26 protein-coding genes and 1 pseudogene (2 of these 27 cut by a window edge) are annotated in these 57,671 nt (G+C 68.6%); 14 read left to right on the top strand and 13 right to left on the bottom strand.

Going from position 1 to position 57,671, the window contains the following annotated elements:
- Together AC3WLY_RS20270 and AC3WLY_RS20265 are read left to right on the top strand one after the other, a co-directional pair.
- Positions 1-181, top strand: partial view of a hypothetical protein gene (locus tag AC3WLY_RS20270; protein ID WP_492310503.1) — the 3' portion only. It extends 26 nt beyond the left edge of the window; the window shows 181 of its 207 coding nt (coding positions 27-207); its start codon lies beyond the left edge, outside the window; its stop codon occupies positions 179-181.
- A 4-nt stretch (positions 182-185) separates the two neighbouring features.
- The gene (locus tag AC3WLY_RS20265; protein WP_492310504.1) at positions 186-464 is read left to right on the top strand and encodes a hypothetical protein; all 279 of its coding nucleotides are present in this window, start codon (positions 186-188) and stop codon (positions 462-464) included.
- Here the strand turns inward: AC3WLY_RS20265 and AC3WLY_RS20260 are convergent.
- A complete protein-coding gene (locus AC3WLY_RS20260; protein WP_492310505.1) occupies positions 411-857 on the bottom strand; it encodes a hypothetical protein in 447 nt (148 codons plus the stop codon). The genes AC3WLY_RS20265 and AC3WLY_RS20260 overlap by 54 nt on opposite strands.
- Positions 858-1,167: 310 nt before the next feature.
- Here AC3WLY_RS20260 and AC3WLY_RS20255 point away from each other — a divergent pair, with 310 nt between their 5' ends.
- Positions 1,168-1,911 (top strand): cupin domain-containing protein, encoded by a 744-nt coding sequence (locus AC3WLY_RS20255; RefSeq protein WP_492310506.1) that lies wholly within the window; start codon positions 1,168-1,170, stop codon positions 1,909-1,911.
- A 355-nt stretch (positions 1,912-2,266) separates the two neighbouring features.
- On the opposite strand, the gene AC3WLY_RS20250 is transcribed toward AC3WLY_RS20255, so the two are convergent.
- The 12 genes and pseudogenes from AC3WLY_RS20250 to AC3WLY_RS20195 all read right to left on the bottom strand — a co-directional run.
- Positions 2,267-2,569: a transposase gene (locus AC3WLY_RS20250; protein ID WP_244137208.1), complete on the bottom strand. Its 303-nt coding sequence runs from the start codon at positions 2,567-2,569 to the stop codon at positions 2,267-2,269.
- 149 nt (positions 2,570-2,718) lie between these two features.
- A complete protein-coding gene (locus tag AC3WLY_RS20245; protein ID WP_175959425.1) occupies positions 2,719-3,318 on the bottom strand; it encodes a LysE family translocator in 600 nt (199 codons plus the stop codon).
- A gap of 60 nt (positions 3,319-3,378) precedes the next feature.
- Positions 3,379-6,483, bottom strand: coding sequence for an efflux RND transporter permease subunit (locus tag AC3WLY_RS20240; protein WP_492310507.1), 3,105 nt, complete (start codon positions 6,481-6,483; stop codon positions 3,379-3,381).
- On the bottom strand, positions 6,480-7,598 hold the full coding sequence (locus tag AC3WLY_RS20235; protein WP_310140783.1) for an efflux RND transporter periplasmic adaptor subunit: 1,119 nt from the start codon (positions 7,596-7,598) through the stop codon (positions 6,480-6,482). The genes AC3WLY_RS20240 and AC3WLY_RS20235 overlap by 4 nt, the downstream gene beginning before the upstream one ends.
- Positions 7,599-7,606: 8 nt before the next feature.
- Positions 7,607-9,118, bottom strand: coding sequence for an efflux transporter outer membrane subunit (locus AC3WLY_RS20230; RefSeq protein ID WP_492332711.1), 1,512 nt, complete (start codon positions 9,116-9,118; stop codon positions 7,607-7,609).
- Positions 9,119-9,267: 149 nt separating this feature from the next.
- Positions 9,268-10,257 (bottom strand): DUF6039 family protein, encoded by a 990-nt coding sequence (locus AC3WLY_RS20225; protein ID WP_175959421.1) that lies wholly within the window; start codon positions 10,255-10,257, stop codon positions 9,268-9,270.
- A 59-nt stretch (positions 10,258-10,316) separates the two neighbouring features.
- A complete protein-coding gene (locus tag AC3WLY_RS20220; protein WP_492332710.1) occupies positions 10,317-11,507 on the bottom strand; it encodes an NAD(P)/FAD-dependent oxidoreductase in 1,191 nt (396 codons plus the stop codon).
- 46 nt (positions 11,508-11,553) lie between these two features.
- Positions 11,554-13,011, bottom strand: a complete 1,458-nt coding sequence (locus AC3WLY_RS20215; RefSeq protein ID WP_175959419.1) for a class I adenylate-forming enzyme family protein — start codon at positions 13,009-13,011, stop codon at positions 11,554-11,556.
- Between the two features lie 74 nt (positions 13,012-13,085).
- Entirely contained in the window at positions 13,086-13,478 is a 393-nt protein-coding gene (locus tag AC3WLY_RS20210) for a DUF3224 domain-containing protein (protein ID WP_175959418.1), read from the bottom strand.
- 59 nt (positions 13,479-13,537) lie between these two features.
- Positions 13,538-14,434, bottom strand: coding sequence for a DUF6039 family protein (locus tag AC3WLY_RS20205; RefSeq protein ID WP_175959417.1), 897 nt, complete (start codon positions 14,432-14,434; stop codon positions 13,538-13,540).
- Positions 14,435-14,505: 71 nt separating this feature from the next.
- Positions 14,506-15,036, bottom strand: coding sequence for a DUF1697 domain-containing protein (locus AC3WLY_RS20200; RefSeq protein ID WP_244137207.1), 531 nt, complete (start codon positions 15,034-15,036; stop codon positions 14,506-14,508).
- 341 nt (positions 15,037-15,377) lie between these two features.
- Positions 15,378-15,678 (bottom strand): annotated as a pseudogene (locus AC3WLY_RS20195) (transposase); the annotation flags it as partial.
- A gap of 692 nt (positions 15,679-16,370) precedes the next feature.
- Here AC3WLY_RS20195 and AC3WLY_RS20190 point away from each other — a divergent pair.
- The 11 genes from AC3WLY_RS20190 to AC3WLY_RS20140 form a co-directional block, all read left to right on the top strand.
- A complete protein-coding gene (locus tag AC3WLY_RS20190) occupies positions 16,371-16,775 on the top strand; it encodes a DUF3224 domain-containing protein (RefSeq protein WP_175959415.1) in 405 nt (134 codons plus the stop codon).
- Complete coding sequence (locus AC3WLY_RS20185; protein WP_175959414.1) at positions 16,772-17,548, top strand: 4'-phosphopantetheinyl transferase family protein; 777 nt, start codon at positions 16,772-16,774, stop codon at positions 17,546-17,548. Before AC3WLY_RS20190 ends, AC3WLY_RS20185 begins: the two co-directional genes overlap by 4 nt.
- Before the next feature lie 157 nt (positions 17,549-17,705).
- The gene (locus tag AC3WLY_RS20180) at positions 17,706-18,938 is read left to right on the top strand and encodes a hydroxymethylglutaryl-CoA synthase family protein (RefSeq protein WP_175959413.1); all 1,233 of its coding nucleotides are present in this window, start codon (positions 17,706-17,708) and stop codon (positions 18,936-18,938) included.
- A gap of 2 nt (positions 18,939-18,940) precedes the next feature.
- On the top strand, positions 18,941-19,747 hold the full coding sequence (locus AC3WLY_RS20175) for an enoyl-CoA hydratase-related protein (RefSeq protein WP_175959412.1): 807 nt from the start codon (positions 18,941-18,943) through the stop codon (positions 19,745-19,747).
- Positions 19,744-20,631, top strand: coding sequence for an ACP S-malonyltransferase (gene fabD, locus AC3WLY_RS20170; RefSeq protein WP_310140807.1), 888 nt, complete (start codon positions 19,744-19,746; stop codon positions 20,629-20,631). The genes AC3WLY_RS20175 and fabD (AC3WLY_RS20170) overlap by 4 nt, the downstream gene beginning before the upstream one ends.
- 9 nt (positions 20,632-20,640) lie before the next feature.
- Complete coding sequence (gene fabD / locus AC3WLY_RS20165) at positions 20,641-22,950, top strand: ACP S-malonyltransferase (RefSeq protein ID WP_492310510.1); 2,310 nt, start codon at positions 20,641-20,643, stop codon at positions 22,948-22,950.
- The gene (locus tag AC3WLY_RS20160; RefSeq protein ID WP_492310516.1) at positions 22,938-24,767 is read left to right on the top strand and encodes a non-ribosomal peptide synthetase; all 1,830 of its coding nucleotides are present in this window, start codon (positions 22,938-22,940) and stop codon (positions 24,765-24,767) included. The genes fabD (AC3WLY_RS20165) and AC3WLY_RS20160 overlap by 13 nt, the downstream gene beginning before the upstream one ends.
- On the top strand, positions 24,768-25,709 hold the full coding sequence (locus tag AC3WLY_RS20155) for a chlorinating enzyme (RefSeq protein ID WP_175959408.1): 942 nt from the start codon (positions 24,768-24,770) through the stop codon (positions 25,707-25,709).
- Complete coding sequence (locus AC3WLY_RS20150; protein ID WP_175959407.1) at positions 25,706-26,803, top strand: alpha/beta fold hydrolase; 1,098 nt, start codon at positions 25,706-25,708, stop codon at positions 26,801-26,803. Before AC3WLY_RS20155 ends, AC3WLY_RS20150 begins: the two co-directional genes overlap by 4 nt.
- 112 nt (positions 26,804-26,915) lie before the next feature.
- Positions 26,916-39,434, top strand: coding sequence for an amino acid adenylation domain-containing protein (locus tag AC3WLY_RS20145; protein WP_492310511.1), 12,519 nt, complete (start codon positions 26,916-26,918; stop codon positions 39,432-39,434).
- Positions 39,431-57,671, top strand: the 5' portion of a protein-coding gene (locus AC3WLY_RS20140; protein WP_492310512.1) for an SDR family NAD(P)-dependent oxidoreductase. 2,594 nt of this gene lie beyond the right edge of the window; the window shows 18,241 of its 20,835 coding nt (coding positions 1-18,241); it begins with the start codon at positions 39,431-39,433; the stop codon falls past the right edge of the window. The genes AC3WLY_RS20145 and AC3WLY_RS20140 overlap by 4 nt, the downstream gene beginning before the upstream one ends.

Here is a 57,671-nt window from a genome sequence, read left to right as displayed (position 1 = left end):
CTTCGTGTCGCACTCGCTGGTCCGCACGGCGGCCGGCGAGCTGCTCGATGTCGCGTATCCGCAGCCGCCATACGTCCAGCATTTCGTCGAGCATCCGGCGGCCGCCGGCGACTTTCTCGCCCTGGTACTGGGCGAGCCGCCGGTGCCCTACGTCGACGTACTGCTACCTGACAGGAGTTGAATCCGTGGCCCGTACCTCCGCCAAAAAACCGCCGGCCCGGCCGGCTCCCCGCCACGTCGACGCCGTGGTGTTCTCGGTCGCCATGTGCTCGGGCGATGTCGAGGTGATCGGCATCCCGTTCGAACGCCGGGGCCGGACCTGGGCCGTGCACGCCATTGTCGGGCTGCCGACCGACGCCGCGCCGTGCTACACGAATCCCGGCCGACCCTCCAAGAGCTACTTCGATGCATCAGGATTGGTCTCGCTGCTGGACACCCAGCGGCCCTTCCAGTGCGCTCAGTGAACCGCCGTATGCGGAACCGCACGTACGGTGGTGCGAGAGGGCGACGGGGGCAACCCCGTCCCCTACTCGATTGGCGATTCGGGCGTCTTCGCTGGCGGTCTTGGTGACCTTTTGCGGCAGCTTGCGCTCGGCCGCTGCGAGCCGCACGCGCAGCAAGAAGAGTTCGGCCTCGAGCTCGCCGGTGCGGCGATTCCCGTAATCGTGGATCGCCGACACGATTTCGCGGCTGGCCGGCGCGGCCAAGAGCGCCACATCGACAGCCTTCGGGATCTTGACAGTGCCGCCCGCTGCGCGCTCGAAGTACAGCTCGCGGAACGTCTCGATGTCGATATCGGCGCCGTAGAGGCGCACGTACTCCCGGTAGTCGGCCTGAATCTTCGCGGAGTAGCACACGACTGCCTCCCATGGACGTCGCCGTTTCAGCAGAGTATCCCGCCGCATGGCAGGCGCTGTCACCGAGCGCAAAGCATGCGGACGTGCCGGGGCAGGCCTCTTCTTGCTGACTCGTTGGCGATCGCGGCGAGTGACCAGAGGTCGGCAGCGCCGGGGATCTCAGTGCGTCTCTACAAGAAAGGCGAGCTTCAGCTGCAGTGGAGCTCGGATCCGCGGATCCAGGTCAGCACGATTCCTATCGGGAGGGGGAGCGTTGCTGCGGTCGTTCATCATCGATGTCAATGCAATCAATGCAAATGAAACTAGATGTATGCTGCTGGCCTGTCGCTACGAATTCACGGTTTGCTTGCCGGTGATGGCTGAAGCAGCTTCCGGATACGAAGCAGTAAAGAATTGCAAATTGCAACAACCACATCGTATGGTGACAATAAAAAATAGAATTTTTCGTAGAGGGTCGATGGCGGCGATCGTGCAAGCCGCTGTCATTTCAACTTTTATCGCACTTAGTCTGATCTATGTTGGGGACGTTATGGCGGAAGAAAGCACGCACAAGATTGAAAAATCGAAGGAATTTTGGATTAAAAAGCTTGGTCTGGCGCCGCACCCAGAGGGTGGGTACTTCAGATACGAGTTCGGTTCAGATGTGGTCCGAAAAACAGCGAGCGGAGCTGAACGAAAAGACTATAGCGGAATATATTTCATGGTGACGCATGATAGTCCGTCACACTTTCATCAGATGAAGTCCGATGAAATATGGTATTACCACGCTGGGGATGCGTTGACTATGCATGTCATCGATGAAGCTGGGAAGTACCGCACCGTCCGTATCGGCCCCAATCCGGATCGTGGGGAAGTGCTATCCGTGGTCATGCATGGCGGCTGGATTTTTGGCGCGTCGGTTGATTCGGGTGATTATACTTTGGTTAGTTGTACGGTCGTGCCGGGATTTGACGAAGCTGACTACAGAATATTAATGCAGTCGGAATTGTTGGAAAAATATCCAGAAAATCGGAACGTCATACTGAAAATGGCATACAAAAATTTTCCCAAATAAAAGGCGGGCGTGGTGTTGAAGTGTTCTGCTTTCGTGGTTCGATAGTCGTTTGCGCGGATGAATTTTGGACGGGGTCAGTCATGTCAATGGTGAACGGTATTCCAACCTGCCAAGTAGAGGCGATCTTCCCAAAAGATGGTGGGAAGCGCTTGTCGGTGGCAAGAGTTCGTGTGAATGACACACAGGTGTATCGCTAAAGCTTCCCGTTGGGGAGCTGCTTGAGGCGGCCTGGATTGAAAAATTCTCTGTAAACGATGTCGCGTTACTTGCGACGGTGAACGCCAACGACGTTCGAATACAGAATATCACTGAGCGAAAGCCGCATTTTCCATACGCGATAATATATCTCACGGCGCTATTTAGCGTCATGCTGATAACTACCAATCTGATCGGGCAACTCGACGCGAGCCTCTCGTGACGGCTCCGTCACGGAGCTGACTATCTCGCCCGCGGCTTGTTCGCGCTGATACTTGGAAATCCACGTCCGAACGAGGTTTGGATTGATGTCGTGCTCCATGGCCGTCCGCGCGATCGACACCCCTGGCTTCAGACACGCCTGTATCAATTCGCGCTTCGCATCCTCGTCGTACTTGCGCCGTCCGTCTCGCTTGCGATCGACCACCAATCGGCTCTGCAAACCTCCGTGTTGCTCGTTCATGCACACCTGTCCACGCTCATTGAACATGGACACGTAGCCTCGGTGAATCAGCCTCGCCGTGCAATGGCGTCATTCAAAGAGCGCTTACAAACCATTCTCCCAAGTTTCAGCTGATCCGAAAGTTCCAGAGCAGGTCAGAGCGAATGCTACTAGCGGTTGAGCACCGAAAACACCAGTGTGCCGGAGAACATCAACAGTACTACCGACGCGGCGCGAAGCAGCGTTGCGGTATATACGACCATCGACCTGCGCGCCTTCAAGAGGCCGCCGATGGTCAACCACATCGAACCGATCGTGACGGCGAGCGCTGTGAAGACCGAGATAGCGTAGAGATAGAACGGAACCGATGCGAAAGCTTGCTTGGGAAAGATCGCAGTGGCGAACAAGAGCGACTTCGGGTTCAGGGTCGTGGCAACGAACATGTCGCGAAAACCGATTGGGCTCAACTGCATCTCATCGAAGTGCGGGCTTTTCCACAGGAGCAGGGCGAGATAAAAAATGTAGGCCGAACTTCCCAGCTTCAGCGCATCGTAAAGCCAGGGACGCGTGGCCGCGAATGCCGCCACGAAGAAGCCCCACAGCGAGATTGCGAAGGCATACCCTGTTGCCTCTGCGACCAAGAGGCGCCACGATTGCTGGAAGCCTACCTTGATACCCGAGGACAACAATAGAGTATTTGTCGGTCCGGGCGTGACCAGGACCAGCGAAATATAGAGCGCCATCTCCAGTATGGCATGCAATGTCGGCATCTTACCTCCTTGGTATTGTTGATGGTCGCCATCCTCTGGGACGGACCGTCGTATCAGCGGTTATTCATTTTGCATACCGACAGCGCTCGCTGGCGGGCGGGACGTTTTCGATTGTGTCGCGGAGAGCGTCGCGCCGCGGGCCACCTGCCTGCGTGTGCGTGCCAGCCCGGCGGCCATGCGAATCAGGAACTGCCGGAACCTGTCGATATAGACGAACACGACCGGCACCACGAGCAGGCTCAGTGCCGTTGACGTGATCAGGCCGCCAATTACGGCGACAGCCATCGGCCGGCGGAAGCTGGCATCGGCGCCGAAGCCCAGCGCGATGGGAGCCATCCCAGCTACCATCGCCATCGTCGTCATCACGATTGGCCGGGCACGCTTGTAACAGGCGTCGAGCAGGGCCTGATGGAGCGTCAGGCGGTTGCCCCGGACATGCAGGATCGCGTGCTCGACGAGCAGGATCGAATTCTTGCTGACCACGCCCATCAGCATCAGCAGCCCGAGCATCGACGGAACGCTGAGCTCGTTGCGCGTGGCCAGCAAGGCCAGCAATGCGCCGCCGATCGACAGCGGCAGTGCGGAGAGGATTGTCACCGGCTGCAGCAGATCGCGAAATAGCAACGCGAGTACGCAGTAGACGCACAGTATTCCGACGGCGATGGCGGTCACGAAGCCGCCCGCAAGTTCGCCCTGCAATTCGGCATCGCCGTCGGGAATCAGAGCCACCCCAGGCGGCAGCGCAAGCACGGAGGGTAGCTTGTAGGCCGCCGAAATTGCATCGCCGAGATGCATCCCGTCCAGATCCGCACTGATGACGATATAGCGGCGGCGGTCGCGGCGGTCGATCCTGGACGGGCCGCTGCCGACGGTCAGGGTGGCGATCGACGCAAGGGGAACGGTGCCACTTGCGGTCGGGATACGGAGATTGGAGACCGTCGATAGATCGCGCCGATATGCGTCGGGCATGCTCACATTGATGTCGACCTGGCGATTATCGAGATCCAGCCGGGCGAGGTTCGTGCCGAAATCACCGCTGGTCGTGATGCGCACGATGTCGCCGATCGCCTCAGTGCTGGCGCCAACGTTGCTCGTGCGGTCGAGATCCGGGCGGACGACGAGTTCGGGCCGTTCGAGATTGGCCGTTGAATTGACGTTCGTCAACGACCCGACACCGCGGAGTTCGCTTTCGAGTGCTCGGGCGGCCTTGTTGAGCGCCCCGTCGTCGTCGCTTGCGAGAATCAGGCGCAACTGGTCTCCCGCACCGCTGCCGCCGACCGTGAAGCGTGCGCCGGGGATGCCGGACAGCGCGCGGCGGGCCTGCGCTTCGATCTCGGTCTGATTCGGACGTGCGCCGCGCGGTGCCAGAATCAGCGTCAATTCACCGCTGACCTTGTTGACGTTGGCGAAGACATGGTCTACGCCCTTCAAGGTCGCCAGCGCCGCGCGTGCCGTTTCCGTCATTGCAACCGTGGACGCCAGCGAACTGTCTGGGGGCAGGCTCAGCGTGACCCTGGTGCTCGAATTGTCCGTCGCCGGCACGAAGCCGCTGGGTATGAACGGAACCAGCGCGAGTGAGCCGACGAAGTACAGCGCCGCCGCGCTCAGCGTTAGCTTGGGATGTGTGAGGCACCAACGGACGGCGTCGAGGTAGCGCTGCATCAGGCGGCCGTGGCGCTCGCGATGCGCGGGCCGGTTGCCGAGCAGCGCGATCGCCAGGATTGGCGTCAGGACGCGCGCGACGAGCAGCGACGCGAGTACCGCGATCACGGACGTCCAGCCAAACTGCACGAAATAGCGGCCCGTGATGCCGCCCATCGTCGCGGTCGGCAAGAACACGGCAACGAGCGCCATCGTCGTGGCGACGACGGGCAGTGCGATTTCATGGATTGCATCATCCACCGACCGTCGGATCGATTTACCGTTGCGTCGGTGTGCCTCGATGTTTTCGACTTCGACGATCGCGTCGTCGACCAGAATGCCGATCACCACGGCCAGCGCGAGCAGCGTGAGCGTGTTGAGGGAGAAACCAAGCCACGACATGGCCGCGAACGTGGGCAAGATCGACAGCGGTAGGGCACATGCGGCGACGAACGTGGCGCGCCAGTCACGCAGGAACCACCAGACCACGATCACCGCGAGGAGCGCGCCCTCATAAAGCATGTGCATCGAACCGGAGTAGACGGCCCGTGTGGCCGTGATCGAGCCATCCGTGGCTAGAAAGCGGACGTCGGGGTGGCTTGCACCCAACTGCGCCAGCACGTGGCTGACCTGCGCGGCGATCGCAGTCTCGTCATGGCCCATCGCTCGCGACACACTGAAGGCGACGACCCGCTTACCATCCAGCAATGCCATCTGCGTGCGTTCGGCGTGCGTATCGGCGACCGTCGCGAACTGGTCGAGCCGGACCGTCCGGCCATCGTGCAGCGTGAGCGGAAGAGCGGCCAGCTCACTGGCCTCATGGACGGTGGCGATGACCCGGATCGACTGCTCGGACCCGCCCAGTTCGGTGCGCCCGCCCGACGACTGTTGCTGCATGTCGCGCAGCGCCTGCGATACGTCGGCCGCGCTGATGCCCAGCGCCGCCATCTGGGTCGGATCGACTTCGACGCGCACCTGCCGCTGCATGCCGCCGACGCGCCGGAACGCGCCGACGCCAGGGATTGCCTGCACCGCGCGAGACACGGTGTCGTCGACGAACCAGGACAGGTCGCGCTCGTTCATGCGCGACGACGAGACCGCGTAGACGAGTACCGGATCGCCAGACGCATTGACCGGCGCGACGACGGGCTGTTCGAGACTCGCAGGTAACTGGGGACGTATGCTGTCCACCGTGTTCTTGCACTCGATCAACGCGCTCGACAGATCCTTGCCCAGTTCGAACTGAACCGAAATGAAGACCTTGCCGTCGGTGACGGTCGTCAGGATGTGCTTGACCGACCCGAGCGCGGCGAGCGCATTCTCGACCTTGCGCACTACCTCGGCCTCGAGCTGCGCAGGCGCCGCGCCGGGTTCCGTCAACGTGATTTCGACGGTCGGCAACTGCACGTCGGGCCATGCCTGCACCGGCAGCCGCATAAAGCCTGTGATGCCGGCCAACGACAGCAGCACGAACAGTAGGATGCCGGCGACGGGATTGCGGATCGACCAGTTGGCGAGATTCACGATGCGCCTCCGGCCTGGGCGTTAGCCACGCGCACCACGTTACCGTCGTTCAGGAAGCCTGCACCTTGTACGACCACGCGACGGCCACTGTCGAGCCCGCGCAGGATCTCGACTTCATTGCCGATCCGGCGGCCCACCGTGACGTTCAGGCGATCGACGTTCGGCGTCGCGCTGCCGTCGTGCAGCGCGAGCACGTAGTTGATCCCGTCACGCACCACCACGCTCTCGGACGGCACGACGAGCGCCTTGCGCCGTCCGACCGACAGCTGACCGCTCGCGTACATCCCGGCACGCGCGTGGCTGCCGGGGGCGATGTCTGCGTAGACGAGCGCGAGCCGTGTCTTCGGATCGAGCGAGGGTGCGAGGCTTCGGACCCGCGCATCAGCTCTCGTTCCGTCGGGCAACGACAGCACGACTGTATCGCCGATGCCGATCTGGGCGAGCTGCGAGGCTGTCAGTTCGCCGCGCCACTCGAGCCGGTTGCGGCGGATGAGGCGAAACAGCGTCTGCCCCGCCGTGACGACCGAGCCGGCGGTCGCGTCGCGCGCGCTGATGACGCCGTCGTCCGGCGCGCGCACCTCGGTGTTTCGCAACTGGATGCGTTGTTGCTCCAGGACAGCCCGCGCATAGTCGACTTGCGCCTTCGAGGTACGCGCCTGGGTGACGTACTGGAGGACTTCCTGCTCGCTGATGCCGCCGCTGTCGCGAAGTCCGGCCATTCGAACTCGGTTGAGTTCGGCCTGCACGGCGGTGGCCTCCGCCTGGGCGAGCGTGGCGACCGACTGGCGTTCTTCTGCGCGCAGTCGTTCCGCGTCCATGCGCGCGAGAATCTGACCGCGCTTGACGATGTCGCCAACATTCACATCGACCTCGGTCAGGCGATAGCCGCTAACCTCGGCGCCGACGCTGGATTCCTGCCAGGCTGCAATGGCACCGGACGCACTGACCGTGACGGGCCAGTCGACCTCGCGCGCGGCTGCGGCCGTCACGGTGAGCGCGGGTTCGCGTCCAGGGCGCGGCGCCTTGTCGCCGGCGGGGGCGGATGCGAAGGCGTAAATGCCGGCGCCAATGCCCACCAGCACGCAGGCGGCGGACAGTTTCACGAGTCGGATCATTGCGGGTTTCATGATGGGGAAGATTCGCCTGAAGAGCTCGGCAGGGCGGTCGCGAGACTCGGCCCGTAACCGGTCGCCTTGACCAGCGCGATCCAGGCCGTGCAGCGGTCCCGGGCCGCGTCGATAACGCTTTCCTCGGCCGTTTCGAACTGACGGCGCGAGGTTTCGAGTTCGAAGCGATTGATCGCGCCGGCGCGCCAGCGGGCCTCGTTGGCGCGCAGCGCGTCGTCGGCGGCCTGGCGCGCTTCGCGCGACGACGCGAGGCGTGCATCGGCCGACGCCTGGCGCGCGAGCGCGTTTTCGACGTTCTGTACGGCTTCGCGCAGTTGTGCGTCGAGATTCGCGACAGCTTCGCGGTAGCGTCCGCGCGCGGCGGCGACCTTGCTGCTGCCCGCACCGCCGTCGAACAGCGTTCCGCTCAGCGTGGGGCCGACGGACCACGCCAGAATGCTGAAGGTTTTGCCAAGCGCGGTCAGCCACTGGCCTGCCAGCATCGCGTCGAGCTCGAGTCGGGGCAGGCGTTCCGCGCGCGCGACGCCGATGTCTGCCCACGCGGCATCGACTTCCCTGCGGGCGGAGACGATATCGGGATGCATCGCCAGAACGGTGGCCGGCAATGCCGGCCGCGTCGGTGGCGGTTCCGGAATGCGGGCGTGGTTTGCGAGCGGCTGGCGCATCAGCGACTTGACCGTGCCGAGGTCGAGCCCCGACAGCGCGACCAGCGCGTTGTCGAACTGGTCGCAGCGCTCGGCCTGGGCCAGACGGTTGGTGCGGGAAGCGGCGAGATTGCCGATCGCGCTGGCCTCGTCGATGCGGGCCACGTTGCCCGCCGACAGGCGTTGCCGGATCAGGCCGAGTTCGAGGTCGCGCGATGCGATATCGCCATCGCGAATCTCGAGCGAGTAGCGGCACGCGCGCAATTCGGCCACATTCCGCGCGACTTCGGCCTCTATCGCGAGACGTGCGCTGCGGGCGTCGGCGTTGCGGGCCGCGAGCCGCTCGTTCGCGGCGATCCGCGACTGCCGGACGCGTCCCCACAAATCAAGCTCCCACGACAGCGCCGGGCCGATCTGCGCGGTGCTGTATAGCAGATCGAGATTCTGGCCGATCTGGTTGGCGTTGCCCCCCACGCCGACGCTGTTGCCGGCTCCGTTGACATAGGCGGTTTGCGCGCGGCTCGCGGAGCCGTTCGCGGTCAGCGTCGGCAACCGCTGCGAGGCCGCGATGCCTGCCGCCGCCCGAGCCTGATCGACGCGGGCCGCCGCCTGCTCGAGCGTCGGGTTGCCGGCCAGCGAGGCCTGGATCAGTGCGTCAATGGCGGGATCGCCGAGGCCCGTCCACCAGGCGGCGCTGGTGGCGGGTACCGACGCAACGGCGGCGTCGGCGCTGGCACGATCGCTCCATCGGTCGGGGGCGACCGACATCGCGGGCGGAGGGGGTGGGCTGACCGAGCAGGCGCCCAGCAGCAGCGACAGACCGGGGATCACCCACGCCCTGGCGGAAAGAGTCAAGGAGAGCATCGAGTCACTTGCTTGTCAGTGTCGGCCCGGTTCAGGCGGCACCGTACGGTGCCCGCCGAGCGGGCCGGTGGGCGGGCACGATCAACCGGCCCTTCGGCCGCGCGGTATGGCGTTGCGGGCCGGGATTCATGCCATCGGGCACCGTGGCTTTACTCCAGTGCCACGGCGGATGCCTCCACGGGCGCCTGCGCGCTGCCCTGGGTCGCATACATGTTCCAGTGTTGCGGCGTGAGCGCGACATCCTCGAGCGTCGCGTCGAGGAACATGCGGCTCCAGTCGCCGCCGCCTTTTTCGTCGGGAATCCACTGCTTGCTGTAGACGGCCGCCACTTCCGGCGTCATGGCAGCGCGCATGTCGATCAGCGAGTAGTAGGCCGACAGGTCCTTCAGGTGAATCAGCCAGTGAATGCGGTCCGAACGCCCGAAGGCTTCTTCATAGAGGAACACCGATGCGACGCCGCGTTGATGCGTGTTGATCGTTTCGGCGACCGCGCGCGCGAACTGCCGCCCTTCCGACCGAAAACGAAAAGCCAGCTGGCCCGTACGATGGATGACGATGCCGGCGTTGGCGGAATTGAGCAACTGCTCGGGCGGTACCGATGTCTGATGTTGCGCGGGCGGCAGGATCAGGCCGCCGGAACTCGTCTCCTTCGTCACGACGGCCGGGCGGCCCTCGATGGCCGTGCCGTACATCCCGTAGAACTGCGGCAGAAGCACGGTTTCGGTCACGCTGCCGTCGACGAAGATTCGGTCCCAGGTACCGCCGCCTTTCTTCGCGTCGATCCGCTCCTTGAAGAAGATCTCGCGAAAGCCGGGATCGCTGTTGCCCATCCGGACCATCGTCTGATAAGCATCGAGACTGGAGATGTGCATGAGCCAGTGCACGACGTCCTTCGTGCCGAAGGTCTCTTCGTAGACGAAGACCGACGCCACGCCGATCTGGCGGCTCGTGATGTACTCGCCGAGCTCGCGCGCGAACATGCGGGCCTCCGAGCGGAACTCGGCCTTCGCGATCGCCTTGCGGTGGACGACGAGACCGGCGTTGGCCGAATGCAGGATCTGCTCGTACGGAAGCGCGGTCTGATGGCGCGCGCACGGCACGTCGTTGTCCGCGAGCGGGTGGTTCGAATGTTGGGTCATGATTCCTCTGCGTGTAGTGGGTGGAAAGGAACGGCGAAACAATGCGCGAGTCGGGCGCGTCAGGGCTGCGCGGCGGCAAGGCGTTCGTCGAGTGCGCGCTTCAGGTCGGTCCCGGGCCGGATTCCCGCCACGACGTCGAAATACAGGGCAGTGAGCCGCGGGTCCGCCGCTACCCCCCGCAGCAGACTCAGCCGGCTGTCCTTCTTGTCCATCTGCGCGACGGTGAGCGTGGCGAGATAACCGGGCATCATCAGCGTGTCGCGATCGCGGGCGAATTCGGCCAGCGCCGCGTCGAGTTGCGCGTCGTCATGAATCGCGTGCTGGATCCGCTTGATCAGGAGTTCACTCTGGACGAATGCATCGGTGATGCCGCGGGCGCTGATCGAATCCTTGTGATGACCGGCGTCGCCGACGAGCGCCCATCCCGGGCCGGCGGCGCGCCGAAAGAAATTCCGCTGCACGCCGGTCCCCCACAGCTTGCCGGTCTGCGTCGCGCGGCGCATCCGATCGCGCAGCGCGGGCGCACAGGTGGCGACGGCATCGAGATGTGCATCGAACGACCGGGAGCGGATCGTCTCGAACGCGTGCTGCGGGAAATACGTGGCGACGAGAATGGAGTCGTTGGTCGGTACGGCGCCCACCCACAGGTCATCGCCTTCATAAAGTTCGTAATGCGAATCAAGATCGTGCCAAAAAGAATAATAGGCACAGGTCATGATCGGGTCCTCGTGCGTTACCTCTGCGCCAACGAGGCGCGCAATCGTCGAATGCATGCCATCCGCGCCGACGACGAGACGCGCCCGTTCTTCGTGCAGCGCACCCGATCGGTCCCGCAGCACCACGCCGGCCACGCGGCCGTCGTTGACGACCGTCTGGACGACCGTGCAATGCTCCCTGAACTCGGCGCCCGCTTCGCGGGCGGCCTCCAGCAGCAGCGGGTCGAGCACGTAGCGGCGCGGCGCGTAGGCCGCGTCCTGGACATAATCGGTGCTGATTCCGCCTTCGATCACGATGCCGCGCGTTTCGAAACGCGTGCGAGGGATTGCCGGGCAGCCGGAATCCATCACCTTCTGAAGCAGGCCCCAGCGCGCAAGGCGGGCACAGCCGGGCTGATGAATGTAGTTCGTCGACAGCGTGTCCGACGGAAAGCCCGTGCGGTCGAGCAGCAGCACGCGCAGGCCGGCGCGGGCCGCGAGCATGGCGGCGGGCGAGCCGGCAACGCGTGCGCCCACTACGATCAGGTCATACATGGCTGGATCCTTTGCTTCTTCCTGGTGACATCAAGGGGCGGCTCCGTTACCGGATGCCGACGTTCAATCGAAGTTCGCGCTTGAGCACCTTGCCGTTCTGCGTGCGCGGCAGCGCGGACACGACGACGAATGCGTCCGGGAACTGGGCGGGCGGGATCGTGCTCGACAACGCGCCCTTGACGGCCTGCAACGCATTCGGATCGCGCAACGCGACGAAGGCGACGATTTGCGCCGGTTCGGCGCCGCGCTCGACCGACACGACGGCGGCTTCACGCACGTTCGCGTCGTTCATCAGTGTCGCCTCCATGTGAATCGACGAAATCAGCTGGCCGTCCCGCATGAGCGCGTCGGCCTTGCGGTCGAAGAATTCGATTTCGCCGCTCGGATCGCGGCGCACCAGATCGCCGGTGCGGTACCAGCCGTCCTTGCGCAGCAACGCATTGACTTCGGGCGCCGCCAGAAACAGGCGCTTGGGTGCCGCCGTGCGCAGCCACAGTTCGCCAAGCTCGCCGTCTGCCGCATCGCTCAGATCCGGACCGACGACGCGGATTTCCGTGGCGGGCGAGGGTCGGCCGACCGAGAACGGTCGGTCCTGGGTATAGGTATGGGTCAGCAGCGCGGGGCTCGCCTCCGATTGCGCGCAGGCGATCTGCAAGGTCGCATTCGGCATCATTGCGAGCATCGACGCGGCCATGGACGGGCTCAGCGGCGACGAGGCCGATGCGACGAGCCGGATCGAGCCGAGGTCGTGGCGCTCGCCGAGCCGTGCCTCGACGATTTCCTGTGCGACGCGCGGCGTGATCATGAAGGCCGTGATCCGCTCGCGCGCGATCAGCTCGCCCATCGACTCGATATCGAGCGGCGAGCACAGCAGCATCGGCGCGGGAGAAGTCAGCGCGATCACGAGCAGCGTCGCGCTGGTCGAGGTGCCAAGCGTCATCGGCACCAACATGCCCGATGCGTCGGACAGCGCTTGCATCGAGTCGAGGGTGCGGCCGAAGGTCAGGTTGTCGTGGCTGACGAGGTAGCCCTTTGCGGCGCCCGTGGTGCCCGACGTATAGCGAATCTCGGCGATGCTGTCGGGCGCGATCGGGATTGCCGACAGCGATTCGTCGCGGCGCAGCAGTTCGTCGATCGTGAAATGCTGGCCGGAAAACCCGCGCGGCGGCGCGACGAAGCGCGAGCGGATCAGGGTCGAACAGTCGCATTCGGCGAGCCGACGCTGGATTTCCGCGTCGGGCATGTGGCCGTTCATGTGGATGGCGGTCGCGCCGCAACGCAGGACGGCCATGTAGGCGACCGCGTAGTCGAGCCAGTCGAGCCCGTCGAAGATCAGCGCGACCCGCGCGCCGACCCGCAGTCCGTTCTGATACAGCCCGAGCGCGGCGGAGCCCGAGCGCGCGCGCCATGCGCCGTACGTCAGCCGAGCGCCCGAGGGCAGGCGCAACGGCGCGTGATCGGCGCTTGCGTCGGCGCGCGCATCGAGCAGGTCGGGTACCGTCAAGGCACCGGTGTCCAGCGACGGCGTCCGTTTTGGCGTGCGCGTACGCCAGCCGTTGAAGGTACCCAGGAGGCGCATCACTGTTCGTCGAACGCGTAGGTCAGGATGAAGTCGTGGTCCGGCGTGATGCTGCCGCTGCCGTGGATGCCGGACAGGCCGCCCGTCCCGGAGCCGGGCAGGATCTTCCAGGTCGCCTGGCGTTCATCGTGCCGCGCCTCGGCGTGGTGAGTGAGAATGAACGTGCCCTCGCGGCCGTCGATCGTGCATTGGATCCGCTCGACGCCGACGTAACTCATCACGCCGTCATCGCCGGACAGGCGCAGCATGATCGCCTCGAGCACCGCCGTGCCTTCGAGCTCGCCGGTGAACTCCTTGGTCGCCAGGGTGCGTGTGAGCTTGCCGCCTGCCCAGTGCTCGTTCTCCTGTTCTTCCCAACGCGTGATCTTGAAAGCGCTCTTGCGGGTCATCATGGTTCTTGCTCCTTGAAGTTGGTAGATGTGGCTCTGTATCGCTATGCCGACGGTGGCGCTCAGGGCCGGTTTGGCTCGACGGCGAGCATCACGACGTCGCGCATCGAGCCCGTTTCGAACAGGCCGCCCCAGGCCGCGCGCTCGCCGCGCAGGTTGACGCGCGGCTTGCCCATCAGCTCGCGCAGCGCCGCGTCGGTCGCCTCGAGTTGCCGCAGCGCATGGCAGGCATCGAGATCGCGGAAATGAATCAGCAGATGCAGGCGGTCCTGCGTGCCCCACATTTCCTCGAATTGCGCGACGGTGGCGCTCCCGCCCAGGCGAGCGTTGACGACGGTTTGCCATTCGCTCAGATAGAAGCGCGCGAGGTCGCGCGATTCGTACCGGGCCTGCAGCGAGCGAAACACCAGCACGCCGCAATTGCCCGAGTGAAGGAACGGTGCGTTCGCCTCCGCGATCTGATGACGCGCGGGCGGAAGGAAGCTGCGCGGATCCAGTTCGCCCATCGCTTCGCGTGCGAAACCGTGCTGCGGCACGATCACGTGCTCGCGGAAGCTGCCCTGGACGAAGATCCGCTCCCAGTTGCCACCGCCTCGTTCGGGCAGGCGGTCTTCCTGATAGATATCCTGGAACGCCTTGTCGTGGTCGACCAGGTCGAGGAGGCGGCCGTAGTCGGACGGGGTCTTCATATGAACGAGCCAATGCATCTTGCCGTGACTTCCGAACACTTCCTCGTAGACGAGCGTGACCGCGTCGGGAGACAGCTTCATGTTCATGTAGTTCTGAAGCTGGATCGCGAACGCGCGCGCCTCGGACAGATAGTCGTAATGGACCTGGGCCTCACGATGGATCACCATCCCGGCATTCAGCGAATGCATGGCCGCAGCACCGTTCGGCAACTGGGCGGCGGCTGCCGACACGAGGCTGCGCGTATCACGACTGGTTCGGTTGTCTGTCATTTCCTTGGTTCATCCGGCTGGTGCGCTGGCCCTGGGCGAGTCGGCGCTGGGTCGTTCAGATGCCGCGCCGATCAGGCCGCGACGAGTTCAAGCAGGTGGTGCGTGGTGTTCCAGTTGCGGGTCGTGGCCTGCATGCCGGTCAGCCGTTCGACGAAGCTGTTGTTCAGCTTGGTGCGTCCATATCCGTTCGGGCAATGTACATAGACCACGCGCTCGCCGATCGCGTACTCGTCGGGAAGATAGTCTTTCGACGCAGCGCTGGCGGCCTGGGCGCCGGCCGTCTTCAGGAACGAGAAGTGCAGCTTGGACGGGTCGTACTCGCGCCAGTGCTTCGGCAGTCCGTCGATCACGGCCGAGAGGCCGGCCTTCGTCAGCGCCATCACGGAGACATCGACATAGCCGAAACGGTCGGCGATTTCGCGCTCGATCGTCGATTCGAGTTCGGCTGCTTTCAGCGTCGATTCGAGCACAAGATTGCCACTCTGCAGATAGCTGACGGCGTTCCGGAATTTCAAATCTGTGCACATTTCCAGCAATTCTTTCATTGTCACCTTGCGATGGCCGCTGACGTTGATTCCTCTAAGCAGGCAGATGTAACGCATGGGTATAAGGGGTTCGAGTGGAAGGAGATCCCATTCTATAGACGAAGACCATCAAGATCTTTCGCCGTGGAAATCGCGAGCTGACCGCGGCGGCATGATCCTCGCAACCGTCGTCGGCACGCATGAAGCAGCGCGCCGGCCGCGCCGTGAACGCCGCGGATCGATACCGCCGGCGACACGATGCGTCAGGTATCCTTGCCATGATAAAGATCGGGAATCCTACGATCTTCCTGACGGACCTTGTCGCGGCTACAGCGTGATCCGAGTGCCCGACGATTCGCCGCCGGACGGGCTCCGCGGCGGCCCCTCTTTCGCGCGTGGACTGCGGACGGTTCCGGTACATTTTGCCGCCCGTGAGAAGTCGATTTTCTCGTCCGCACCAATCTCGCTCATCAGGACCGCCTGCATCTCTTCCCATATCCCGCTCTGTTGCCAGTCCCGGAGACGGCGCCAGCAGCTGACGCCCGAACCACAGCCCATGTCCGCCGGCAGGTCGCCCCAGCGTATGCCTGTCTTCAGAACGAAAATGATTCCCGTCAGAGCCTCGCGATCGGGTACGGGCTTGCGGCCCGGGTACTTGAAGCGGCGCGGCTTCGGTGGAGGTAACAGTGCTTCGATTCTTGCCCACAGTTGATCATCCATGACTGGACCGCCCAGCTGACTGATCCACCGGGCTTAATCGCGGCGGTGTGCAGGCAGCCGAAAAAAGTTAATCGACTATTCAGGGTATTTTTGAAGCCGACATGGCAGTCGTTTTGAAACCATGAACGGCAGTCTTTTTGAAACAGGGATAGCTGTCTTTTTGAAACAGAAGAATTCTTTTTGAAACAGGAATGCCAGTCTTTTTGAAACTGAGAAATCGGTCTTTTTGAAATGCGGGTGCGGTCTTTTTGAAACGGATTTCGACTCTCTTTGAGTTTTAAATCAGCAAGGCCGCGCCCGCGTGCGCGCTATGGTACAGATTGATTCACCGTGCTTCTTTCCTATTCGTTGGGGAATTTCGATCAGTGTTCGTGTACTACTTAAGTTAGCCCTGCGGGACTAAACAGGTCGGATGCTAGCACAATGAATTGCGATGAAGCGAGAGGATGATAAAAAATATCGATCAAAATTTCGCTCGACGTATCCGGTGATAACATTCCGATCTGGAGATTGAAACACTTATCAAGATAATAAAAAGTTATTTGGCTGTGGAGTGCCGTGTGTCGGAGAATTGTCATGTTTCGACGCGGGAACGACCGATTGCCCAAATTTGTGTGTCGTTCGCAGAAAAGTTGTTTTCTTCTTTTTGAAATCGATCGTGCAACGCCGCGCGTTGTTTAATAGGTGCCAACATGAATGAACAGTTAGTCGTGGTTCGGACGATGCAGAACTGGGTGGAACAAACCCTGGCGGAATTCGACGAACGCCGCAAGATGACCCGTGCGGCCGTCACTTACCAGTACGAAGGCGGATTCGACGCGGAATCGAGCGTCACGTATTCGCTCGTCTACCTGACGTCGTCGACAGCGCTGTTCAGCGGATTCGAGGCGATCACGGTGGCCAGCGGCGGCTTGCAGGGCGAGCTGGTCCTGCGTCACGACGGTGTATTCGAGAACGGCGTCGCCACGATCGAGGCGAGCGTGGTTGCCGGTGCGTGCGCCGGAGCCTTTGCAGGCCTTGATGCAGCCGTGCGCATCGAGGCCGACGCGGGGAACCCGATGAAGAGCACGCTGATTATCGACACGCGGCGCGCTTGACGTTGAACCGGCACGAGGTCGCCTGGTGGAGCGCGTCGATCGATGTGCTCGGGGTGAGCGGACTCGAGGCGCTGGCCGCGTCATGCGACGACGACGAGATGGCCCGTGCCGGGCGTTTCGTGTTCGAGCGGGATCGGCTCGCCTATCTGGCTGCGCACGGTTTGCTACGTCGGGCGCTGAGCCACGCCGAGCCGTCTTGCGGTCCTCGCGAGTGGCGTTTCTCGACGGGCCGGTACGGCCGTCCCGAACTGGATAAGCGGTTTCGACGCCGACCGCACTTCAACCTCTCGCATTGCGAGACGCGTGTGACCTGTGTCGTCAGCGGCACGATTCCGTGTGGCGTCGATGTGGAGACGCTTCGACGCAGCCCGGGCCACGCCGTCATGGATGCGTGTCTTGCACCGTCGGAGCGGGCTCGCATCGCTCGGTTCGATGCTCCCGGTCGCGATGCCGAGTTCCTCCGGCTCTGGACCTTGAAGGAGGCCGTCGCAAAAGGCGCCGGAATGGGGCTTCACCTGCCGTTTTGCGAGCTTGCGTTCGAACTCGAGGCGGCGCCGCGCCTGCTCGCCGCGCCAGCGGAGGCGGCCGGGCCGTGGCGGCTGGCTCAGCACGTGACCGCTGACCGGCACGTCGAGTCGCTGGCCCTGCGCATCGGCGGGGATGCGGAGATAAAGTTGACCCGCATCGAGTGGCCCGATGCGCGTATGACGCAGGCGGGCCGGGAGATGCCGGATCGCGGCGCCGAATGGATGGGTTCGCCGCAACCGGCGTGACGAGCGGCGACGATCTCCCGAGACGCAGCCTCGGTGCCTGCCCGGATGGAAAGGTTGTGAGCTGGAAAATTTCGACGCACCGAGATATCAGTCTTTTTAAAAATTCGCATAACTAAATGGCAAGCGTGAGCGGTGGCCACAACGCGGCGGAGCATGTATGAATGTAGGAATTGAGGCGATTCACCCGTACGTCGGACGCATGTCGCTCGGCGTCGCGGAGCTTTTCGAGGCGCGCGGGCTCGATGCGGCGCGCATGTCGAATCTGCTGATGACGCGCAAGTCGGTGAACCTGCCGATCGAGGACCCGGTGACCAACGGGGTCAATGCGGCCAAGCCGCTGATCGACGCATTGTCGCCCGAGCAGCGCGACGCGATCGAACTCGTGATCGTCGGTACGGAGTCCGGGCTCGATTTCGGCAAACCGATCAGCACGTACATCGCGCACTATCTGGGGCTCTCGCGGCGCTGCCGTTCGTTCGAGGTCAAGCATGCATGCTATGGCGGCACGGCGGCCTTGCAGATGGCGCTGTCGTTTGTGAAAGCGAGCCCGCGTCCCGATGTGAAAGCGCTCGTGATCGCCGCGGACGCGTCGAGCATCGCGGCGCGCAACACCTACTGGGAGCCGTCTCAGGGCGCGGGAGCGGTCGCGATGCTCGTCAGCAACCAGCCCGAAGTGCTCGCCGTCGATTTCGGTGCGAATGGCTATCACAGCTTCGAGGTGATGGACACCTTGCGTCCACGCGCCGATCTCGAGGCCGGCGACAGCGATCTGTCGATCCTGTCCTACATGACCTGTCTCGAGGCCAGCTACCGGCACTACTGCGAACGGGTGGAGGGCGTCGATCTGGCCAGTTCGTTTCGCTATCTCGTGCTGCATACGCCTTTCGCCGGGATGGTCAAGTCCGCGCATCGCCGCCTGCTGAGTCGCGTCGGCGGTCGGACTGCGACCGACATCGATGCCGATTTCGGGTTGCGCGTCGAGCCGTCGATCCGGGTCTGCCAGATGGTGGGCAATGTCTATTCCGCGGCGCTCTATCTGGCGCTGTGCTCGCTGCTCGAACACGTCGACGAGACGGTCGAGCGACGTATCGGCCTGTTCTCGTACGGATCGGGATGCGCTTCCGAGTTCTACAGCGGCGTGATCAGGCCTCAGGGTATCCGGCGCTTCCGCGAGGGCGGCTTGTCGCGCGCGATCGCGGGCCGGCTCGCGCTCGGGATGGACGACTACGAACGGATCAGCGACCTCAGCCTGCAAAGGATGTGTGGCGTGCAGGACCTCCAGCCCGACCTGTCGTCGTACGCGCACATCATGAAGTCGCACTTCGACGGAAGCGGCCTGCTCGTGCTGGCGGGCATCCGCAATTTTCATCGCGAATACCGGTGGGCCTGAATATGCAAAACCACGAAGTCCTGATCGAGCGCGGGCCTGGCTGGCACCGTGTCGTGCTCAACGCCCCCGCCAGCCAGAACAAGCTGTCGCCGCGGATTGTCGATGCGTTGCACGACGCGCTGCGCGCGTGCGAAGCGGATCCGGCCGCGTATGCGTTGATCATCGAAGGCTCGGGAGGCCACTTCAGCAGCGGCATGGATCTCGAGGCGGCGGCGACGGGCCATGCGGTCAAGGGCTCGGGTGGTCAGCGCTTTCTCGAGCTGCTGCGGCACATGACCGAGGCGGATGTCGTGGTCGTCAGCATCGTCGACGGCAAGGCGAGCGGCGGCGGTGTCGGTCTCGCGGCCGCCAGCGACTATGTCATCGCGACGCAGCGCAGCGTGTTCAGCCTGCCCGAGATTCTGTGGGGGTTGGTGCCGTGCCTGATCGCTCCGTTTCTGATCCGGAGAATCGGTTTCCAGGCATGTCGACGGATGACGTTGACGACCCTGCCGATCGATGCCGAGGCCGCGCACGCGTGCGGGCTTGCCGACACGCTGGCCGACGACGCGCTGCCGAAGCTGTTGCAGCGCCTGCGGATGGTCGCGCCGGAAGGCATCGGCCGCGCGAAGCGCTACCTGGGACGCCTTGGCGCGATCGACGACGTCACGCTGGACAGCGCGCTTGACGAGCTGGAAACGATCCTGGCGTCGCCCGACGTCGTGCAGCGCCTGACCGAGTTCGCGCGCAGCCGGCGCTATCCGTGGGAGGTTGCGACGGCGCGCGGATTGGCCGACGACGGCGCGCGCGCGACGGAGGTGCGGACATGAGTAGCGCGTGGCTGTTTCCGGGGCAGGGCACGCAACGGCGCGGGATGGGCGCGCAGGTGTTCGATCTGTTCCCCGGCCTGGTCGCCAAGGCGGACCGGATCCTCGGATATTCGATCCGCGAATTGTGCGTCGAGGATCCCGACGAGCGGCTCTCGACCACCGAATACTGCCAGCCGGCGCTGTTTGTCGTGAACGCGCTGACGTTCCTGGAAAGACGCCGTCGCGAGCCGTGGCCGGCCTTCCTGGCCGGACACAGCCTAGGTGAATTCAGCGCGCTGTTTGCCGCGGGCTGCTTCGATTTCGAAACCGGGCTGAGGATTGTGCTGTGTCGCGCGCGTTGCATGGCGCCGGCGGGCAATGGGTCGATGCTCGCCGTGATCGGTCCCGATCTCGAGCAACTGCTGGGCGTGATCGACGATCTCGGCCTGACGGGGCTCGACGTCGCCAACTACAACCTGCCGACCCAGACCGTGCTCGCCGGCCCCGACGCGAGTATCGCCGCGCTCGACTCGGTGCTGGTCGAGCGTGAACTGGCGCGCACCGTTCATCTGCACGTGGGCGGCGCGTTCCACTCGCGATACGCGGAGGAGGCCGCCGGGCGCTTCAGGGAAATGCTGCGCGATTTCGAACTGGCCGATCCGAAATGGCCGACCGTATCGAGCGCGACCGGCCACGCATACCGGCCCGGCACCGTGCGCGAGGTACTCGAAACGCAGATCGTGCGACCGGTGCGCTGGGTCGACACGATGCAGTTCTTGCACGACCAGGGCGTGACCGAGGCCGTCCAGATCGGACCCGGCCGCGTGCTCGACGGGCTGTGGGAGCGCTTCGAACCAGCGGCGGGCGCGCTGCCTGGTCATCCCGGTCAATTGGCGATGCAATGAGGATGTCGAATGGATAGGCAAAAGCAGGGGCCGACTGCGTGGTTGTTTCCCGGTCAGGGCGCGCAGTTCAAGGGCATGGGCGGACGCGAGCTATTCGCAGCGTTTCCCGAGTACGTCGCGAAGGCCGATGCGATTCTTGGCTATTCGATCGAAGCGCTGTGTCTCGAAGACCCCGGCCAGCAGTTGAAGCGGACCGCATTCACGCAGCCGGCGCTGTTCGTGGTCAATGCGTTGAGCGCGTACCGCGAACGCGAGAACGGTGCGTCGCCGGACTACTACGCCGGCCACAGTCTCGGCGAGTTCAACGCGCTGCATGCCGCGGGCTGCTTCGATTTCGAAACGGGGCTTCGCCTCGTGGCCGAGCGCGGCCGTCTGATGGGCGAGGTCGAGGGCGGTGCGATGGCTGCCGTGCTCGGGCTCGATCGCGACGCGCTGCAGGCCGAGATAACGCGCGCGGGCTGCACGGACAGTCTCGAGATCGCCAATGTCAATTCGCCGACGCAGCTGGTCGTATCGGGTGACGCCGCCGGCGTGGCGGCGCTGGCGGCGCATCTGCGCAAGACGCGCACGGCGAACGTGATCCCGCTCGCCGTCAGCGCCGCGTTCCATTCCCGCCACATGCGCGAGGCCGCCGACCGCTTCGCGGCGGTCCTGACGAACACGCCGATGCGCGCGCCGCATACGCCTGTCGTGGCCAACGTGACGGGTGAGCTGTATCCGCAGGGCGATATCCGGCCGCTGCTCGCGAGACAGATGGCAAGCAGCGTCCGGTGGTGGGATGGGCTGACGATGCTGCGCCGGCGCGGCGTCGCGACCGCGCGGCAGATCGGCCCGGGCCAGGCCATGGCGAAGCTGTGGAACGAAGCACTCGAATCGGTTCCCACTGTCGCGCGCGACGCGCAGGCGGCGCAGCAGGTCGTGGTCGAGCCGTCGGCCTTCACGGGCACGCCGGCGGACGGCGGGCGCATGGCCGGGGCCCCGTCGCGGCTCGGTGCACGGCTCGGCCGCGCATTTTGCGAGCGGCATCAGGTGCGCCTCCCCTATGTGACCGGTTCAATGTATCGCGGCATCGCGTCGGTCGAGATGGTCGCGCGCGCCGCGCGCGCGGGCCTGCTCGGCTTCTTCGGCGCGGGCGGCCTGCCGCTCGACGAGGTCGAGCGCGCGATCGTCGCGCTGCGCGGCACGCTGGGCGACGCGCATCCGTTCGGCATGAACCTGCTGGCGGCACCCGAGCGCCCGAGGCTCGAGCAACAGACGGTCGATCTGTATCTGAAGCATGGGGTGCGCCATATCGAGGCATCGGCGTTCATGCAGGTCAGCGCGCCCATCGTCGAATTTCGCTTCCGTGGCGCATCGATCCGCAACGGACGCGCGCATGCACCGAACCAGGTGTTCGCCAAGGTGTCCCGCGCCGAGGTCGCCAGCGCGTTTCTCGCTGCGCCGAGCGAGGCGCTGTTGACGCGGCTGCATGAGGCGGGCCGGCTCGATGCGACGGAGATCGAGGCGGCACGGCGTCTGCCCGTTGCGACGGAGCTGTGCGTCGAGTCCGACTCGGGCGGTCATACCGATGCCGGCGTGGCGCTGGCGCTGCTGCCGGCGATCGTGCGGTTGCGCGATGCGATGACGGCGCGGGCCCCGCTCGACGCGGCGACTGGGGTCGGGGCCGCGGGCGGGCTCGGCACGCCGGAATCGATTGCCGCGGCATTCGTGCTGGGTGCGGAATTCGTGCTGGTCGGGTCCGTGAATCAGTGCTCGCCGGAAGCGGGCACCTCGGAGCTGGTGAAGGACATGCTCGCTGAACTCGCGCTGCATGACACCGCCTACGCACCGGCGGGCGACATGTTCGTCACCGGCGCGCGCGTGCAGGTTGTCCGGCGCGGCACGCTCTTTCCGGCACGTGCGAACCAACTGTATCTCGCTTATCGGACCCACGACAGCATCGCCGCGCTCCCGGCGCGCACGCGGGACGGCTTCGAGCGCTTCATGGGCACGTCGCTCGACGCGATCTGGGAACTCACGCGCGAACGCCTCGCGCGGCACCGGCCGGCCGAGCTGGCCCGCCTCGAGACGGACGCGAAGGCGCGCATGGCACGGGTCTTCAAATGGTACTTCTCGCGCTCGATCGAATCGGCGCTCAACGGCGTCGAGGCGGAGCGCGCCAATTTCCAGATTCACAGCGGTCCGGCGATGGGCGCATTCAACGCATTCGCGCGCGGCGGTGCGTTCGAGCGCCGCGCGAGCCGCCACGTGGACGCGCTCGCGGAGGAGCTGATGGCGCGCGCCGAACATCAACTGTCGAGACAAGCATGGACGTCCTGAAATCGTCTTTTTCCGAAGCCGCCGGCCTGCATACGCTGTTCGAGCGGCAGGCCGCCGCGACGCCGGAACGCATCGCGCTCGAATTCGGCGACGTGCGCCTGACCTATCGCGAACTCGATGCGTGCGCGAGCGCGGTCGCGCGCGGGCTGGCCGGCGTCGTCAGCGAGCCGGGCGCACTGATCGGCCTGTATGTCGAGCGCAGCTGCGAACTGATCGCCGGCATGCTCGGCATCCTCAAGGCGGGCGCCACCTATGTCCCGCTCGACCCGCGGTATCCCGACGCACGGCTGCGCTACCTCGTCGACGACGCGCGCCTGGCCGGCGTCGTCGTGAAAGCGGGCGACACCCGGCCGGTCCCGGGGGGCGCGCCGCGCGTCGTGGCCGACCTCGCAGCATCGTCGGGGCCGGCTCGGCCCGGCGTGGCGGTCACCCCCGGCGACAGTGCCTACGTGATCTACACGTCGGGCTCCACCGGACAGCCGAAGGGGGTCGTCGTCGAGCACGGCAACGTGACGCGGCTGTTTCGCGCGAGCGGGCGCCACTTCCGTTTTGGCGCCGACGATGTCTGGACGCTGTTTCACTCGGTCAGCTTCGACTTTTCCGTCTGGGAAATCTGGGGCGCGCTGCTGCACGGCGGCACGCTGGTGATCGTGCCGTCGGCGGTGGCCGAGGCGCCCGGACGCTTCGCCGCGGTGGTCGAGTCGGCCGGCGTCACGATGCTGTCGCTCACGCCGACCGCATTCAGTCACTTCACGCGGGCGGCGATCGCGGCGGGACGCCGGTTTCCCGCGCTGCGCCATATCGTGATGGGCGGCGAGCGCCTCGAGGCGAGCCATCTCCGGCGCTGGTTCGAACACTACGGCGACGACGCGCCGCGGCTCGTCAACATGTACGGGATCACCGAGACGACGGTTCATGTGACCTACCGGGCGCTGTCCTGCGCCGACCTGGTCCACGAACAGGCGACGCCGATCGGCGCGCCGCTCGACGATCTCGACGTGCATCTGCTCGACGCCGCGGGCCGGGCGACGCCGCCGGGCGAGACGGGCGAGATCGTCGTGACGGGCGCCGGTGTCGCGCGCGGCTATCTGCGGCGCCCGGCACTCGACGCCGAACGGTTCGGCATGCTGCCGCTCGGCCCCCGCGGCGAGCTCGTGCGCGCCTACCGCAGCGGCGACCTCGGCTGCCGCATCGACGGCGAACTCCGCTATGTGGGGCGCGCCGACGACCAGGTCAAGCTGCGCGGCTTCCGGATCGAGCTACGCGAGGTCGAGTATCAGCTCGGTCTGATCGACGGCATCGAATCCTGCGTCGTCGTCGTCCAGGACCTGGGCGACGACGACCGGCGTCTGCTCGCGTTCTACGTGGCCGATTCGCGACCTCACTCCGCCGCCGCGCTGATGGCCGCGGCGGCAAGACGGCTGCCGCCGCAGATGGTGCCGGCGCGCCTGATCGAAGTTCCTGCCATCCCTCTTACTTCCAACGGAAAACGCAACGGGCAAGCACTCATGAAAACACTGGAAACGCTCAGTCAGGCCGAATCGGCGCGACAAGTCCGGCCCACGGGCTCGATCGCCGAGGTGGTCGCCGGCATCTGCGGCGAGACGCTCGACGAACCCGCGCTGTCGTGGGACGTGGATCTGTTCGAACAGGGCGCGACGTCGCTGTCGATCAGCCGAATCATCCTTCAACTGAACGCACGTTTCGGACTGCCGCTGACCGGCGTCGAGTTTGACGGCGACTGTTCGATCACGAACATCGCGGCCGTCGTCAACCGTGAATCGAAACGCCACCCCCAGCAACTGGAGAACATCTGAATGACGGTTTCGACGCTCCCCCGACTGACGGACGAGGAAGTCGCCTCGTTCAAGGCCAACGGCTTCATCGCGCCGATCAAGGTGTACGAACCCGAACAGATGGACGCGTTGTGGAAGGCCGAGCGCCTGCGGCTCATGGACCGCTCCGCCGCCGTCTACGATCTCGACAGCCTGTCCGGCAATACGAACATCGCGAATTACGATCGGCATCTCGATTCGCAGATGCTCGCCGAACACGTGTTCGCTCCCGAAATCGTCGGCCGCGTCACGTCGATTCTCGGGCCGGACGTGCTGTGCTGGCGCAGCGAGTTCTTCCCGAAATATCCCGGTGACGAGGGGACCGACTGGCATCAGGCCGATACCTTTGCGAACGCGTCCGGCACGCCGCAGATCGTCTGGCCGCAGAACCGGGAGTTCGGCGGCACGATCACGGTGTGGACCGCGTTCACCGAGGCCAGCATCGAGATGGGCTGCCTGCAGTTCATTCCGGGCACGCATACGCAGATGCACTACGACGAGACGAAGGAGATGCGCTACAACCCCGGCCAGATCAATGCGATGGAGAAGGACGGCGGCGTGCGGCGCGGCTTCTTCGGCTACGACTACCGCGAGCTGCAGATCGACCCGAACTGGCAGCCGGAGGTCGAGAAGGCCGTGTCGATCGAGTTGCGGGCGGGCGAATCGGTGATGTTCTGGTCGACGCTGATGCATGCCTCGCATCCGCACGTCGGCAACACGAAGAAGATGCGGCTCGGCTTCGCGGCGCGCTACGTGCCGACCTGCGTGCGGATCTATCCCGATACCGATGCGATCGAGGAGTACGGCGGCAGCATCAAGCTCGATCGTTACGGCGCGGCGCTAGTCGCGGGCCGCGACGCATACGGACACAACCGGCTCGTCACCGAGACCACGCGCGGCTTCAAGTTCCCGGACGCGCGATGAATCTGGCCGACGCCGTGTTGCGACTCGTCCCGCTCGAACGGCAGCTTCCCGTTCCGCTCGGCATTCCCGCCGACGCGCCCGACGCGATCGATGCGTTGTTCGCCGCGGCCGGCATGCGCCCGCCGCGGCGCATCGCGCCCGACGCGACGCCGGACGCTCTCGGGCAGGCCGCGCTGCGCATGCTCGCGGGAGCCGGTCCGCTGCCCGCTGCGGGCCGCTCGCCCGCCGATGCGCTCGCGGCCGCGCGTGCGCGCGGGCTCGACGGCGTGGTGAGCCGCCACATCGTCAGTGCGCCCGATGGCGTGCCGTTGCCGGTCGTCCATGCCGGGCGGTCGAACCTGGCGCATCCGGTACTGCTGATCGGCGCGCCGGGCATGCCGGCCGAGCTGACCGCGGGCTGGCTGCAGGGCCTCGGCGCGTCACGGCCGGTCGCCAGTTGGGAGACGCGTGGCCTGTTCGGTTCGCTCGAGCGGCGCGTCGACGGGCTCGCGATCGACGATCAGATCGGCGACGCGGCGGCGGTGCTCGACGACTCGGGATGGGACGACGCGCACGTCGTCGGCATCTGCGGGGGCGCGATGCTCGCGCTCGCGTTCGCCGCGCGCCATCCGCGGCGCGCACGCACGCTGACGCTGTGGTTCGGCGATCTCGATCTCGGCGCCGCGGCGCCCAAGACCGAGCACCAGCGCAACCTGCAGGCGCTGATGGAGATGGTCACGTCGAACCAGGTCTCCGCGCAGGCGTTGCGCGGCGTGCTGGTGGGTTTCATGGCGCGCCAGTCGGATCCGGAGCTCGCGCCGCTCGTGCTGTATCCGTTCGCGAACGACGTGCTGCTCGAACGGTACTGCCGGATGAACCACCCGATCATGTCGACGGACTGCCGTCCGTATCTGGCGCGAATCACCGCGCCCTGTCTCGTCGGGTATGGCGAGCACGACACGACGACGCATCCGGAAGGGTCGCGCACGCTCGCCGGCCTGCTCGGCGCGGAACTTGTCGCGATACCCGGCGCCGCTCATCTCGACGGCATGCGCGGCGATCCGGCCGATCTGGTCCGCGTGCTGTCCTTTCAACGTGGCCATGACCCGCACTAGGCCAGCGCGCGCACGGCTCGACGCGGCCGTCTACCGCTGACCGGCCGGGTCGGCCCCGCGGTTCACCGCGCACGCCCGCCGCGTGGCGGCACGATTTCACAAGGTTCAAGGAATGAACAATTCGCTCGACATGCTGGATACCCTGCAGGACATCCTTCGATCGTGCAGCCCCGGCACGCAGTTCAGCGTCGACGCGAGCCTCGTTGCCCAAGGGCTCGGCTCGCTCGCTGCCACACGCTTCGTACTCGAGGTGCAGGCGCGTTTCGGTGTGCCGGTGTCGGTCGACGAGCTCGGCGCGGGGATGACGCTGGCCGCACTCGCCGATACGCTCGCAAGCGCGCGGCGCGACGACACCGCCCGCGCGCTCGCGGCAATGCCCGACGCCCCGGGCGGCCGGGCCGGGATGCCGCTGCTGCCGCTGCAACAGGCGTTTCTCGTTACCGCCGACCCGGACTACAGCGCGGATCCGGCCGGTTGCCATCTCTATCGCGAGTTCGACGTGACCGGCATCGATGCCGATGCGCTGGCCAGCGGCTGGACGCGGCTGGTTGCGCTGCAGCCGATGCTGGCGGTGCGGCTGGCGGACGATGGCACGCTGGTGCCGGGCGCTGACGTGTCGCCGGAGCTGGACCGTGTTGCGGACGACGCGCATGACGGCGCGCTCGCCGCGCGTCGCGACGCATGGTGGGCGCGGGCCGAGCGGATGCCGGCGCGCCCGGTGGCGGTCGCGATCGTCAGCTCGCCGGGACGGGTCTCGCTGCAGTTGAGTCTTGACGCGATCGTGCTCGACGGCTTCGGTTTGCAGCTGTTGCTGCGGCAATGGCTGAGTCTGGCAGCGGGGCGCGTGCTGCAGGCCCCGGCCGTCACCGCCGCCGAGTGCGCGAATCTGCTCAGCGGACCATTGCCGCAAGCTTCGCTCGACTACTGGCGAGGGGTGCTCGCCGACGCGCCGCCCGCACCGTTCGTCTCGCATGTCACGACGGCGCTGGTTGAACGACGCGCGGCATCCGGCAGCCAGATTCCGTTCGCACGTCGAAGCATCGAGGCCGAGCTGTCGCCGGCCATCTGGCAGCGTCTGAAGCGCGAGGCCGAGCGGCTCGGGATTTCCCCGACGTCGCTGGTCTTTGCCGCGTTCGCCGAGGTCGTGCTGGAGATCGATCGCGCCGGGTCCGCCTCGTTCGTGATGACGACGAGCGAGCGATCGCGCCTGCCGCTGGCGGCGCAGGACGTGATCGGTCCGTTTACGTCGAGCATGATCGTTCCAGTCGCGCGGGATGCGCACGAATCCGTCGACGCGTTTTCCGTGCGGCTGCATCGCGAGGTATGGGCCCATCTCGCGCACGGCGCCGTTCCGGCCGTGGTCGCGCTGCGCGAAAGCCCGGCATCGGCACCCGCGCGCGGCGTGCCGGTGGTATTCACGAGCCTGCTCGGCATCGAGGTGGACGCGCAGGCCGCGCTGCGCACGCGCGCCGCCAGCTGCCAGACCTCGGGCGTGGCGCTCGAGCATCAGATGTGGGAAGCGCACGGCGCGCTGCGACTGCATTGGGACGTGGCCGACGCGATGCTTCCGCCGGGGGCGGCCGGCCTGTGTCTCGACCGGCTGCTCGCGCGCTTGAGCGCGATCGGCGCGAGCGCGTCGGCCGGCGCCGCACTGAACCGGCTGCAGCAGGCGTATTTCGTCGAGCGCAGCGCTGCGCTCGACGCGCAGCCGTGCTGTGCGGTGTTTTCGTTCGACGCGGGCGGGCTCGATCGCGCGCACGTGGAAGCGGCCTGGCGTGAACTCGTCGCCGCGACGCCCGCGCTGCGCAGCCAGGTCGGCACCGATGGGAGCGTGCGAATCCATGCGGCCAGCGATGTCGTCGCGGGGCTCGGCGTCACCGAGGTTGCCGAGGCCGCACTGACGGCGCAAGGCGAGGCCTTGGAGCGGACCCTGCTGACGCTTCCGTTCCCGCCCGGTCGCTGGCCGCTGCAGCAGGCCCAACTGTTGGCGACGCCGTCCGGCGGCGCCGTGCTGTACGTTTGTTTCGACCTGCTGATGCTCGATGCCAGCAGCATCCACGGGCTGGTGGCGTCGCTTGCCGCGCGTTTGTCCGGCGGCGCTGGCGTGCCGGTGCGCGCCGCCGCCGCGGAGGTGGCATGGCCGGACGTCACGATGCGCGACGGATACTGGCCGGCGCGGATCGCTACGCTCGCGGCGGGACCGGACCGGCTCGCGGGCGCCGCCGCGCGGTCGCCCTGGACACGCCTCGAGGCCGCGTTCGACGGCTATGGCGCATTCCACGCCGCGTGCCGCCAGGCCGGCGTCGATGTGGACGATGTGCTCGTGGCGGCAATGGCCGCGGCGTGGCGGCCCGAGTCGTCGCGGCCGTTTACGCTGCCGGTCGTGTGCTGCCGGCCGCAGGACGACGGTGTGCGCCCTGGCGAGGCGTCGCAGATGGCGTGGCTGAGCTTTTCGGATGGTGCGCAGCCCGGTGCGATCGACTTGCGCGCGCCGCTGCCGGAACTGGCGCGAGCGATCCGGCAGCGCCGCGCGGACGATCTCGCCCACGGCGGCATCGAAGGTCTCGGCGCGCTCTCGGTGCGCAACGCGCAGGTGGGCGAGCCGCTTGCGCTGCCGGTCGTCTATACGGGCATCGTCGAATGGGGCCGCGTTGACGAACGCGTGGCGAGCACGCTGCGCTGGCGTACCGCGACGCCCGGCATTTCGGTCGATGCGGTGGGGCTGTCGGTCAACGATCGCCTGCTGATCGGCTGGGATTGCCGCGAAAGCGATTTCGCGCCCGACACCGCGCGGCGCGCGTTCGAGCGTTATCGCGCGGCGCTCGCGCACGTGCTGGCCGAGCCGCAGGCGCTTGGTGGCGAGATCGCGCCGCCGGCCGCGCCGTTGCGGCCTGTCCACCTCGCATTCGAACGGGCCGCGGCTGCACGGCCCGATGCACCGGCCGTGTACTGGCGCGACGGCGAGCACTGGACGTTCGGGCAGCTCAATCGGCGAGCCAACGCGATCGCGCGCCGTCTGCGCGAACTGGGCGCCGGCCCCGGCACGACGGTCGCCATCTCGATGCCGCGCACGCCGGCGCTGATCGCCGCGACGCTCGGCGTGCTCAAGGCCGGTGCCGCCTATGTGCCGGTCGAGCCTTCGCTACCGGCCGCGCGCACGGCACGCATGATCGAGGTGGCCGACTGCCGGCTTGCGCTCGTGCTGTCCACGCGCCCCGCCGACGCGACACTGCCGACCCAGGTCCGCTGCGTGGCTGTCGACGCGTTGCCCCATGGCCCCGATGACGAGCGCAATCCCGACGTGATCAACGATGTCGATTCGCTGGCCTATGTGATCTTCACGTCGGGCAGCACGGGCGAGCCCAAGGGGGTGGCGGTCAGCCACCGGCCGCTGCTGAACCTGCTCGACTGGTGCCAGCGCCGGTATCGCTTCGGCAGCGACGACCTCGGTGTCTGCGTGACTTCGCTGGGCTTCGATCTTTCGGTATTCGACATACTGGGCCTGCTCGGCTACGGCGCAGCGCTGTATCTTGCCAGCGAGGCCGAGCAGCGCGACCCGGCGCTGCTGGCGGCGATCCTGACCGACTATCCGGTGACGTTCTGGAATTCGGCGCCGACCACGCTCGATCAGGTCAGCCGCCATTTCGACGACCTGCCGGCCGGCGCCGCGCGCGACGCGCTGCGTCTCGTGTTCCTGAGCGGCGACTATACGCCGCTGTCCTTGCCGCCCACGCTCGTCGCCGCGTTTCCGCGCGCGCGCCTCGTTTCGCTCGGCGGCGCGACCGAGGCGACGGTCTGGTCCAACTTCCACGAGGTCGGCGAGATCGATCCCGGCTGGCGCAGCATTCCGTACGGACGACCGATCGACAACGCGCGCTACTACATCCTCGACGAGGCGGGACAGCCGTGCGGGCACGGCGTCGAGGGCGAACTCTTTATCGGCGGCGCGGTTTTGAGTCTCGGCTATTACCGCCGGCCGGAACTGACGGCCGAGCGCTTCGTGCGCGATCCGTTCGTGGCCGACCCGACGGCGCGGATGTATCGCACCGGCGATCGCGCGTCGTTCTATCCGGACGGCAGCATGTCGTTCTGCGGCCGCGTGGACCGTCAGGTCAAGGTACGCGGCGTACGCATCGAGCTCGAGGAGATCGAGCATGCGCTGCGCCAGTATCCGCGCGTGCGAGAGGCGGTCGTGATGGTGCGGCAGGATCCGTCCGGCGACGCGAAGATCGTCGCCTATGTCGACAGCGAAGCGGAACTCGATCCGCGCGCGTTGCGCACCTTCAGCCAGTCGGCGCTGCCGGCGAGCATGGTGCCGAATTTCGTCCATGTGATGCGCGGCTTTCCTGCGACCAGCAACGGCAAGCTCGATCGTCAGGCGCTGCCGTGGCCGTTGCCGGAGAGCGGGGTGCCGGCGTGCGTCGCGCCCGATGCTGGAACCGGTGCCGCGCCGCCGGCAGACACGGAGTGCATGGATCACGCGGTCGGCGGCGTGGCCGCGAAGCCCGCCATTGCGGCCTGCGCGCCGTCCAGCGAGGCCACCGCGGCCACCGCGGCGCCCGACCTCGACACCCTGACCGGCAGACTGGGCCAGCTGTTCGCGCGCTTTCTCGGACGCGAGCCGGACCCGGCGCGCGAACTGTGGGAACAGGGCGCTACCTCGTTCACGATGGTCCAGGTCAGCGGCGCGCTGCGCGCCGACTACGGCGTGCGTCTGCAGGTCGAATGGCTGACGCGCGACCCGAGCGTGGCCGGCATCGCGCGGATGCTCCAGTCGCATCTGGCCGGCGCGAGGCCAGTGCCGTCGGTGCAGGCCTCGCTCCGCCCGGCGGTCGCGACGCCGCAGCCGGAGCCAGTCCGCCCGGCGGACCACGAGCGCGTGGACGCGCTCGATCCCGTCGCGAAGCAGGCTTTCCTCGATGCCGGCCTCAATCGCCGCGCGGATCTCGACGGACAGGCGCGCGCATCGTTGGCGCCGGTCGACCTGCCGCAGCCGTGGTTCGACTGGCGCGGCGCGCAGCGCGACCTGGCCGACGGCGTCGTATCGAAAGCGCAACTGGGCCGGCTGCTCGGCTTGCTGGCGAGCCGGCGCACCGGCGCGCGCGACGCGCGACTCTATCCGTCGGCGGGCGACACCTACGGCGTGCAGATCTATGTCTGGCTCGACGCCGGGCGGGTGGACGGCTTCGATGCCGGCTACTACTGGCTCGACACCGCGGCCGCGGCGCTCGTGCGAGTCGGCCGGGCCGTGACGTTCGCGCGCGAAGCGCAGTTCATCTACAACCGGCCGCTGCGCGACCGGGCCGCGATGGCATTGTTCCTGGTCGGCGAGCCGCGTGCGATCGCGCCGCTCTATGGTCCGGATGCCGAGCGCTTTCTGCTGCTCGAAGCCGGATACATCGGCCAGTTGCTGATGCTGGGTCAGCATGAAAGCGGCCTCGGACTGTGTCCGATCGGCAGCTTCAATACGGCGGACGTGCAAGCGAACCTGCAACTGCACGCCGATCAGACCGTGCTGCACAGCTTCCTGCTGGGGCCGGTCGCCTACGTGCCGGCACCGGGGGTCCCGGCGCCGCTTCGGATTGCAGGCGATGCGGTGGGCCGGCCACGTGCGCCGGTGTCGATCGTCGGCCACTCATTGCGCTATCCGGGCGCGGCGACGCCCGACGCGTTCTGGGCGCTGCTCAGCAATGGCGAGCGCGCGCTGCGCGAGGCGCCGCGCCGTCACGGCATCGGCGCGCACCAGCGGCTGGCCGGCGGCTTTTTCGACCGGATCGACGGCTTCGATGCGCTGGCGTTCTCGATCGCGCCGAACGACGCCGCGCAGATCGACCCGCAGACGCGACTGCTGCTGGAAGTCGTGCGCGAGTGTCTCGAGCGGGCCGGGCACGACGCGCGTTCGCTGCAGCAGGCGGGCGAGCGGGTCGGGGTGTTCGTCGGCCACTTGTGGCAGGACTACCGGCAATACGGTGTGGGTGCCGCGGGCCGCGTTGCCGCGATGACGGCCAGCGGTTCGGAAATCGCCCACCGGATCTCGGCCGTGTTCGGCTTTACCGGGCCCAGCCTCGCGATCGACACCGCGTGCTCGTCAGGCCTCAGCGCGCTGCATCTGGCTTGCACCGCGCTGGCGAACGGCGACTGCGACAGCGCCGTTGTCTGCGCGGTGAACCTGATCGCGCATCCGTCGCACATCGACGCGCTGAGCGCGCTCGGCTTCGTCGCGGCGCGCGTGCCGGCCGGCGCGTTCGACGGCGACACCACCGGCTGGGTCATCGGCGAAGGGGCGGGCGCGCTGCTGCTGCGCCGCGCCGACGCGGCCGATACGCACGCGGACCGGGTCCTCGCGCAGATCCTCGGCACCCATCTCGAACAATCCGGCGCGCGCGCCGCCTATGGCAGCCCCAGCGAATCGGCAATCGAGGCGGGACTGCGCGCGGTCCTGCGTCGCGCGAACCTCGACAGCGGCGAGATCGATTACGTCGAATGCGCAACCGCCGGCGGCCCGGTAGCCGATGCCGCGGAGTGGCAGGCACTCTCGCACGTGTTTGGCGATGGCGTGCTGGCCGGGACGGTCAAGCCGAACATCGGCCATCTCGAGGCGGCGTCCGGCCTGTCGCAGTTGTCGAAGGTCCTGCTCCAGCTCGAATACGGGATGCTCGCGCCAACCCTCGTCGCGCCGTCGAGCTCGCCGCTCGTCGAGATCGACGCCGGTCCGGTGCGCATGGTTCGCGGCCTCACTGCGATGCCTGCGCGGCGAAGGGCCCCGCATCTGCTGATCAACGCGATCGGGAGCACCGGCGCCAGCGCGCAGGTGATTCTGGCCGCGCCGCCGGCCCGCGCGCGCGTCGTGGCACAGGGGCCGCGCGTGGTGCTGCTGTCGGCGGCGTCGGTTGCACGGCTCGAGGCGCTGGCCGATGCGTGGCTGGCCGCGCTCGAAACGGCCCGCGACCTCGATGCGTGGGAGGGCGTGTGCGGCACGTCGCAGCTCGCCCGCGCCCATGGCGAATATCGGCTGGCGATCGAAGCGGCCGATCGCGACGAAGCCATCGAACTGCTGCGCGCGTACCTGCGCAGCAGCGGCGATCCGCGCGTCCATGTCGGGCGCGCGGCAGCCGACAAGTACGGCGTCGCGACGCAGGCCGCCGGGTTGCGCGGCGCGTTGCATGACTGGCTCGCCGGCCACACGATCGAATGGCGTGCGTTCTGGAGCGCCGTGCCGCCGCGGGTGCCGTTGCCGACGTCGCCGTTTGCGCGCGAAGCGTATTGGCTCGATGCACCCGCGCTCGCGCCGGCGTCTGACGAAGCCGGCGCGCCGGGGCCGGACTGGCGCGCGCGCCTGCGCGCCGCGTTCGCCAGCGCGAGCGGGATCGCGGAACCGTCCTTGAACGACCACGTCGCACTCGAACGCTACGGTCTGAATTCGCGCATCGCGACCGACGTGATCGCGGAACTGTCGCGGCACGCGACGGCTGGGCCGTTGCCGGCCACCTTGCTGTATGAATGCCGCGACCTGGCGGCGGTCGCGGCGCGGCTCGCCGAAATCGACGCGCCGGCCAGCGGTGCCGACGCTTCCCGCGTCGTCGCCCACGCGGCGGAATCCGGCACGGCCCACGCGGACCGCGCGGTCGCGGTGATCGGCCTCGCGGGCCGCTACCCGGGCGCGGACGACGTCGACATGTTGTGGCAGCGGCTCGTCGCCGGCGCGGACCTGGTCAGCGGCTTGCCGCCGCAACGGGCCCGCGATATTCCCGATCATGCGCTGCTGATGCAGGGCGCGTTCCTCGACGACGTGGCCGGCTTCGATCCGTTCGTGTTCGGCATCGCCCCCCGCGACGCGCACCGGATGGATCCGCAGGAGCGCGTGCTGCTCGAGACCGTCTGGCACGCGTTGGAGGACGCGTGTTTGCCGCCGTCTCGGCTGCGCGCCGAATTCGACGGCAAGGTCGGTGTGTTCATCGGCGCGATGCACAACGACTATCCGCTGCTCGGTATCGAGGCCGGCACGCCCGCGCGCCCCGTTGACGCGGGTGCCACGCCGGCCGGCATGGCCAATCGCATTTCCTACCATCTCGACCTGCGCGGCCCGAGCCTGACCGTCGACACGATGTGCTCGTCGTCGCTGACGGCGATGCAGCTCGCGGTCGAAGCGCTGCGCGCGGGCCGTATCCGGCTCGCGATTGTCGGGAGCGCGAGTCTCGCGCTGCATCCGAACAAGTTCGTGCAACAGGCGCGCATGGGGATGACCGCGAGCGACCGGCGCTGCCGCAGCTTCGGGCTGGGCGGCGACGGCTTTATCCCCGGCGAGGGGGCGGGCGTCGTGATCCTGCGCTTGCGCGACGACGCGCAGCGGGCGGGCGATCGCGTCCACGGCGTGGTGCTCGGGTGCGCGGTCAATCACGGCGGCAAGGTCAACGGCTACACGGTGCCGAATCCGCAGGCGCAGGCAGCGCTCGTGCGCGCGTCGCTCGACGACGCCGGCGTCGCGGGCGACAGCGTGTCTTATATCGAGGCCCATGGCACCGGCACGGCGCTCGGCGATCCGATCGAAACACGCGCGCTCGATGCGGCGTTCTCGCTCGCGCAGGCAACCGCGCCGCTCGCGATCGGTTCCATCAAGTCGAACCTCGGGCATCTCGAGGCGGCCGCCGGGATCGCTGGGCTGACCAAGGTATTGCTGCAGATGCGTCACAAGACGCTCGCGCCGTCGCTGCATGCGGCGGCCGGGAATCCCGACATCGACTGGCGCCGCTTCGTCGTGCCGCTGGCACCGCAGCCGTGGCTGCCGCGCATCGACGGCGGTCGGGCGGTGTGGCGTGCGGGCGTCAGCGCATTCGGTGCCGGCGGCAGCAATGCGCATGTCGTGCTGGAGGCCGCGCCGGACCTGACGCAGGCAGCCACCGACGCGACGGGGCCCCGGCTGCTCGTGCTGTCGGCCGCGACGGACGAGGCGCTGCGGTTGACGGCGGGCCGCCTGGCGGCGTTCCTCGCGCGCCGCGACCGGGAAACGCCGTCGCTGGCGCAGGTCGCCGCCACGCTGCAAGCGGGCCGCGAGCCCTTGCGTGAGCGCTGGGCCGCGCCGTGCGACAGCATCGAAGCGGCGATCGCGCTGCTGCGGGCGTTCGCCGACGGCGAGACCGTAGGCGTGCGCGGCCAAGCCGTGCCACAGGCCGCGACGTGCGATGCCGCCCTGCCGCTCGATGTGCTCGCGCGGGCATGGGTATCCGGCCAGCACGTCGACTGGCCGCGGGCTGCGGCGTGGGCCGCGCTTCCCGGCTATCCGTTTACGCGGATGCGTTGCTGGATCGACGCGCTCGACGATGGCGTGGCGCCGCCGGCACCCCCCGTTGCGCTCGCGGAGCGCGTGTGGCGACCCGCCGGTGATCCGCCTGCAGCGGCCGGCGGGCACGACGACGGCCCGGTGCTCTGCATCGCCGGCCAGACGACGCGCGCGCTGGCGGACGCACTGGCGGCGCAGCTCGCGCCGCGCCGCGTGCAGGTTCGGGACGCGGCCGATGCCGGCATGCGCGAGCGGCCCGCGACCGTGTTGATCCTGACCGACCTCGAAGCCGGCGGCGGCGCCTGGCAGCCCGCGTTCGAGGTCTGTGCGGCGCTCGCGCGCGGGTCGGCCGTCGCGCCGCTGCGGATCGTGCAGGTGGTGAGCGGCCTGCATGGTCCGTCGGCCGAACCGGGCAGCGGCTCCGGCGCGGCGCTGGCGGGCCTGCTCGATGCGCTCGCCGCGGAACACCGCGGGACCATATGCTCGGTCGTCGACGTGGGACCGGTCGTGCTCGGCGACCGCGCCGCTTGCGAAGCGCTGGCGGCGATGCTGGCCGGCGAGGTCGCGCGCCCCACGGCGGGCGATCTCTGTCTCTCGCCGCTCGGCAGGCTCGTGCCGGCGTGGCAGCCCGTCGAACGCGCGCCGGCGTCGTGGCGGCCGCGCGCCGACCGCGCGTACGCGGTGACAGGCGGCACGCGCGGCATCGGCGCGCGGCTCGCGCTCGAGCTGGTGCGATGCGGCGCGCGTCGCATCGCGCTGCTGGGCCGAACCCGCACGACAGAGACCGACGCCCTCGTCGGCGCGCTCGAACGGCAAGGCGCGCGCGTCGTCGTCCATTACGCGTCGGTCGACGACGAGGTGGCGACCGGGCACTGGCTGACGGCGATCGAGCGCGACCTGGGCCGGCTCGGCGGCGTGTTTCATTGCGCCGGCGTAAGCGCGCGCGGCCATGCCGCGCTGGTCGACCGGCCCGCCGATGCGATTGCGGAGGTGATGGCGCCGAAGGCCGGGGGCGTGGCCGCGCTGCTGCGCGGCGTTGCGACGGCGCAGCCCGATTTCATCGTGCTGTTCTCGTCGATTTCGGCCGTGGTCGACGAGATCGGCGCGGGCGTCGGCGACTACTCGGCCGCCAATCGCGCGATGGACCGGCTGGCCGAGCAATGGCAGCGGCGTGGATTTCCGCAATTGAAGTCGATCGCCTGGCCGGCCTGGCGTGATTCGCGGGTCGATGCGTCCGTGATGGCGGCGATGCAGCGTCAGGGGCTGCCGCTGCTGTCGGATGCCGAGGCATTCGACATTCTGTGGCGGACCATCGCGCTGTCGGGAGCGGCCCGTTACTGCCCGGTCGATGCCGCGCTGCTCGCGTCCGGTCCCGTGGCGGAAGCGCCCGCCACGGCGGAGACATCCGTACCGGTGCCGCCCGCCGCCGCAGCGCCGATGCATGCATCCGGCACGCTTGCGCCGGACTGGCTGCGGGAGGTGCTCGCGAAACGCACCGGCTTGCCGATCGAGCGGATTCCGGCATCGGCGAGCCTTGCCGAACTCGGCGTCGAGTCGATCATGCTGGGCCGGCTCGTCGAGGATATCGAGGCATGCATCGGTGAGCCGCTTGCGCCGGGCCTGCTGCTGGAACATCCGACAGTCGATGCGCTGGGTGCGTATTTCTCCGCGAGGGGAATCGGCGCGCGGCATGAATCGAACGGCCACACCGGCGACCGGTCTGCGTCCGCTCACACGGCGCCCGCCGCGACGGGGCCGTCGGCGGCAGCCGGGGCGACGCGAATCATGCGCGACGAATCAGCGCCGGCGCCTGTCGCCCCGCGCGCCGATCAACCCGCGTCTGCGTTGGCGCAAACGGTGCCAGCCACACCGAACCGGGACGCGGTGGCCATCGTCGGTATGGCCGTGCGCCTGCCCGGCGCGCCCGATGTCGAGGCGTTCTGGCGTTTGCTCAGCGACGGCCGTTGCGCTGTCACCGAGGTGCCGGCGGGACGCTGGGATACCGCGGCGCTGTTCGATCCGGCGGGCGCGGCCGGCTCCAGCGTGTCGCGCTGGGGCGGTTTCGTCGACGATATCGAGATGTTCGACCCGGACTGCTTCGGCCTCGGCGAGGAGGAAGCGCTGGCGATGGATCCGGCGATTCGCCTGTTCATGGAAGCGGCGCTGAACTGCCTCGCCGATTCGGGACGGGAACCGGCCGACGTGCGGCGCAGCAATACGGGCGTGTTCGTCGGCGCGCGAATGGGCCGCTACGGGCGGCGCGTCGAGCACGCGGGGCTCGATGCCGGGCTCGGCGGCGATCAGAACTTCATCGCGGCCCATCTGGCGCATTTCCTCGACCTGCGCGGCGCCAACATGGTCATTGATTCGGCATGCTCGTCATCGTTGAGCGCGCTGCATCAGGCCTGCCAGGCCATCCTGTCCGGCGACGCGGAACTGGCCTTTGCCGGCGGCGTCGACGTCCTGCTCGACGAGGAGGTCTACGTACAGTTCACGCGCGCCGGCGCGCTGTCGCCGACGGGACGCTGCCGCACCTTCGATCGCGGCGCCGATGGCTTCGTGCCGGGCGAGGGCTGCGCCGTGTTCCTGCTCAAGAGGCTCTCGCACGCGCTGGCCGACGGCGACCGGATCCGCGCGGTCATCGAGGCGAGCGCGATCAATAACGACGGCCGGACGATGGGCCTGACCACGCCCAACCCCGACGCCCAGAAGGACGTGATTCGCACGGCGCTGGCCCGGGCCGCGCGGCGCCCGGACGAGATCGGCATGGTCGAGACGCACGGCACGGCGACGATGATCGGCGATCCGATCGAGTTGAAGGCGCTGAACGACGCCTACCGGCACGACACGACCCGGCGCGGCTACTGCGCGGTCGCGAGCGTGAAAAGCAATCTCGGCCATCTGTTGAGCGCGGCCGGCGCCGCCGGCCTCGCGAAGGCGGTGCTGGCGGTCGAGCACGGGCGGGTGCCGCCGACGCTGTTCTGCGACGCGCCCAACCCGCGTTTCGACCTGGCGCATTCGCCGTTCTTCATTCCGCGCGAGTGTGCCGCGTGGCCATTGCCGGGGCCACGCGTGGCCGGCGTCAGTGCGTTCGGTCTCGGCGGCAGCAATGCGCACGTGATCGTCGGCGAGGCGCCCGCGCACGCAGCCGTGCGGAGGCCGCTCGCGCCGCCGGTGCTGCGCCGCCGGCGCTTGTGGCTCGAACGCGACGGACAGCGCTCGAGCGCGCCGCCGCCCGACCCGTCGCCGCGCCCCGAAGCCGCGCGCGCGGCCGCTCCTTCGTCGTTGCTGAGCCTCCATTTCGGAGATGCGCTCGGTGACGCCGCCTCTTACCCTGAATTGACGACATCGTGAACAACCCACCTATTCTTTGTACGCTGCGGCTCGCGCATACCGATCTCGTAATGCAGAACCACCGGGTCCACGACGTGTCCGTGATGCCCGGCGTGGTGTTTCTCGACCTGACCGCGCGGGTGCTCGAGGCCCGCGGACATGCGTGGACGGGCTACGCGCTGGAGCGGGTGCTGTTCAGCGAACCCGTCGTCACGTCGGCAGACGGCGATCGCGAACTGCGCGTGCGCATCTGGCTGCCGGAAGGCGACGCAGGCTCGGTGCTGGTGGACAGCCGGGTCTGGGGCGACGACGGCGCATTCGCCGAGAACATGCGCGCGGCGCTCGTCGTGGATCGCGACCCGCCGATGCCCGCGCTCGATGTCGCAGTGCTGAAGGCACGCATGACGGACGCGCTCGACATGAGCGAAATGTACCGTCGCGCCCGGCTCGAACGGATCGATCATCGCGCGCCGATGCGTTGCACCGGCCGCCTGTGGAAAGGTGGCGGCGCGCTGCTGGGCGAGCTGCGGCTCGAAGTGCCGCCGGAACCGGGCTTCCATATGCATCCGGCCGCGCTCGACGCCGCGACGATCGCCGCCTACGCGCAAACCGAGGCCGCGTTCGACGCGCCATTCATTCCGGTCTCGATCGACCGCGTGCGACTCGTCGCGCCGCTGTCGGAGCAGTTCTTCCTGCATGCGCCGGGCACGGAAGTCCTGGCCGCGACGGGCGACGTAATCAGTAACGACTACGATCTGTACGACCGCGACGGACGGCATTGTGCGAGCTTTCGCCGGCTCGCCTGCAAGCGGATTCGTCAGCCCGATCTGATTACCCGGCTGCTGCTGCCGCGCGCGCGGGCGACAGGTGACGCGCGTTCGGCCGACGCGCCGGCCCCCACGGCCGATCTGGCCCGGGCCGGCTCCTATGCGGCGCTGCTGCGCATCTGGATCGCAGAGATTCTGTCGATCGAACCGGCCTCGGTTGCCGCGCACGTCGGCTTCTACGAGCTCGGGCTGGGTTCGCGCGACCTGCTCGCGCTGGCGACGCGGCTCGAACAGGTCGTCGGTCACGAAATCTATCCGACGCTGCTGTTCGAGCATCGCGATATCGCGGCCCTCGATGCGCATCTGTTGGCCAGCTTCGGCCCGCTGACCGTCCACACGGCTGCCGAGCCCGTGAAGCCTGCGCCCGCCGCCGCGCCCGTCGTGGCGCAAACCGGATTCGCGGCGCCCGCCTGGATTCCCGATCCGCGCCGCCCGGCCTCGCCCGGCGCCGCGCGGATCGCCGTCCACGGGCTGCCCGCGCACGCGTTCGACAGCCTGCGCGACGCCGCGCGCGAACGGCGCGGTGTGGACGTCATCGCGCTCGACGATCCGGAGTCCCTGGCCGCGCGCGGCGACGGTGCGCCCGATGCGCTCGTCTGGTTCGGCGATCAGGACAGCACGCCCGACGTGCAACTGGCCGCGCTCGCGCGCTGGACCACGGCCTGTCATCACGGCGCGCGACCGATCGAGCTGCTGGTCGTCGAGCGCGGCGAAACCGCGTCCGTGACGCTGCACGGGTTCGCCGCGTTCCTGCGTGGCGTGCGCGTCGAGAGCCCGCGCATCGCGGCGCGCGCGCTGCTCGTTCCGGAGCACGGCTGGCAGCACGCAGTCCTCGACGAGCTCGCGCGGGCGGGCGACGCATTTCCCGCGACCGCGGGCCTTGTCGCGGCGCTGCCGGACGGGTCCTCGCGCGTACGCGCGCTGGTGCCGCGCACCGTTGCCACCGGCGACGCCGGCGCGCGCACTCCGGTGCTGCCCGACGGAGCGGTATGCGTGATCGCGGGCGGGACGGGAGGCATCGGCGTGCAGCTCGCGCACTGGCTGGCGACGCAGGCGCGGGCCCGCGTGATCGTGGTCGGCCGCTCGGAACCCGATGCCGCGCTGCTGGCCGAATGGGCGCGGACGCCTGCGCCGGCCAGCATCGAGCATGAACGCTGCGACGTGACCGACCGGGCGCGGCTCGATGCGGTGCTCGACCGGATCAGGCAGCGTTTCGGCGGGATCGACGCGGTGTTCCATGTGGCGGGAGTGCAGTCGGACGCACTGCATTTCACGGTCTCGCCGGAAGCTTGCCGCGCGGTGACCGGGTCGAAAGTGGCGGGTTTCCAAATACTCGACGAAGCGACGGCGCGGGACCGGCTGACGCTGTTCTGCGCGTTTTCGTCGCTGGCCGCATGGCGCCCGAACCCGGGGCAGGGCGTCTATGCGTTCGCCAACGCGATGCTCGAGGCGCTTGCCGAGCGACGGCGACTCGATCCGACGCGCAGCGGCACCACCGTGGCCCTTGCATGGCCGTTGTGGGCGGACGGCGGCATGCGCCTGAGCGGCGCGGATCTCGACGAGGCGATGGCGCGCACGGGCCTGCGTCCGCTGCCGAGCGCCGACGCGTTCGCGTGCCTGCAAGCCGCGCTGCGCCCGCGGCGGGAGGACGCGACGCTCGCGGTGCTGCACGGCGATGCGGCGCGTTACCGCGACTGGCTGTCGCGCGAACGCGGCGACGACGACGGCGATGCCGTGCCGCTCGCGGCCGGGTCGGCGCGCGAGACCGGCACGGCGCCGACCGAGCGCGCGGACGAGATCGCGATCGTCGGCCTGGCCGGCCGCTATCCCGGCGCGGACGATATCGACGCATTCTGGATGCGTCTGCGCGACGGGCACGACGCGATCACCGAAGTGCCCCGCGAACGCTGGGATCATGCCGCGCTGTTCGACCCGCAGCGCGGCGTCGAAGGTCGCACATACGGACGGTGGGGCGGCTTTCTCGGCGATATCGAAGGCTTCGACGCGACGCTGTTCCAGATGTCGCGGCGCGAAGCCGAACGCGCCGATCCGCAGGAGCGCCTGTTCCTGGAGACCTGCTGGACGCTGCTCGAGGCCGCCGGCCATCCGGCGGGCGCGCTGGCGGACCGGAATGTCGGCGTGTTCGCGGGCGTGATGTGGAATCACTACCAGCTATGCGGCGATCCGGATCAGGTCGCGCCGGCCGCCATGCATGCGTCGGTGGCCAACCGCGTGTCGTATGCGCTGGACCTGCGCGGTCCGTCCATGGCGGTCGACACCGCGTGCTCGTCGTCCTTGACCGCGATCGGCCTCGCGATCGATGCGCTGCGGGGCGGCGCCTGCACGATGGCGATCGCCGGGGGCGTCAATCTCGCCGTGCATCCGCAGAAATACCTGCAGCTCGCGCAGGGCCAGTTCCTGTCCGACGATGGGCGGTGCCGCAGCTTCGGCGCGGGCGGCAGCGGCTACGTGCCGGGCGAGGGCGTCGGCGCGGTCCTGCTGCGCCCGCTGCGCGACGCGCTGCGCGACGGCGATCACGTGTGGGGGGTGATCCGTGGGCATGCGCTCAACCACGCAGGCCGCACCAGCGGCTTCACCGTGCCGAGCCCGGCCGGGCAGGCCGAGGTCATGTCGCGCGCGCTGCGCGATGCCGGTATCGACGGTGCCAGCGTGTCCTACGTCGAGGCGCACGGCACCGGGACCGCGCTGGGCGATCCGATCGAAATCGAGAGCGTCGGCCGCGTGCTGGGTCGCGAAGGCGGCGCGACGCTGCCGATCGGGTCCGTCAAGTCGAACGTCGGGCACCTCGAAAGCGCGGCGGGCATCGCGGCGGTGACCAAGGTGCTGCTGATGGCGCGCGCGCGGCAACTCGCGCCGTCGCTCCACTCGAGCGAGCTGAACGGCGCGGCGAGGATGGCGCAGTTCGGCCTGCACGTACAGCAAGCGCTCGCCCCGTGGCAGCCGAGCGCCGGCGCGCCGCGGCGGGCCGCCGTATCCGCGTTCGGCGCCGGCGGCGCCAATGCGCACCTCATCATCGACGAGCCCCCGGTTCATCCGGCAGCCGCGGAGCCCGCCGGCGAGGGCGCGCAGTGGCTCGTCCTGTCGGCCCGCGACGCGGCGGGGCTGAGCGACTACGCGGGCCGGATGGCGCAGGCGCTCGAGGCGGCGCCAGGCCACACCGGGCCCGACGCGTTGGCGATCGCGGCCGAGCTCGTCAGCGTGTCCGCCACGGATCTCGGGCCGGACGAGACGCCGCGCAGCCTGGGCATCGAAGGCGCGGATCTCCAGGCGCTCGTGCGGCGGCTCGGCCGCGAGGTCGATCCCGACGCGCCGCTCGCGGGTGCCGGCGCGGGCGGTCGTCATCCGCTACGCCTTGCCGATATCGCCTACACGCTGCAGGCGAATCGCAGCCATCTGACCCACCGGATCGCCTGCCGCGCGGCCGACCTCGGCGACGCGGTCGCGCTGCTGCGGGCCTACGTGCGCGGCGAAGTCGTGGCGGGCGTGCTGACGGGGACGGCCGACGCAGCTGCGGCCGCCACGCCCGTCGCGGCGGATGCCAGTCCGGTCGAGCGCTGGGTGGCCGGGTACGACGTCGACCTCGCAGCGCCATGGGCCAGCGCGCGCGTGCGTCGCGTGGCCCTCCCGGTGCCCCGCCTGCTTCACGCGCACGGCTTCTGGATCGGCCGCTGGCAGCGCGAGGGGGCTGCCCAGGCGCCGGCGCGGGTCACGTCGCCCGCCCCCCGACACTCCGAATCAACAGGACATTCCAACATGATCGATGTGGCAGGCAGCGACCCGGTCACCCTGAAGGTGCTCGCCAATGGCGTGGCGCTCGTCAGGATGCAGGCGGTCGCGGATAACAACATGTTCACGCAGGCGCTGCTCGACGGCCTGGCGGCGGCGTTCGGCGCGATCGAGGCCGACCCGGCCGTGCGCGCGGTGGTGCTGACGGGGACCGACAAGGTGTTCAGCATGGGCGGCACGCCGTCGGCGCTCGAACGCCTCGCGCGCAAGGAGGGCAGCTTCACGGACGTGCCGTTCCTCTACGAGGGACTCGCGCGCTGCCGGGTGCCCGTGATCGCCGCGCTGCGCGGCCACGCGGCCGGCGGCGGGCTGACGTTCGGGCTGCATGCCGATCACGTCGTGCTCGACCGCGACGGCACCTACAGCGCCAATTTCGTCAAATTCGGCTTCACGCCGGGCCTCGGCGCGACCTATGCGCTGGAACGCCGCTTCGGCGCCGCGCTGGCCGCCGAAATGTGCATGACGGCCGCCGCCTATGCCGGGCGCGACCTCGAGGCCTTGGGCGTCGCCCTGCGATTCGTCGACGGGCCGCAGGTGCTGCAGAGCGCGTTGCGGATCGCCGATGCGATCGCCGAACAGTCCGCGCCCGTCGTCAACGCGCTGAAGCGCGAACTGGCCGAGCGGACCGGCGCCGATCTCGCGAAGGTGATCGCGCGCGAGGCCGCGATGCATGACGCGGTGCTGCATGCCGATCTCGTGTCCGGGATTCGCGCGCGAACCGGACACGCCGAGCCCGACGCCGCCCCGCCCGAGGGGCGCGCGCACGCCGAGCAGGCGGCGCCGGCCGCGCCGCGCGTCATGGCCAGGCAAGCCGGCGCGAACCCGGCCGCCGACGCAGTGAAGCCGCGCGTCCGGAACGAGATCGAGACGACGCTCTGCCGGAATCTGTTTGTGCATCGGAACGAACTCGACGCGCGTCGGACCTTTGCCGAGATGGGGCTCGATTCGCTCGGTGCCGTCGAAATCGTGCGCGACCTGAACCACGCGTTTGGCCTGAATCTCGATTCGGTGCTGGTCTACGATCATCCGACCATCGACGCGTTGGTCGACCATGTCGCTGCCGCGCAGGCAGCGAGCGACGGCCTGATCGCCATCGCGCTCGATGCGCCGGCGCAGCCGGCAGCCGCCACGCGCGAGGCGCTCGATCCGGTGCGCGAGCCCGTTGCCATGCCGCTGTCGCTGGCCAGCGTGGTCGCCGCTGCGAGCCGCGCGAGTGTCGAGGTGCGCCCGACGGCGGACATCGCGCCGCCCGCGCTGTCTTCCGCGCCGCCGCTGCGCCTGAAGCTCGCGCCGACCGCGGATGCGGCGCTGCCCGACCAGCCGGCGCTGGACGCCACGCGCGGCGCGGGCGAACCCGGGACGACCGAGTCCGACACCACGCCGGACGAGGCCGAACCTGATGCCGCCGAAACCGGCGCCCCGCCGGCCACCGCGGCGGACGACGCCATCGCGATCATCGGCCTGTCCGCGCGCTACCCGGGCGCGACGAATGCCGACGCCTTGTGGCGCAACCTCCTCGACGGCACCTTCAGCGTCGAGGAAATCTCGCCCGAGCGCTGGGACATCGCGCGCTTCTACGATCCCGATCCGACCACGCCAGGCAAGACGAGCAGCAAGGTGGCCGGCCTCGTCACCGATATCGACCGGTTCGACGCGACGTTCTTCGGCATTTCGCCGCGCGAAGCCGAACTGATGGATCCGCAGCAGCGCGTGTTTCTCGAACAGGCGTGGCGTGCGCTCGAGGACGCGGGTCACGCGGTGGGACCCGAGCGACGCGTCAATTGCGGCGTGTTCGTCGGCACGGCCGCGGGCGATTACATGCAGTTGCTGCAAGCGGCGGGTGCGACCGACTCGGGGCAGGTGTTCCTCGGCAATGCAGCGTCGATTCTCGCCGGCCGGATTGCCTACTTCCTGAACCTGGAAGGGCCGACGGTCGCTGTCGATACGGCCTGCTCGTCGTCGCTCGTCGCGCTCCATCTCGCGTGCCAGTCGATTCGCGGCGGTGATTGCGACATGGCGGTGGCCGGCGGCATCGCGCTGATGGTCACCCCGCAGATGCACATCTGGAACAGCAAGTCCGGCATGCTCTCGCAGCTCGGGCGGTGCGCGTCGTTCGACGCGTCGGCGGACGGATTCGTGCTCGGCGAAGGCGCCGGGCTGGTGGTGGTCAAGCGGCTGTCGGCCGCGCTGGCCGATCGCGATCGCATCTACGCGGTGATCCGGTCGAGCGGGATCAATGGCGACGGCAAGACGAACGGCATCACCGCGCCGTCGGCCGACGCGCAGCTCGTGCTGCAACGTCGCGTGCACGCGGCGGCCGGCGTGTCGCCCGACGATATCGCCTATATCGAGACGCACGGCGCCGGCACGCAGCTGGGCGACCCGATCGAACTGAAGGCGCTCGCGGGGCTGATGCGAGGCCGCAGCGCGACGCTGCCGCCCTGCGGCGTCGGGTCGATCAAGTCGAACCTCGGCCACACGACGCTGGCGTCGGGAATCGCCGGGCTCATCAAGGTCACGCTCGCGCTCCAGCATCGCGAGATCCCGCCCAGCCTGCATTTCGACACGATGAATCCGAACATCGAGCTGGGCGGCGTGCCGCTGGAGGTGGTGACGACGCGTCGCGCGTGGCCCGTCGGGCCGAGCGGACGCCGCATGGGCGCGGTCAACAGCTTCGGCATGTCGGGTACCAACGCGCACTTCGTGCTGGAGGAGGCGCCGCCGGAAGCCGCGCGGCCGCACGCCGGCGATCTCGTCGACGAAGGCCATCTGCTGCTGGTCTCGGCGCGCACCACCCCGGCATTGCGCGCACAGGTCGAGGGCCTCGTCGCGGACCTCGAGCGCGGCGCCGCGCTGAGCGATGTCGCCTATACGCTCGGTGTCGGGCGCGCGGTCTTCCGCAAGCGGTGCGCGATCGTCGCCGGCGACGCCGTCCAGGCGATCGCGCTGCTGCGCGGTGCGCTGGCCGAGGGAACGCTGGAAGGCGTTCACTCCGCGCATTGCGCAGCGGAGGATACGAACGCCGGATTCGATCGGGCGCTCGACGGCGCGGCGCTGACCACGCTCGGCGGGCGCTTCTGCAGCGGGCAGGCGGGTCTCGACCCGAGCGGCTTCTTCGGGCGCCGCAGCGGGCGGCGCATCGCGCTGAGCGGCTACCCGCTGGGCAACCAGCGTTTCTGGGTGCCCGATTCGGCCGGCGCGGCGCCGTCCGTCGTCGCGCCGGGCGCCACCGGCCCCATCCGCGCGCTTCTGGAGAACACCGTCAAGGAGACGATCGACCCCGACACGGACTGGGTCCGCGACCATTGCGTTCAAGGGCAGCACTGGGTGCCGGGCGCAGCGATCCTCTACTACAGCGCACGCACCCAGCGCTTTCGTCCCGTCGAATTGTCCGATGTCGAATGGCTGACGCCCGCCCGCGTGGCCGGCCGCGTCACGCTCGAAATACAAGGCAGCGTCGATGACGAGGGACGCTACGACATCGAGATGCGCATCGCCGGCCAGCCGTCGTTTGCGCGTGCCCGCTGCGTTCCGCAGGGGGCCGGCCGGCCGCGGCCGCGCATGGCGCTGGACACGCTCGTCGCCGGCTACCCGCGCGCGATCGAGCACGACGTGCTCTACGACCGGTTCGCGCGCGCCGGCATTGCATACGGGCCCGGCTATCGGCTGATCACGCGCGTCATGCATGACGCGCAGGGCGCCGTCGCGTGGCTGCGCGCCGATTCCGGGCGGGGGATGATCCAGACCCTCGACGCGATCCTCCAGGTCGTCGCGGTCCTCGAAGAGGGAACGGCGCTCAAGCTGCCGCGCCGGATCGACACCGTGCGCCTCAATCAGTCGCTCGATGCTGTCGTGACGGTGGTCGCGCAGCGGATCGGGGACGGCTGCTATGACGTGACCGCGTGCGATCGGGACGGCAATACGGTGCTCGAAGTGTCGGGCTTCCGGCTCGTGACCTCGCCGGACGGCGGCAGCCGCCTCTATGAGCCGCGCTGGCGCGAGATGCCGTCCGGCGCTGCGCAGCCGTCCGGCGAGCGGACCTATCTGCCGCTGGGTCCCGATGCGCATCGCGCGTTACCCGAGGCCGTGACTGGCGAACTCGTGATCGACGCGCGCGCGCTCGGCGAAGCGGAACCCGCCCAGACGCTCGAAGCGGCGCGCGCGCTGTTCGCCCGGCTCTGCGCCCCGCAATCCGACAGCCTGCGGGTCACCGTGCTGACGGCCGGCGCGGTCCCGGTCGATGCCACGGCGCCGGTGCGTCCGGTGCAGGCGGCGCTGGCCGGCATCGCCCGCACGGCGGCGGCCGAGCGCCCCGGGCTGCGGCTCCAGGTGATCGACCTCGCGCATGACAGCGCCGCGTCGCGCGAGGCGCTGCCCCTGCGGCCCGCCGGCCTGCCGGGCCTGGTGGCGCTGCGCGGCGGCCGCTGGTACGGCCGCGTGATGCGGCCCGTCGCGCATGTGACGCCGCACCGGCTGCTCGGGGATGGCGAGACCTGCGTGATCGTCGGCGGGGCCGGCGGGATCGGCTTCGCGCTCAGCAAGGAGCTCGCGCGCATGCATGGCGCCGCGCTCGGCTGGATCGGGCGCCGGCCGCTCGACGAATCGATCCGCGCGCGGATGCGCGAGATCGAGCAACTGGGCGGCCGCGTGATCTACGTGTCGGCCAGCCTCGGCGACGAGGCGGCGCTGTCCGACGCGGTGCGCGTGATCCGCAGCCGGTTCGGCCCGATCAGCGCGGCGATCCACAGCGCGCTCGTGCTCGATGACGCGACGCTCGACACGATGCGCCCGGAGCAACTGGCCAGCGTGCTGGAGCCGAAGGTCGCGGGATGCGCGAATCTCCATCGCAGCCTCGAAGGCGAACCGCTCGACAAGTTCGTGCTGTTCTCGTCGGTGTCGTCGCTGCTCGATTCGCCCGGACAGGGCAACTACGCGGCCGCGAGCGCCTATCTCGATGCATGGGGTGGCGAGCTGCGCCGCCGCTGCGGCACACCGGTCTTCGTCGTCAACTGGGGTTACTGGGGCAGCGTCGGGATCGTCTCGGGGCCGCGCTATCGACGCGAAATGGCCGCCCGCGGCGTGGGTTCGATCGAGCCCACCGACGGCTTCGCCTGTCTGCGGATGCAGCTCGGCGCCGGTTTGCCGCAGGCCATGGTGATGAATGCCGATCCCGGCCGTTTCGCATCGTTCGGCTTGACGCTTGAAAACGCGGCGGCTCCGTCCGTCGCGACCGTGGTTCACTCGATACAGGGGAATTCGATGTACACAGATGGAGGCAAGCCGTCGTCGGGCGGGCCGTTGCCGCATGGTGCGCCCGCTACGGCGCGGCCGGCGGCCGAGCGATATCTCGCGGGCGTGTTCGCGCGCGTGCTGAAGTGCGATGCCGATGCGCTCGACGTGAACGAAACCTTCGACACGTTCGGCGTCGATTCGCTGCTGGGCATGGATCTGCTGCGCGCGCTGCGGCAGGATTTCGGCGAGCTGCCGTCGACGCTGTTCTACCAGAAGCTGACGATCGCCGAAGTGGCCACATACCTTGTCGAGCACAAGGGCGATGCGCTGGCCGCGCTGGCGGGTGCCGTCGCGATGCCCGCCGACGATTCAGGCGCCGCGGCGCCAGACGTGCAGTACGCGCCGCGGGCGGCAATGCCGGTCCCGGCGGCGAATGCCAGCCGCGCGAGCGTGACCGCGCCGGCCGACGCCGTCGTGCTCGACTATGTGCGCGGCGTGTTTGGCGGCGTGCTCAAGCTCGAGCCCGACGCACTCGATCCGCACGAGACCTTCGAGTCGTACGGCGTCGATTCGCTGCTCGGCACCGATGTCCTGCGCGCGCTGAAGGCCGATTTCGCAGACCTGCCGTCGACCTTGCTTTATGAACGGCTCACGATCGCCGAAGTGGCCGGTTACCTGCGTACCGAGCGGGCCGCCGAGGTCGCGCGGCGGCTGACGCCGCGATCGGGCACCGTCAATGACGGCGGGCGTGCGGCGTCTGCGGACGCGCATGGCGCCGACGCGGGCCGTTTCGTACCGGTCGGCGAGCCGGCGCCCGTGACGCCGGCGGCGCCGACGGCATTGACGGCGCGGCCCGCGCAACACGCCGGCCGGCGCGACGGCGACATCGCCGTGATCGCGGCGGTCGGACGCTATCCGGGCGCGCCTGACCTCGATGCATTCTGGGACAACCTGCGTGACGGTCGCCGTTCCATCGTGGCCGTCCCGGCCGAGCGCTGGGATGCCGATGCGTATTTCGATCCGACGCCGCAACCGCATCGCAGCTACGGCAAGTGGGGTGGCTTCATCGACGGCGTCGATCAGTTCGACCCGAAGTTCTTCGGCATCCTGCCTAGCCAGGCGACGGCGATGGACCCCCAGGAGCGCCTGTTCCTCGAAAGCTGCTGGGACCTGCTCGAACAGGCCGGCCACAACGGCAGCGACACGCGCGAAACGCGTACCGGCGTGTTCGTCGGCATCATGTACGGTTCGTACGGGCAGATCGCGGCGGCAGCGGGCTGGCCGCAAGGCCAGTTCAACCTGGGGCACAGTCCGTACTGGTCGGTGGCCAATCGGGTGTCCTACACGTTCAACTTCAGCGGCCCGAGCATGGCCGTCGATACGGCCTGTTCGTCGTCGCTGACGGCGTTCCATCTCGCCTGCGAAGCGATTCGCCGCGGCGAATGCCGCCAGGCCATCGCCGGCGGCGTGAACGTCATCCTGCACCCCGCGCACCATATCGCGCTGAGCGCGATGCAGATGCTCGGCACGGGGCTGGCCTGCCGCACCTTCGACAAGTCCGCCGACGGGATCGTGCCCGGAGAAGGGGTCGGCGCCGTGCTGCTGCGGCCGCTCGAAGACGCGCTCGCGGACGGCGACGAGATTCTCGCGGTGATGCGCGGCAGCATGATCAATGCGGGCGGCAAGACGGGCGGCTACACCGTGCCGAACGTGAACGCGCAGGCCGAGGTGATCACCGAGGCGCTGGCCCGCGCGGGCCTGGCCCCGGACGAGATCGGCGCGATCGAGGTGCACGGGACCGGCACCCAGCTGGGCGATCCGATCGAGATCGCCGCGCTGAACCGGGCCTACGGCGGCACCGGCCGGCCGACGCCGTTGCTGGCGGGCTCGGTCAAGTCGAACATCGGCCATCTGGAGGGCGCCGCCGGCATCGCCGGGATCGCCAAGGCGATCCTGCAACTGAGAAATCGCGCGGTTGCGCCGTGCGCGGGCCTCGACGAGCTCAACGAGAAGATCGATTTCGGCGCTGCCGTGATGCCGGCGCGCACCCTGCAGCCCCTGGCGTCACCCGGCGACGGCCGGCCATCGGCGTGCGGCGTCAGCTCGTTTGGAGCCGGCGGTGCGAACGCTCATGTGATCCTGCAGCAATGGCAGGAACACCGCGTGCCTGCGCTGACGGCGGGCGAGCAGGCGTTCCTGCTGTCGGCCAACAGCCCGGCGCAACTCGCCGCGTATGCGCGGCGCGTAGCCGACTGGCTGGAGCGTCATCCCGACGCGTCGCTGAGCCGTCTCTGCTTCACGAGCCAGACGGGCCGCCGTGCGTTGCCGGTGCGCGCGGTCGCCATGGCCGCGTCGCTCGATGCGTTGCAGGCCGCACTCCGCGCCATTGCCGACGGCGATGCGGCGGCGCTGGTTTCGCCGCAGGCGGGGCAAGGCGCGCTGTCGCTCGGCGGTGTCGCGGAAGAATTGATCGCGCTGCTGATCGCGCGTCGCGGGCTGCGCCAGCTCGGCGAGCTGTGGGTCAATGGTCATGAGATCGCCTGGCGGCGCACCTGGGATGCGGCGCCCGTGCGCTGCGGATTCCCGAGCGTGCCATTCGAGCACAAGCGGATCTGGATGACGCCGCCACCCGGGACCGCCGCCGATGCGCGGCCCGCGCCGTCGGCCGCGCGCCTCACGCGGCTCGCGGCGGCTCATCGCATCGGCGGCCGCGCGCTCGTGCCCGGTGCCGCGTTGCTGGACCTGATGCTCGATAGGCAGGGGCCTGACGCGCCGCGCGCGGTGCGGGCGGTGCGCTGGCTGCGCCAGGCGGTGGTCGAGGGGGGCGGCATCGAGCTGCCCGTCTCCGACGATGCCGACGGCATGCTGGTACGCGGGCAAGACGGCGAGATCGTCGCACGCGCGCTGGCGGCCGAACTGCCGTCGTGCGCGTCGGCTCCGCGTGATCTTGCCGCACTGTGGGCGACCCACGGAGTCTGCTCGGAAGGCGCGACGCTCTACGAACGGCTGCGTGCCGGCAGCTTCGAATACGGTCCCGAACTGCGCGCGGTGGCGCGCTTCGCCACCACCGACGACAGCGTCGTCGGCGATCTCGACGCGACGCTGCTCGTAGCCGATACGGCCTTCGCGGTCGCCGTCGATGCCGCCATGCAGCTGGTTGCGCTGCTGGCGCGCGAACCCGCGGTGCCGGTCTCGATCGACGCGGTCATGCAATTCGGCGCGCCCGAGCGGGCACGCGTCGTGCTCGCCGAGCGCACCGCCGACACGGCGCGTTTCGACCTGACGCTCTGGGATGCGGACGGCCATGTGGTGCTGCGGCTCGACGGCCTGAGGATCGCGGCGCTGCCGCAGCCGCCGGCGCAACCGGGCAACGCCGGTCCGGAATATCTGTGCGCAGTCGAATGCGCGACGCCGCGTCCGGCCGCCGTGATGACGGCGGGCACGGTCCTGCTGTCGGGCGGCGATCGCGCCGATCGTGACGTCGTCGGCGCAGCCTTGCGCCAGCGCGGCTGGTCCGTGCTTCACGACGACGGCGCGCCGCTGTCGGGCCTCGATGCGGTGCTGCTGCTGCTCGACGCCGCCGGCGCCGATCCTGCGTCGGCGCTGGCCGCGCAACTGGCCGGCCAGCGTCGTCTGCTCGAACGGCTGAAGGCCGGCCGCGACGGGCGCAAGGTGCGTCTGCTGGTCGTCGGACGCAGCGGCGATCTGGTCGCTGGCGCGCTGGCGGCCGCAACGCGAACGCTGGCGATGGAGTTTCCGTGGCTTGCCTGCAGCCATCTGGCAATTGCGCCGGGGGCGCTGGAGCAGGCCGAGGGTGTGGCCGACGAACTCTGCGCACCGGCGGAACAGGATATGGTGCGCCTCGACGGTGACGCGCGTCTCGTGCGGCGCCTGCAGCCCATGCCGGGTGATACGACGGCTGCGGCCGACGTGCGTCCCGGCGCGGTTTATATCGTGAGCGGCGGCGCGGGCGCACTCGGGCGGCTGTTTACCGCGCATCTGGTTGCGCGCGGCCCCGCGACGGCGGTCGTGCTGGGCCGCGCCGAGGCGACCGACGAGCTGAAGGCATGGATGGCGAGCCTTAGCGTGCGCGGCAGTCATGTCGTGTACGCCCGCGTCGATGTCGGTGATGCCGATGCGCTCGCCGATGCGGTCGCCGAGATCGTCGAACGGCACGGGCCGGTGCGCGGGGTGCTGCATGCCGCGGGCGTCACCGACGACGCGTTGTTGCTGAACAAGACCGATCGCGCGATTGCGCGCGTGCTGCGTCCGAAAGTCCGCGGTGCGCTCGCGCTCGACGCGGCCACGGCGGACGCGCCGCTCGACTTCTTCATGCTCTGTTCGTCGCTCGTCGCGGAGACCGGCAATATCGGCCAGATCGACTACGCGGCCGCCAATCGCTTCCTGATCGAATTCGGCGCGGCGCGCGAGCGCGAACGCGCGGCGGGGCGCCGGCACGGCGTCACGGTGGCGGTCGCCTGGCCGTTGTGGGAGGCGGGCGGCATGCGCGTCGACGCGGCGACCGAGGCGCTGTTCCGCGAGCGATTCGGGATGGCGGCCCTGAGCAACGAAGCCGGTCTCGCCGCCTTCGAATTCGCGTTGGCCGGCCGCCATCCGAGCTTTGCGCTGGTTCAGCGGCCTCGGGTCGTGGCAGCGGGCCTTACCGCGCAGTCCGGCGACATCGCCGGGCCGGCCGGCAACGCGTTCGTGCCGGCGGTGACGCTGCGCGACGAAACGCGCGCGCCGGCGGCTGCTCCGGTTGCCGCGGGCGCAATCGTACCCGCATCGCTGCGGGCCACGATCCTGACTACGTTGCAGCAGATCGGCGCGTCCTATCTGTTCGTCGATCCGGCCGAAGTCGATCCCGAAGGTGAACTGCTCGAACTGGGCTTCGATTCGATCTCACTGACCGACATGGTCAACCGGATCAACGCACGGTTCGGGCTCGACCTGCTGCCGACCGTGCTGTTCGAATGCCCGACGCTGGGCGATGTCGCCGATTATCTCGGCCGCGAGCATGGCGCGCGGATCGCGGCGGGGTTTGCCCCGGTGCCCGCGACCGAGGCCGTTGCGACCGCCTCGCACACGGTGGGCACGGCCGCGGACGCGATGGCGCAGGCGCCGGCGCGCGCGGCCGTGCTTCAGCCGAGCGATGCCGCCGCCGATCTCCCGCATGACGAGGCCGGTGCGGACCGCGAGGCCGGCGCGATCGCGGTGATCGGCATGGCCGGCCGGCTCGCCGGGGCCGCGTCCCTCGACGCGTTCTGGGATGCCCTCGAGCGCGGCGTGAGCTTGACCGGCGCGCCGCCGTCCGATCGCACCGCCTTGCTCGACGATCCGGTCACGCGCCGCGTCGAGGGCGGCTTCCTCGCGGATGTCGCGCGCTTCGACGCGGTCCGCTTCGGGATTTCGCCGCGCGAGGCCGCGCTGATGGACCCGCAACAGCGGCTCTTTCTCGAGACCGTGCTGCAGGCCGTCGAGGATGCCGGCTATGGTCAGCAGCGGCTGTGCGGCCGCGACATCGGCCTGTTCGTCGGCGCATCGACGAGCGACTACGAAAGCATGCTGACGGATGCGGGTGTCCGGGTCGAACCGCATGTCGCATCCGGCGTCGCGCATTCGATCATCGCCAACCGGGTATCGCATCTGTTCGACTGGCACGGGCCGAGCGAGGTCGTCGACACAGCCTGTTCGAGCGCGCTCGTCGCGGTGCACCGGGCGATTGCCGCGCTGCGCAACGGCGAATGCGAGATGGCCGTGGCGGGCGGGGTCAATGTCACGCTGTCGCCCGGCCTGTTTCATGCGTTCATCGATTCGGGCATGCTGAGCGCCGATTTTGCGTGCAAGACATTCGACCGCAAGGCCAACGGCTATGTCCGCGGCGAAGGTGTCGGCGCGGTCGTGCTCAAGCCGCTGCGGCGCGCGCTGGCCGAGCGTGACAACGTGCTCGCGATCGTGCGCGGCAGCGCCGTCAACCACGGCGGCAAATCGAATTCGCTGACCGCGCCGAATCCGGCCGCGCAGGCCCAGGTCATCCGGCGCGCGATCGCCGATGCCGGGGTTGATCCGCGCCGGATCAGCTTCGTCGAAACCCATGGGACCGGCACGCCGCTCGGCGATCCGGTCGAAACCGAAGGCCTGAAGCAAGGGTTTGCGCTCGCCTGCGACGATGCCGGCGTCACCGTCCCGGCATCGCCGTGGGTCGCGCTCGGCGCGGTCAAGACCACGGTCGGCCATCTCGAGGCGGCGGCGGGGATCGCGGGCTTCCTGCGCACCGTGCTCAGCATGCGGCACGGGCGCCTGGCCGCCAATCGCCATTTCAGCGAACTCAATCCCTATATCCGCCTCGAGGGCTCGCCCTTCATGCTGCTCGATCACGGGCGGCGCTGGGCAGCGGCCGATGGCGCGCCGCTGCTGGCGGGCGTCAGCGCGTTCGGCTTCGGCGGCACCAACAGCCATGTGATTCTCGAGTCCGCGCCGGCCGTCGTGCGCGAGCCGGCGGCGGCGGCCATGCTCGCCTTCCCGCTGTCGGCGCCGGATGCCGGCCGACTCGCCGCGTATGCCGGCGCGCTGGCGAGCGCGCTGTCGACGCGCGACGTCGCGCTCGAGGATGTCGCGTTCACGCTGCGCGACGGGCGCGACACGCACGCGTTCCGCAGCGTGCTGGTGGCCGACTCGATATCCGAACTGATGAGTCAGCTTCAGAGGCTGGCGCGTGGCGACGCCCGCGACGCAACGCGGCTCGACCTGCTTGCCGCGCCGGATCGCGACGCGGCGCTCGAGTGGCTGTCCACCGCCCGCACCGCATGGCCGGAGCACGGCGGCCGGCGCTGCTCGCTGCCGGCAGCGCCGCTCGCGGGTGAGCGGCACTGGTTCGCGGCGCCCGCTATCGCGACGCGCGGCGACGAGGTCGCCGAGACGGTTGCGCCGGCCACCCCGCCCGCCGCTCGGGATGCGGCCGCCGCCGCGGCGCTGCGCCCGCTCGTGAACGAAAGCGGACTTGCGCCAGTGTCCGCTGCCGCGCCGCGGACCCCGGTGCTACTGCGTTCGCTGCCGGCCACGCCGGCACCGCAGCACGCGATGCCGGCGGCATCGGCACCGGAAGCCGGTGTGACGCGTCGTGGTGCGCCGAGCGTGACGGACGCTGGAGCGACCGTCACGGCGGCGGCTTCGGCGCCCTCGATCGTCGACGCGATTCGACGGGATCTGGCCGAGATTCTGCTGATGACGCCGGAGCAGGTCGACCTCGACGCGCGCTTCGACGATCTCGGACTCGATTCGATCTTCCGGATGGATCTGGTGCGCCGTGTGAACGAGCGCTTCGCGACGCAACTGAGCGGTGAGGCGCTCTACAACGTCGAGTCGGTCGCGGCGCTCGCGCAACTGGTCGAGGCGACCCGTGGGGCCGAGGGCGCCGCGGCGCAGCCGGCCGCCCAGCCGCACGCGCTCGACAGCGAGCCGGCCCGCGCGATCGACGCCTCGTGGATTTGCGATCACGTCGAGGCGCTGACCGGACGGCAGCTCGGCGATCAGGACGACTTCAGCAACGCCGGCCTGACCTCGTTCGACATGCTGCGCGTGATCGCCGGCCTCGAAACCACGTTTGGCCCGCTGCCGAAAAGCTCGCTGTTCGATTACCCGACGCCGCGAGCGCTGGCCTCCTGGCTCGCCGCGACCTACGACGACGCGGCGATGCTGCTGGCCGCGTCGCGTCCGGGCCCCGGCGCGACTGCACACGTTCCCGTGCGAACCGAGCGGCTGGCCAACGGCGCGGCCGTGATCGCCAAACGCGAGTTGTCCGCGTATCCGGATCTCGCCGCCACGGTCGCTTCGCTCGAAGCGGCATGGGCGAAGGAGGGCGGCTTGCCCGGCCGCGACATCGCGCCGCTGATCTTTCTCGGCAGCGGGGGCAGCGGCTACCTGAACTTTTCCGAGCGCGACGGCCTGCTGCTCGCATGGAGTTCGGTCGTCGACGAACGCCGCTATGCCGCGCTGGCGGCCGAATGGGTCGAATGGGCGACGTCGCGCAATCTGCGCCCGAACCTGCTGTCGATGATGCCGCTGCCCGAGCTGGCCGGGGTGCCGTTCTGCGCGACCTCGTTCGGCACCGTGCAGCGCCTGAACGACATCGCGTCGTTTTCGCTGAACGGCAAGGACATGACACGCCTGCGCAAGAAGATCAATCGCTTCGAGCGATCGGGCGCGGTCTCGGTGGAGGAATACGTGCTCGGCAGCGAGCCGGCCACGGACCGGCGGATCGTCGAGCTGATCGACGAATGGGCCGCCCGCAAGGACATGGTCAATCCGTATGTCGGCACGGTTCGGCACGAGATCGGCGCGGGCATTCTCGCGACGCGTCACCGGCTGTTCCTGACCCGCGTGGACAGCCTGA

Source organism: Burkholderia sp. FW306-1C-G01B (assembly GCF_058781685.1).
The sequence above is the reverse complement of the archived record's forward strand: the minus strand, read 5'-3'. Positions and strand labels throughout refer to the sequence as shown.

Coding starts and splice junctions, on each gene's coding strand:
- AC3WLY_RS20205 (WP_175959417.1), bottom strand. CDS start 14,434: ATGACAGACAACCGAACCAGTCGTGATACGCGCAGCCTCGTGTCGGCA.
- AC3WLY_RS20200 (WP_244137207.1), bottom strand. CDS start 15,036: ATGCGTTACATCTGCCTGCTTAGAGGAATCAACGTCAGCGGCCATCGC.
- AC3WLY_RS20230 (WP_492332711.1), bottom strand. CDS start 9,118: ATGCTCTCCTTGACTCTTTCCGCCAGGGCGTGGGTGATCCCCGGTCTG.
- AC3WLY_RS20190 (WP_175959415.1), top strand. CDS start 16,371: ATGAATGAACAGTTAGTCGTGGTTCGGACGATGCAGAACTGGGTGGAA.
- AC3WLY_RS20245 (WP_175959425.1), bottom strand. CDS start 3,318: ATGCCGACATTGCATGCCATACTGGAGATGGCGCTCTATATTTCGCTG.
- AC3WLY_RS20250 (WP_244137208.1), bottom strand. CDS start 2,569: ATGAACGAGCAACACGGAGGTTTGCAGAGCCGATTGGTGGTCGATCGC.
- fabD (WP_492310510.1), top strand. CDS start 20,641: ATGGATAGGCAAAAGCAGGGGCCGACTGCGTGGTTGTTTCCCGGTCAG.
- AC3WLY_RS20220 (WP_492332710.1), bottom strand. CDS start 11,507: ATGTATGACCTGATCGTAGTGGGCGCACGCGTTGCCGGCTCGCCCGCC.
- AC3WLY_RS20155 (WP_175959408.1), top strand. CDS start 24,768: ATGACGGTTTCGACGCTCCCCCGACTGACGGACGAGGAAGTCGCCTCG.
- AC3WLY_RS20175 (WP_175959412.1), top strand. CDS start 18,941: ATGCAAAACCACGAAGTCCTGATCGAGCGCGGGCCTGGCTGGCACCGT.
- fabD (WP_310140807.1), top strand. CDS start 19,744: ATGAGTAGCGCGTGGCTGTTTCCGGGGCAGGGCACGCAACGGCGCGGG.
- AC3WLY_RS20150 (WP_175959407.1), top strand. CDS start 25,706: ATGAATCTGGCCGACGCCGTGTTGCGACTCGTCCCGCTCGAACGGCAG.
- AC3WLY_RS20145 (WP_492310511.1), top strand. CDS start 26,916: ATGAACAATTCGCTCGACATGCTGGATACCCTGCAGGACATCCTTCGA.
- AC3WLY_RS20180 (WP_175959413.1), top strand. CDS start 17,706: ATGAATGTAGGAATTGAGGCGATTCACCCGTACGTCGGACGCATGTCG.
- AC3WLY_RS20225 (WP_175959421.1), bottom strand. CDS start 10,257: ATGACCCAACATTCGAACCACCCGCTCGCGGACAACGACGTGCCGTGC.
- AC3WLY_RS20210 (WP_175959418.1), bottom strand. CDS start 13,478: ATGATGACCCGCAAGAGCGCTTTCAAGATCACGCGTTGGGAAGAACAG.
- AC3WLY_RS20255 (WP_492310506.1), top strand. CDS start 1,168: ATGCTGCTGGCCTGTCGCTACGAATTCACGGTTTGCTTGCCGGTGATG.
- AC3WLY_RS20235 (WP_310140783.1), bottom strand. CDS start 7,598: ATGATCCGACTCGTGAAACTGTCCGCCGCCTGCGTGCTGGTGGGCATT.
- AC3WLY_RS20160 (WP_492310516.1), top strand. CDS start 22,938: ATGGACGTCCTGAAATCGTCTTTTTCCGAAGCCGCCGGCCTGCATACG.